The 57,356-nt window shown below is 64.9% G+C and carries 46 protein-coding genes and 3 pseudogenes (2 of these 49 cut by a window edge); 17 read left to right on the top strand and 32 right to left on the bottom strand.

All coding sequences use genetic code 11. The features are described from left to right. Both shc and BRAD3257_RS25845 read left to right on the top strand, forming a co-directional pair. Positions 1 to 1,436 carry the 3' portion of a squalene--hopene cyclase gene (gene shc / locus BRAD3257_RS25850; protein ID WP_122404205.1) on the top strand. The gene continues 517 nt to the left of window position 1, outside the view, so 1,436 of the gene's 1,953 nt are visible here — the last part of the coding sequence; the start codon falls outside the window, past its left edge; the stop codon is at positions 1,434 to 1,436. Then, entirely contained in the window at positions 1,433 to 2,182 is a 750-nt protein-coding gene (locus BRAD3257_RS25845; RefSeq protein WP_162500367.1) for a phosphorylase, read from the top strand. The genes shc and BRAD3257_RS25845 overlap by 4 nt, the downstream gene beginning before the upstream one ends. A 99-nt stretch (positions 2,183 to 2,281) precedes the next feature. Here the strand turns inward: BRAD3257_RS25845 and BRAD3257_RS25840 are convergent. The 4 genes and pseudogenes from BRAD3257_RS25840 to ispH all read right to left on the bottom strand — a co-directional run. Further along, positions 2,282 to 2,518 (bottom strand): annotated as a pseudogene (locus BRAD3257_RS25840) (PIN domain-containing protein); the annotation flags it as partial. A 553-nt stretch (positions 2,519 to 3,071) separates the two neighbouring features. Beyond that, positions 3,072 to 4,070 (bottom strand): IS110 family RNA-guided transposase, encoded by a 999-nt coding sequence (locus BRAD3257_RS25830; RefSeq protein ID WP_122402735.1) that lies wholly within the window; start codon positions 4,068 to 4,070, stop codon positions 3,072 to 3,074. 656 nt (positions 4,071 to 4,726) lie between these two features. Then, the gene (gene hpnH, locus BRAD3257_RS25825) at positions 4,727 to 5,887 is read right to left on the bottom strand and encodes an adenosyl-hopene transferase HpnH (protein ID WP_122404202.1); all 1,161 of its coding nucleotides are present in this window, start codon (positions 5,885 to 5,887) and stop codon (positions 4,727 to 4,729) included. Between the two features lie 34 nt (positions 5,888 to 5,921). After that, positions 5,922 to 6,848: a 4-hydroxy-3-methylbut-2-enyl diphosphate reductase gene (gene ispH / locus BRAD3257_RS25820; RefSeq protein WP_122404201.1), complete on the bottom strand. Its 927-nt coding sequence runs from the start codon at positions 6,846 to 6,848 to the stop codon at positions 5,922 to 5,924. 450 nt (positions 6,849 to 7,298) lie between these two features. On the opposite strand from ispH, the gene hpnN reads away from it, so the two are divergent. Continuing rightward, on the top strand, positions 7,299 to 9,887 hold the full coding sequence (hpnN, locus tag BRAD3257_RS25815; protein ID WP_122404200.1) for a hopanoid transporter HpnN: 2,589 nt from the start codon (positions 7,299 to 7,301) through the stop codon (positions 9,885 to 9,887). Here hpnN and BRAD3257_RS25810 read toward each other — a convergent pair. Beyond that, a complete protein-coding gene (locus BRAD3257_RS25810) occupies positions 9,855 to 10,493 on the bottom strand; it encodes a DUF2147 domain-containing protein (protein ID WP_162500366.1) in 639 nt (212 codons plus the stop codon). The two genes, hpnN and BRAD3257_RS25810, sit on opposite strands and share 33 nt — an antisense overlap. A 142-nt stretch (positions 10,494 to 10,635) precedes the next feature. Between BRAD3257_RS25810 and hpnO the strand changes: the two genes are divergently transcribed. Then, a complete protein-coding gene (gene hpnO, locus BRAD3257_RS25805; protein WP_122404198.1) occupies positions 10,636 to 12,027 on the top strand; it encodes an aminobacteriohopanetriol synthase HpnO in 1,392 nt (463 codons plus the stop codon). Here the strand turns inward: hpnO and BRAD3257_RS25800 are convergent. From BRAD3257_RS25800 to BRAD3257_RS25775, 6 genes are all read right to left on the bottom strand, one after another. Continuing rightward, the gene (locus BRAD3257_RS25800; RefSeq protein WP_145987024.1) at positions 12,024 to 12,731 is read right to left on the bottom strand and encodes a hypothetical protein; all 708 of its coding nucleotides are present in this window, start codon (positions 12,729 to 12,731) and stop codon (positions 12,024 to 12,026) included. The two genes, hpnO and BRAD3257_RS25800, sit on opposite strands and share 4 nt — an antisense overlap. 72 nt (positions 12,732 to 12,803) lie before the next feature. Then, complete coding sequence (locus BRAD3257_RS25795) at positions 12,804 to 13,565, bottom strand: anti-sigma factor family protein (protein ID WP_122404196.1); 762 nt, start codon at positions 13,563 to 13,565, stop codon at positions 12,804 to 12,806. Continuing rightward, positions 13,562 to 14,110: a sigma-70 family RNA polymerase sigma factor gene (locus BRAD3257_RS25790; RefSeq protein WP_162500365.1), complete on the bottom strand. Its 549-nt coding sequence runs from the start codon at positions 14,108 to 14,110 to the stop codon at positions 13,562 to 13,564. Before BRAD3257_RS25790 ends, BRAD3257_RS25795 begins: the two co-directional genes overlap by 4 nt. Before the next feature lie 109 nt (positions 14,111 to 14,219). After that, the gene (locus BRAD3257_RS25785) at positions 14,220 to 14,555 is read right to left on the bottom strand and encodes a cupredoxin domain-containing protein (RefSeq protein WP_122404194.1); all 336 of its coding nucleotides are present in this window, start codon (positions 14,553 to 14,555) and stop codon (positions 14,220 to 14,222) included. Positions 14,556 to 14,574: 19 nt separating this feature from the next. Next, positions 14,575 to 15,519 (bottom strand): metallophosphoesterase family protein, encoded by a 945-nt coding sequence (locus tag BRAD3257_RS25780; RefSeq protein WP_122404193.1) that lies wholly within the window; start codon positions 15,517 to 15,519, stop codon positions 14,575 to 14,577. 159 nt (positions 15,520 to 15,678) lie between these two features. Then, a complete protein-coding gene (locus tag BRAD3257_RS25775; RefSeq protein ID WP_122404192.1) occupies positions 15,679 to 17,298 on the bottom strand; it encodes a GMC family oxidoreductase in 1,620 nt (539 codons plus the stop codon). A gap of 183 nt (positions 17,299 to 17,481) precedes the next feature. Between BRAD3257_RS25775 and BRAD3257_RS25770 the strand changes: the two genes are divergently transcribed. Next, positions 17,482 to 18,654 (top strand): M20 aminoacylase family protein, encoded by a 1,173-nt coding sequence (locus BRAD3257_RS25770; RefSeq protein ID WP_122404191.1) that lies wholly within the window; start codon positions 17,482 to 17,484, stop codon positions 18,652 to 18,654. Between the two features lie 218 nt (positions 18,655 to 18,872). Here the strand turns inward: BRAD3257_RS25770 and BRAD3257_RS40625 are convergent. From BRAD3257_RS40625 to BRAD3257_RS25755, 3 genes and pseudogenes are all read right to left on the bottom strand, one after another. After that, a pseudogene (locus tag BRAD3257_RS40625) lies at positions 18,873 to 19,064 on the bottom strand (inorganic phosphate transporter); the annotation flags it as partial. Positions 19,065 to 19,089: 25 nt separating this feature from the next. Next, positions 19,090 to 20,532, bottom strand: coding sequence for a UdgX family uracil-DNA binding protein (locus BRAD3257_RS25760; RefSeq protein WP_122404190.1), 1,443 nt, complete (start codon positions 20,530 to 20,532; stop codon positions 19,090 to 19,092). Then, on the bottom strand, positions 20,532 to 21,767 hold the full coding sequence (locus BRAD3257_RS25755) for a putative DNA modification/repair radical SAM protein (RefSeq protein WP_122404189.1): 1,236 nt from the start codon (positions 21,765 to 21,767) through the stop codon (positions 20,532 to 20,534). The genes BRAD3257_RS25760 and BRAD3257_RS25755 overlap by 1 nt, the downstream gene beginning before the upstream one ends. Positions 21,768 to 21,928: 161 nt before the next feature. Between BRAD3257_RS25755 and BRAD3257_RS25750 the strand changes: the two genes are divergently transcribed. Genes BRAD3257_RS25750 through BRAD3257_RS25740 form a run of 3 tightly spaced genes read left to right on the top strand, consistent with a single transcriptional unit; the run spans position 21,929 to position 27,580 of the window. After that, on the top strand, positions 21,929 to 22,717 hold the full coding sequence (locus tag BRAD3257_RS25750) for an ImuA family protein (protein ID WP_122404188.1): 789 nt from the start codon (positions 21,929 to 21,931) through the stop codon (positions 22,715 to 22,717). Then, positions 22,614 to 24,209, top strand: coding sequence for a Y-family DNA polymerase (locus tag BRAD3257_RS25745; RefSeq protein WP_162500364.1), 1,596 nt, complete (start codon positions 22,614 to 22,616; stop codon positions 24,207 to 24,209). Before BRAD3257_RS25750 ends, BRAD3257_RS25745 begins: the two co-directional genes overlap by 104 nt. After that, on the top strand, positions 24,206 to 27,580 hold the full coding sequence (locus tag BRAD3257_RS25740) for an error-prone DNA polymerase (protein WP_122404187.1): 3,375 nt from the start codon (positions 24,206 to 24,208) through the stop codon (positions 27,578 to 27,580). Before BRAD3257_RS25745 ends, BRAD3257_RS25740 begins: the two co-directional genes overlap by 4 nt. 203 nt (positions 27,581 to 27,783) lie before the next feature. Here BRAD3257_RS25740 and BRAD3257_RS25735 read toward each other — a convergent pair whose 3' ends face one another. Both BRAD3257_RS25735 and BRAD3257_RS25730 read right to left on the bottom strand, forming a co-directional pair. Further along, entirely contained in the window at positions 27,784 to 28,554 is a 771-nt protein-coding gene (locus tag BRAD3257_RS25735; RefSeq protein WP_122404186.1) for an SDR family NAD(P)-dependent oxidoreductase, read from the bottom strand. Positions 28,555 to 28,736: 182 nt separating this feature from the next. Then, complete coding sequence (locus BRAD3257_RS25730; RefSeq protein ID WP_122404185.1) at positions 28,737 to 29,024, bottom strand: hypothetical protein; 288 nt, start codon at positions 29,022 to 29,024, stop codon at positions 28,737 to 28,739. Between the two features lie 109 nt (positions 29,025 to 29,133). Between BRAD3257_RS25730 and BRAD3257_RS25725 the strand changes: the two genes are divergently transcribed. The 3 genes from BRAD3257_RS25725 to BRAD3257_RS25715 all read left to right on the top strand — a co-directional run bounded on the left by BRAD3257_RS25725 (position 29,134) and on the right by BRAD3257_RS25715 (position 35,070). Beyond that, a complete protein-coding gene (locus BRAD3257_RS25725) occupies positions 29,134 to 30,534 on the top strand; it encodes a CoA transferase (RefSeq protein ID WP_122404184.1) in 1,401 nt (466 codons plus the stop codon). 145 nt (positions 30,535 to 30,679) lie between these two features. Continuing rightward, positions 30,680 to 31,924: an efflux RND transporter periplasmic adaptor subunit gene (locus BRAD3257_RS25720; protein WP_122404183.1), complete on the top strand. Its 1,245-nt coding sequence runs from the start codon at positions 30,680 to 30,682 to the stop codon at positions 31,922 to 31,924. Between the two features lie 29 nt (positions 31,925 to 31,953). Then, entirely contained in the window at positions 31,954 to 35,070 is a 3,117-nt protein-coding gene (locus BRAD3257_RS25715; protein WP_122404182.1) for an efflux RND transporter permease subunit, read from the top strand. A 3-nt stretch (positions 35,071 to 35,073) separates the two neighbouring features. Here BRAD3257_RS25715 and BRAD3257_RS25710 read toward each other — a convergent pair whose 3' ends face one another. From BRAD3257_RS25710 to BRAD3257_RS25690, 5 genes are all read right to left on the bottom strand, one after another. Continuing rightward, entirely contained in the window at positions 35,074 to 36,036 is a 963-nt protein-coding gene (locus BRAD3257_RS25710; RefSeq protein WP_122404181.1) for an amidohydrolase family protein, read from the bottom strand. Positions 36,037 to 36,087: 51 nt separating this feature from the next. Continuing rightward, positions 36,088 to 36,645 (bottom strand): P-loop NTPase family protein, encoded by a 558-nt coding sequence (locus BRAD3257_RS25705; protein ID WP_122406759.1) that lies wholly within the window; start codon positions 36,643 to 36,645, stop codon positions 36,088 to 36,090. A gap of 24 nt (positions 36,646 to 36,669) precedes the next feature. Next, positions 36,670 to 38,100, bottom strand: coding sequence for a TolC family outer membrane protein (locus BRAD3257_RS25700; protein WP_122404180.1), 1,431 nt, complete (start codon positions 38,098 to 38,100; stop codon positions 36,670 to 36,672). Positions 38,101 to 38,288: 188 nt separating this feature from the next. After that, positions 38,289 to 39,068 (bottom strand): enoyl-CoA hydratase, encoded by a 780-nt coding sequence (locus tag BRAD3257_RS25695; RefSeq protein ID WP_122404179.1) that lies wholly within the window; start codon positions 39,066 to 39,068, stop codon positions 38,289 to 38,291. Positions 39,069 to 39,213: 145 nt separating this feature from the next. Further along, on the bottom strand, positions 39,214 to 39,876 hold the full coding sequence (locus BRAD3257_RS25690) for a hypothetical protein (RefSeq protein WP_122404178.1): 663 nt from the start codon (positions 39,874 to 39,876) through the stop codon (positions 39,214 to 39,216). Positions 39,877 to 40,168: 292 nt separating this feature from the next. Between BRAD3257_RS25690 and BRAD3257_RS25685 the strand changes: the two genes are divergently transcribed. Together BRAD3257_RS25685 and BRAD3257_RS25680 are read left to right on the top strand one after the other, a co-directional pair. Then, on the top strand, positions 40,169 to 40,714 hold the full coding sequence (locus tag BRAD3257_RS25685; protein WP_122404177.1) for a sigma-70 family RNA polymerase sigma factor: 546 nt from the start codon (positions 40,169 to 40,171) through the stop codon (positions 40,712 to 40,714). A gap of 2 nt (positions 40,715 to 40,716) precedes the next feature. Further along, positions 40,717 to 41,355, top strand: a complete 639-nt coding sequence (locus BRAD3257_RS25680) for an NrsF family protein (RefSeq protein WP_122404176.1) — start codon at positions 40,717 to 40,719, stop codon at positions 41,353 to 41,355. A 102-nt stretch (positions 41,356 to 41,457) separates the two neighbouring features. Here the strand turns inward: BRAD3257_RS25680 and BRAD3257_RS25675 are convergent, their stop codons facing one another. After that, positions 41,458 to 42,558 (bottom strand): DUF2336 domain-containing protein, encoded by a 1,101-nt coding sequence (locus BRAD3257_RS25675; RefSeq protein ID WP_122404175.1) that lies wholly within the window; start codon positions 42,556 to 42,558, stop codon positions 41,458 to 41,460. A 62-nt stretch (positions 42,559 to 42,620) separates the two neighbouring features. Further along, positions 42,621 to 42,970 (bottom strand): annotated as a pseudogene (locus BRAD3257_RS25670) (GGDEF domain-containing protein); the annotation flags it as partial. A 541-nt stretch (positions 42,971 to 43,511) separates the two neighbouring features. Between BRAD3257_RS25670 and BRAD3257_RS25665 the strand changes: the two are divergent. From BRAD3257_RS25665 to BRAD3257_RS25650, 4 genes are all read left to right on the top strand, one after another. After that, positions 43,512 to 44,081 (top strand): sigma-70 family RNA polymerase sigma factor, encoded by a 570-nt coding sequence (locus tag BRAD3257_RS25665; protein WP_162500363.1) that lies wholly within the window; start codon positions 43,512 to 43,514, stop codon positions 44,079 to 44,081. Beyond that, complete coding sequence (locus tag BRAD3257_RS25660) at positions 44,078 to 44,773, top strand: hypothetical protein (protein ID WP_122404173.1); 696 nt, start codon at positions 44,078 to 44,080, stop codon at positions 44,771 to 44,773. The genes BRAD3257_RS25665 and BRAD3257_RS25660 overlap by 4 nt, the downstream gene beginning before the upstream one ends. Before the next feature lie 16 nt (positions 44,774 to 44,789). Continuing rightward, entirely contained in the window at positions 44,790 to 46,502 is a 1,713-nt protein-coding gene (locus BRAD3257_RS25655) for a S8 family serine peptidase (RefSeq protein ID WP_122404172.1), read from the top strand. A 485-nt stretch (positions 46,503 to 46,987) separates the two neighbouring features. Then, positions 46,988 to 47,614: a TIGR03809 family protein gene (locus tag BRAD3257_RS25650; RefSeq protein ID WP_122404171.1), complete on the top strand. Its 627-nt coding sequence runs from the start codon at positions 46,988 to 46,990 to the stop codon at positions 47,612 to 47,614. 131 nt (positions 47,615 to 47,745) lie between these two features. On the opposite strand, the gene BRAD3257_RS25645 is transcribed toward BRAD3257_RS25650, so the two are convergent. The 9 genes from BRAD3257_RS25645 to scpA all read right to left on the bottom strand — a co-directional run. Further along, a complete protein-coding gene (locus tag BRAD3257_RS25645) occupies positions 47,746 to 49,113 on the bottom strand; it encodes a TIGR03808 family TAT-translocated repetitive protein (RefSeq protein ID WP_122404170.1) in 1,368 nt (455 codons plus the stop codon). A 96-nt stretch (positions 49,114 to 49,209) separates the two neighbouring features. Further along, on the bottom strand, positions 49,210 to 49,863 hold the full coding sequence (locus BRAD3257_RS25640; protein ID WP_122404169.1) for a pyroglutamyl-peptidase I: 654 nt from the start codon (positions 49,861 to 49,863) through the stop codon (positions 49,210 to 49,212). Further along, positions 49,860 to 50,849 (bottom strand): methylmalonyl Co-A mutase-associated GTPase MeaB, encoded by a 990-nt coding sequence (meaB, locus tag BRAD3257_RS25635; RefSeq protein ID WP_122404168.1) that lies wholly within the window; start codon positions 50,847 to 50,849, stop codon positions 49,860 to 49,862. Before meaB ends, BRAD3257_RS25640 begins: the two co-directional genes overlap by 4 nt. A 51-nt stretch (positions 50,850 to 50,900) precedes the next feature. Then, positions 50,901 to 52,412 (bottom strand): tripartite tricarboxylate transporter permease, encoded by a 1,512-nt coding sequence (locus BRAD3257_RS25630; protein ID WP_122404167.1) that lies wholly within the window; start codon positions 52,410 to 52,412, stop codon positions 50,901 to 50,903. A 4-nt stretch (positions 52,413 to 52,416) separates the two neighbouring features. Then, a complete protein-coding gene (locus BRAD3257_RS25625) occupies positions 52,417 to 52,920 on the bottom strand; it encodes a tripartite tricarboxylate transporter TctB family protein (RefSeq protein WP_122404166.1) in 504 nt (167 codons plus the stop codon). Between the two features lie 75 nt (positions 52,921 to 52,995). Beyond that, entirely contained in the window at positions 52,996 to 53,988 is a 993-nt protein-coding gene (locus BRAD3257_RS25620) for a tripartite tricarboxylate transporter substrate binding protein (protein WP_122404165.1), read from the bottom strand. Between the two features lie 130 nt (positions 53,989 to 54,118). Beyond that, a complete protein-coding gene (locus tag BRAD3257_RS25615; RefSeq protein WP_122406758.1) occupies positions 54,119 to 54,892 on the bottom strand; it encodes a DUF3298 and DUF4163 domain-containing protein in 774 nt (257 codons plus the stop codon). 32 nt (positions 54,893 to 54,924) lie between these two features. Continuing rightward, a complete protein-coding gene (locus BRAD3257_RS25610; protein ID WP_122404164.1) occupies positions 54,925 to 55,221 on the bottom strand; it encodes a nucleotidyltransferase family protein in 297 nt (98 codons plus the stop codon). A 37-nt stretch (positions 55,222 to 55,258) separates the two neighbouring features. Then, positions 55,259 to 57,356: the 3' portion of a methylmalonyl-CoA mutase gene (gene scpA / locus BRAD3257_RS25605; RefSeq protein WP_122406757.1), read on the bottom strand. It continues 59 nt past the right edge of the window; only the last 2,098 of its 2,157 coding nucleotides appear in the window; its start codon lies beyond the right edge, outside the window; the stop codon is at positions 55,259 to 55,261.

The following is a 57,356-nucleotide window of genomic DNA, read 5'->3' as shown; positions in this document are numbered from 1 at the left end:
GCACAACCATGGTGCCGCTGATGGTGATCGCCGCGCTGAAGCCGCGCGCGAAGAATCCGAAGGGCGTCGGCATCGACGAGTTGTTCCTGCAGGATCCGCGTTCGATCGGCATGACCGCGAAGGCACCGCACCAGAGCATGGCTTGGTTCCTGCTGTTCCGTTCGCTCGATGCGATCTTACGCGTGATCGAACCGATGTTTCCGAAGAGCCTGCGCAAGCGCGCGATCGATGCGGCGCTGGCCTTCATCGAGGAGCGGCTCAACGGGGAGGACGGCATGGGCGCGATCTACCCGCCCATGGCCAACATCGTCATGATGTACGACGCCCTCGGCAAGGACGAGAACTATCCGCCGCGCGCGATCACGCGCCGCGGCCTGGACAAGCTGCTCGTGATCGGCGACGAGGAGGCCTATTGCCAGCCTTGCGTCTCGCCGGTGTGGGACACGACGCTCACGGCGCATGCGCTGCTGGAAGCCGGCGGCGACAAGGCGGTGCCTGCGGCCAAGCAGGGCCTCGACTGGCTGATCCCGAAGCAGGAGCTCGAGGTGAAGGGCGATTGGGCGGTGAAGCGGCCCGACGTCCGCCCCGGCGGCTGGGCCTTCCAGTACAACAACGCGCACTACCCTGATCTCGACGACACCGCGGTCGTGGTGATGTCGATGGACCGCATGCGCCGTGAGCACGGCGTCGCCGGCTATGATGCCGCGATCGCCCGCGGCCGCGAGTGGATCGAGGGCATGCAGAGCGACGACGGCGGCTGGGCCGCCTTCGACGTCAACAACCTCGAATATTACCTCAACAACATCCCGTTCTCCGACCATGGCGCGCTGCTCGATCCGCCGACCGAGGACGTCACGGCGCGCTGCATTTCGATGCTGGCCCAGCTCGGCGAGACCGTGAAGACCAGCAAGCACGTGGCCGATGGTGTTGCCTACTTGCGGAAGACCCAGCACCCGGAGGGGTCCTGGTACGGCCGCTGGGGCATGAACTTCATCTATGGAACCTGGTCGGTGCTGTGCGCCCTCAACATGGCGGGCGTCGACCACAAGGACCCCATGATCCGGAAGGCCGCGGCGTGGCTGACCTCGATCCAGAACGATGACGGCGGCTGGGGCGAGGACGCCGTCAGCTACCGGCTCGACTACAAGGGCTGGGAGTCCGCCCCCTCGACCGCCTCGCAAACGGCATGGGCCTTGCTTGCCCTGATGGCGGCAGGCGAGGTTGATCACCCCGCCGTCGCCCGCGGGGTGGAGTACCTGATTGCAACACAAAACAAAAAAGGATTGTGGGACGAGCAGCGGTACACCGCCACAGGCTTCCCCCGCGTGTTCTATCTACGGTATCATGGTTACCCAAAGTTCTTTCCGTTGTGGGCATTGGCGCGGTATCGGAACTTGCGGAACACCAACAGCAGGGTGGTAGGGGTCGGAATGTGACTTTGGGGACGGGGGACTATTTTACCGCGGGTCAAGCCATCGACCCGCGGCCGATACTGATCGTGACCGGACTGGTTCAAGAGGCCCGTATCGCAGCCGGGCCCGGAATGGCGGTTATCTGTTCATCCAGCAGCCCGACGCAGTTGCGGGCGCTTCTGACGGTGGTGGACCCCGACACGATTCGCGGTGTGATCTCGTTCGGCGTGGCCGGCGGGCTCGACCCGAGCTTGCGCTCGGGCGACGTCGTGCTGGCGACCGAGGTGCTGTCCGGCGATGCCCGCTGGGCCGCCGGGCTGTCGCTCGGCGACGACCTGATCGAGCGCCTGACCTCCGGCCGCCGCCGCGTCGTGCGCGGCAGCCTCGCCGGGGCCGAGGAGGTGGTCACGAAACGCTCGTGCAAGGCGGCGCTGCATTCGGAAACGGGCGCAGCCGCCGTCGACATGGAAAGCCACATCGCGGCCGCCTATGCCGCCGAGGCCGGGCTGCCCTTTGCCGCGGTCCGCGTCATCAGCGACCCCGCCCATCGCGCCCTGCCGGCGCTGGCCCGCGCCGCGATCAAGCCGAACGGGCAGATCGATCTCGGTGCCGTGCTGCGCGGAATCGTGCGCAATCCGGCGACGTTGCATGCCCTGGTCTCGACCGGCATCGACTTCAACCGCGCGCTGCGGTCCTTGCGCGGCTGCCGCGATTATCTGATCGGGACGGAGCTGATCGGCAGCGAGGCGCTGGTCTCCGAGGCCGCGTGAGCGCATACGTCCAACTGCCGAAGGCCCGTTCGCCATGGCGTGCGGGCCTTTTTCGTTAGGCCAGCTTCGTACTGACGGTCACGGTAACGCCTGCGAGCATCAATCCCTGGTCCAGTCCTCTAGCCGCAACCCGGCGATACGCTGGAATTCGGCGGTGTTGTTGCTGACAAGCGGCAGGCCGCGCGCCATCGCTTGACCGGCGCTCAAGATGTCATAGGGACCGATTGGTGTGCCGTGCTTCGCAAGCTCCGCCCGGATCTCGCCCGCGGCTCGCGCGTCCTCTTGGTCGAGGTCGAGGATGTCGAGATCGGAAAATAGAAGGCGAAGCGTTTCCATCCAGCACTGTCAGCCGGTCGGGCAAAACACCGGAACAGCCAGTCAATCCCTTCCGTAAAAATATTTCACTTTTCCGAATTTCGGATTTATGGCATAGGGCTGTCATCCCGATCCTGCCAGAGGGGCGCTTCGCGATCGTCACGAGATGCGGGTCGGGGTGCGGTGGACGCGGCAGCGCCGGCGCGAAAGGCGATGACAGGGCGGGCAACCGTGAGTCATGCGCGGCGCGATACGACACGGCGCTGTCACAGCGGCCAAGCTGGATCTTGCGGGGTGAGCACACGCGAGCCTCGGATGCGTCCGGCAGGGCCGTCCGCGGACGGAGAAGTCGTGTGGTCCCGACGCCCGGGGTTCTGGCGTCAAACTTCGCGGTGATGTGGCAGCCAACCGGCACGCGCATCGATCAGCGGCGAGGCGACGGGGGCAATAGTGCAACGCTCCCCGAGGAGCAACTGTGTTGAAGTAGCCCGGCGATCGGCCGGCCTCAAGGCTGGCGCTGGCGCGCCACCGCCTCCGGCGGCTTCCGGCCTTGACCCCGTCCGCTCGCCGGTCTTCAGGGCGTGCAAGCGCTCGGCGGAAGCCGAGCGGAGTTGCTCACTTCGTACCGGCCGGCGTCCCATTTCTCGCCGCGTGCGATCATGACGTTCAGGATCACGATCAGCTTGCGCATGCAGGCGGTGAGCGCAACCTTCGGCTCCTTGCCTTTGGCGATCAGGCGATCGTAAAAGGCCTTGAGCACGGGGTTATGCCGGGTCGCGGCTCCCATGGACGCCATGTAGAAGACGTTGCGGACCTTGCGGCGTCCGCCCTGGATATGACGGACGCCCCGACGTTTGCCGCTGTCGTCGTCATAAGGCGCAGCACCCAGCAGGGCCGCGGCCACTTTGTTGCCTATCTGGCCGAGTTCCGGCATCGCCCCGATCAGTCCGGCGGATGTGCCCCCGGCAAGACCTGGTACGCTCTCGATGATCTCGGCGAGTTCGGCAAAACGCGGTGTGGTCTTGATCAGGGCTGCGATCGCTGCTTCCAGCTTGGCAATTTCGGCGGCGAGCCGCTTCAGCAGGCGATTTTGCATCTTCTGCACGACGTCAGGAGTGGAATGCTCCGTCCTGTTTCGCAAGCTCGTCTGCACGTCAATCAGAGCCTGGCGCGCACTCACGATCTGCGCCAGCTTCTCGCGTGCCGCATCGTAGGCTTGCCCCCTTGCCTCAATGAAGGTCTCGGCGAACCAGGCAATCATCTCCGCATCGATCGGATCGTTCTTGGCGAGCTGTCCAGCCGATTTGGCGAAGTTGCGCACCCGCTTTGGATCCACCACCAAGCCTTCGATACCATCCTGGCGTAGCACCTTGGCCCACTCCCGCTCATAACCACCGGAAGCCTCCATGGCGGCTTTGCCGACCTTGTGCTTGCGAAGCCAGCGGATCAGCGCTCGCCGACCTTCTGGGCTGCTCGCGAACGTCTGCCGTTGTGACAATGAGCGAATGCACACATCCACCTTGTCCTTGGCCACGTCGATGCCAGCGACAAGGACGTCGTTTTGTGCCATCATCTACTCCCTTCCTTGCTCGGTTCGGGCTCGAAGCCCATGCAACTGTTCGGGTTGAGGAAGACCACCGGATCTGTCCCTCGCTCCCCGACAGGCTCAAGGCCTTTGAGCACGAACGGGCTCAGATCCAGCGACGGGCGGTTTTGCGAGAACCGCCCGTTCGCACATTCTGGCAGATTTTCTGGACACAAGAGCACGAAGAACACCGTTAAAACCATCCGCGCAGGGAAGGCCGGCGACCGGCATCACCTGTGATCCACCCCGTGTGCGTTTCCGATGCACGCGGACCGCGGGTGCCGCCGGCGCCCGACCTTCCCTGCGCCCTCTGGCTTTCACGGGGCGTGAACGAACAGCAAAGCTCGGGCGAAAGAAGCCGCGAGAATGCGCAGGTATGTCTACGAGGCAGAGGGCTGATGGAAAAGCAAGCCGGTGCCATAGACGCCGTCATTGCGAGCCAACGGGTCCGCGCGAAGCGCGGCCCGATGACAGGCTCCGCGAAGCAATCCAGACTGTCTCCGCAGAACGATTCTGGATTGCCTCGCTGCGCTCGCAATGACGCTGGGGTGAACGCGTGCCTCCAAGCCTCACGAAACTTGCGCAAAAAGAAGCCCGGTCGCGGTGGCGACCGGGCTTTCGTCGTGAGATTTGATCGTGCGCCCTTACGCGGCCGTCGAAGCCTTCTGCGCGGCCTTCGCCGCAGCGGCTTCGGCCTCGTCGCGGCGGATCTCCGACAGCTTCTTCTGGACCTGCTCGGAGAAGATGTACTGCGCCGGGCGCTGCTTGGAGAGGTCGATCTCCGGCGCCATCGGGCCGCTCGTCCGGACGCCGCGCAGCGCCACCCACATCGCCTTCAGCGGGTTGTTGAAAGCTGCGGCCGCCGCGGTCGGCTCGTAGCCGCAATGGGCCATACAGTCGGCGCACTTCTCGTAGCGGCCGGTGCCGTAGCTGTCCCAGTCGGTGGTCTCCATCAGCTCCTTGAAGGTTTTCGCGTAGCCTTCACCGAGCAGGTAGCAGGGCTTCTGCCAACCAAAAATGTTGCGCGCGGGCATGCCCCACGGCGTGCACTCGTATTCCTGGTTGCCGGCGAGGAAGTCCAGGAACAGGCCGGAATGCATGAAATTCCACTTCTTGCCCTTGCCCATCGCAAAGACGTCGCGGAACAGCTTCTTGGTCTTGGTGCGGTTGAGGAAGTGCTCCTGGTCCGGCGCGCGCTCATAGGCATAGCCCGGGGACATCGAGACGCCGACGCCGAGCTCGGTGGTGAAGTCGAGGAATTTGGCGATCTCCTCGGCCGGGTGGCCGTCGAAGATGGTGGCGTTGACGTTGACGGTGAAGCCACGCGCCTTGGCGGCCTTGATCGCCGAAACGGCGCGGTCGAACACGCCCTTCTGCGACACCGCCTTGTCGTGGTGATCGCGCAGACCGTCGAGATGCACCGAGAAGAACAGGTAGGGCGAGGGCTCGAACAGGTCGAGCTTCTTCTCGAGCAGCAACGCGTTGGTGCAGAGCGAGACGAACTTCTTGCGCGCAACGAGGCCGCGTACGATCTCTCCGATCTCCTTGTGGATCAGCGGCTCGCCGCCGGGAATGGCGACCATCGGCGCGCCGCACTCGTCGGCGGCGTCCCAGCACTCCTGCGCGGTCATGCGGCGGTTGAGGATCGCATCCGGATAATCGATCTTGCCGCAGCCGACGCAGGCGAGGTTGCAGCGGAACAGCGGCTCCAGCATCAGCACGAGCGGGTAGCGCTTGCGGCCAAGCAGTTTCTGCTTGAGCAAATAGCCGCCGATACGCATTTCCTTGAAGAACGGGATAGCCATTACAGTTTCTTTCTGGGCTTTGAATTCGGATGGGTCAGCTCGCGGCCAGTTGGGCCGGAAGCCGGAATTCGATGTCTTCCTCGCGGCCCGGCAACACCGAGACCTTCACGGGTCCGATCCGCCGCATCGCTTCGATCACGTCATCCACGAGTACCTCGGGCGCCGAAGCACCGGCCGTGACGCCGACGGTCCTCGCATTCTTCAACCACTCCGGATTGAGCTCGCTGCCGTCGGCAATCAAATAACTCGCGACGCCGGCTTCAGTGCCGATTTCGCGGAGCCGGTTCGAGTTCGAGCTGTTGGCAGCGCCCACCACCAAGATCACGTCGACCAGCTTGCTCAGGTTCCTTACCGCAGATTGGCGGTTCTGTGTCGCATAGCAGATATCCCGGATATCCGGGCCTTGAATATCTGTAAAGCGGGCCTGAAGGGCCGCGATGATGTCCCTGGTGTCGTCGACCGACAACGTGGTCTGGGTGATGTAGGCCACTGGCGTATCCGCCGGCAGGGTCAGGGCCTTAACCTCTTCAACGCTCTGGACAAGCTGCACCGGCCCCGGGACCTGGCCCATCGTGCCCTCGACTTCGGGGTGGCCGGCATGGCCGATCAGGATCAGGGTCCGGCCCTTGCCGATGTAGCGCTTCCCCTGATTGTGAACTTTCGTGACCAGCGGGCAGGTGGCATTGAGCACCGGGAGGTTGCGCGCGGCGGCCTCTTCCTCGACGCTGCGGGCGACGCCGTGGGCGCTGAACACCGTCACCGATTTCGGCGGAACCTCGGAGAGCTCCTCGACGAAGATTGCGCCTTTGTTCTTCAGGCTCTCGACGACGTATTTGTTATGCACGATCTCATGGCGCACATAGACGGGCGGGCCGTACTTCTCCAGCGCCCGCTCCACGATCTCGATCGCACGCACCACGCCTGCGCAGAAGCCGCGCGGCTGCGCCAGATAAACTTCCATTGGACGCCCATCACGCAAGTTGCACCAATCCGCTTCAATGTCCCCGGCGGCACCCAGATACTGACCAATGAACTGCAATATCCGCACCATTGGTTCGCGCATGCGGTAGCCTGCCCACCCCGTAGGGCTCCGGCGCATGCAGGCGCAATACTTTGTGTCAAAAAATCGGCAATAGGGAAAGCCCGGAACTCTGTTGGACCGATTCTGAGGTATTTTAGTAAGGCATACGGGGGTGCGCAAGCGCGCGGCATTCGTGCATCGTCCTTCGTCACTTTCCCGCCTCAACTCCACGGCTATACCGGCCGCCCCGCATGATTTTGCCGCGGCCTTGCGCCGTTTACCTCGAACCTTCTCGGGGCGAGAACCATCAAAACAGCAATAGGTTTCGCCCGGGAACTCCGATAAACAGCGGGCGTTTCCGGCAAGCTGTTAACCGCAGAAAGAAAAGAAGTGCTGCAAAGCGTCGTCGTCGCCATCGTCAGGGCCTGCACCCGGTTTGCCTCCCTCGTCGTCATTCTCGGGCTCCTGCTGTCGGTGGGAGCGGGCTATTACGCTGCGCGCCACTTCGCCATCAACACCGACATCAACTCGCTGATTTCTCAAAATCTCGACTGGCGCAAACGTGACCAGCAATTCGACCAAGCGTTTGATCAAAACGAAACGATTCTCGCCGTCATCGAGGCCCGGACGCCGGAGATGACGAGCGCCGCAGCAAACGCGCTCTATGCCAGATTGAAGGACGACAAGACCCACTTCCAGTCGATGCAGCAGCTCGGCAGCGGCGAGTTCTTCGAGAAGAACGGCCTGTTGTTCCTGCCGACCGAGGAGGTCGCCAAGATCACCGGCCAGTTCGAATCCGCCGCGCCCCTGATCGAGATCATGGCCGGCGATCCCTCGATCCGCGGCCTCACCGGCGCGCTGGAGACCGGCCTTGCCGGCGTCAAGCGCGGTCAGGTCAAGCTCGACAACACCGAGCGGCCCTTCAACCTGATCGCGCAGACGGTCGAGACCGTGCTCAACAAGGGCAATGCCAGCTTCTCCTGGCGCGAGCTCGTCAGCGACGAGCCGTTGAAGGATTCGGACAAGCGCGCCTTCATCGAGTTCAAGCCGATCCTCGACTATAACGCTTTGGAGCCCGGCAAGGATGCGACCGACGCGATCCGCAAGGCCGCCGCCGATCTCGATTTCCCAAACAAGTACCAGGCGCGGGTGCGGCTGACCGGCCCGGTCCCGATCGCCAACGAGGAATACGCCACCGTCCAGGAAGGCGCCGTCGTCAACGGCGTCGGGACCGTCCTCGTCGTGCTGCTGATCCTGTGGCTGGCGCTGCATTCGGCGAAGATCATCTTCGCCGTCTTCGTCAATCTCTTCGTAGGCCTTGCGATCACGACCGCGGCCGGCCTGATGATGGTCGGCTCGCTCAATCTGCTGTCGATCGCCTTTGCGGTGCTGTTCGTCGGCCTCGGCGTCGATTTCGGTATCCAGTACAGCGTCCGCTACCGCTCGGAGCGCTACAAGGTCGACCATCTCTCGAGCGCGCTGGTGCTGGCGGCCAAGCGCTCGGCGGTGCCGCTGTCGCTGGCGGCTATGGCCACTGCGGCGGGCTTCCTCTGCTTCATGCCGACCGATTACAAGGGGATCTCGGAGCTCGGCCAGATCGCCGGTGTCGGCATGCTGGTGGCGTTCGTGTCCAGCATCACCGTGCTGCCGGCGCTGCTCAAGCTTCTGAATCCGCCCGGCGAACCGGAGCCCGTCGGCTATGCTTTCCTGGCGCCGCTCGATCATTTCCTCGAGAAGCATCGCGTGCTGATCGTCGGCGGCACGCTGCTGCTCGCGCTTGGCGGCCTGCCGCTGCTCTACTTCATGAAGTTCGACTTCAACCCGATGAACCTGCGCAACCCGAAGGCCGAATCGATCGCCACCTTCCTCGACCTGCGCAAGGACCCGAACACCGGGGCCAATGCCGTCAACGTGATGACGACGTCGGAAGAGCAGGCGAGGCAGGTCCAGGCGAAGCTGGAGAAGGTGCCCGAGGTGCTCCGGGTGATGTCGCTCGACAGCTTCGTGCCGCAGGACCAGCAGCCGAAGCTGAAGCTGATCGCACAGGGCGCCAAGGTGCTGAACCCGGCGCTCAATCCCGATCAGATCGATGCGGCGCCGACGGACCAGGAAAATGTCGAATCGCTGAAATCTGCGGTCGACAATCTGCGCCGAACGGCGGGCGACGCGAAGGGCCCAGGGGCGGTTGCCTCGCGCCGTCTTGCAGACGCGCTCGAAAGGCTCGCCAATGGCGACGAGGCCACGCGCAACAAGGCGCAGGACGTGTTCGTCACGCCAATGAAGATCGTGTTCGACCAGCTCAGGAACGCCATGCAGGCCGAGCCGGTCACCCTGAAATCACTGCCGCCCGATCTCGTCAGTGCCTGGAAGAGCAAGGACGGCATCATCCGCGTCGAGGCGCTGCCCAAGGGCGATCCCAATGACAACGACACGCTGCGCAAATTCGCCGCGGCGGTGCTCGCGGCCGAGCCGACCGCGATCGGCGGACCGGTCTCGATCCTGAAGTCCGGCGACACCGTGGTGAAGGCGTTCATCCACGCCGGTATCTATGCGCTGCTGGTGATCGGGCTATTGCTGTGGATCACGCTAGGCCGGTTCGTCGACGTGCTGATGACGTTGGTGCCGCTTCTGGTTGCGGGCGCGGTGACGCTCGAGATCTGCGTGTTGATCGGCCTGCCGCTGAACTTCGCCAACATCGTTGCGTTTCCGCTGCTGCTCGGCGTCGGCGTCGCCTTCAAGATCTATTATGTCGTGGCCTGGCGGTCGGGCAGGACAAACCTGCTCCAGACCAGCCTGACGCGTGCGATCTTCTTCAGCGCGCTGACGACGGCGACCGCGTTCGGCAGTCTGTGGCTGTCGAGCCACCCCGGCACGTCCAGCATGGGCAAGCTGCTGGCACTCTCGCTGGTGACGACGCTCGCCGCTGTGCTGCTGTTCCAGCCGGCCCTAATGGGCAAACCCCGCAATCTCAGGGAGTAGGCAGATGTCGCCGACGGGGTCGGCGGCGCCCTTCTGACCGGGCTTGGCTGCGGCCTTCGGAGCCGCGGGCGCAGGCGCGGTCGCGCCTGTCGTGGCTTGGGCTGCTTGGGGCCCCTGGGGTTTCGGCGCGGCGCCACCGGATTTCTGCACGCCCTTGGCCATGGCGTTCGCAGGACTCGAGGGGATTGGCGGGCCGACCCGGGTCCAGGTCTCGCCGCCGCAGAGGAAGCCCATCACGCAGCCCTTGATTTCGAGCTGATCGGGACCGGCCGGCGTTATGGTTGCGCTGTAGAGCTGGCCGTCCTTGGCGTTGTAGACCTGTCCTTCCCACTGATCGACGCCGGGCTTCTTCTTCATGTCGATCAGGGTTGCCATGCCCAGGGTCGGCCTGTTCTTTTTCGAGACATCCGGATTGTTCTCGTCGCGGCCGCCGGGCTGCTTTTCCCAGGAGACCGCACCCCACATGCTGCCATTGCATTGGGCGACACGGATGTTGGCGACGCCGTCAGCGACCCGCCAGTCGCCGGTGGGATCGGCGGCGAGGGCTGGGGTCAGGCAGGCGTAACCGCCAGCCAGTATAATTCCGGTGTAAAGGGCCGAACGCATGAGTGTTCCTTGGCAGTGCAACATGGTCTAAAGCTGTGCTTGCGAAGATGGTCCGAAAAAGGGCAAAAGGCCGCACAGACCGTTTACAGTAATGGTCCGGTTTTCAGTTGACGAGACGGCCCTCAAGCGAAGTATGTAGCGGATGCACAGCCCAAATCCAGACATGTCTCAGCTATTCGCGGACCGTCAGGCCCAGCGCAGCACCCTGCACAATCGGTATCTGAACGAGCAGTTCGTTCGGGTTCTCAAGACCATCGGCTACGATGTCGGCTTCCAGAAGGGCCAGGGGCAGTATCTCTACGACCGCGAGGGCGCTCGCTATCTCGACCTGTTGTCCGGCTTTGGCGTGTTTGCGATCGGGCGCAATCATCCTGTCATGCGGGATGCGCTCAAGAGCGTGCTCGATGCCGACCTTCCCAACCTCGTCCAGTTCGATGTCTCGACGCTCGCCGGCGTGCTGGCCGAACGGCTGCTGAAATACGTTCCCTATCTCGACAAGGCGTTCTTCGCCAATTCCGGCGCGGAATGCGTCGAGGCCGCGATCAAGTTCGCGCGCGGCGCTACCGGCCGGCCCGGCATCGTGTATTGCGCCCACGGCTATCACGGCCTGACCTATGGCGCGCTGTCGCTGACCGGTGACTCGAATTTCCGCACCGGCTTCGAGCCGCTGCTGCCGGGCTGCACCCCGATCCCATTCAATGATCTGGCCGCGCTGGAAAAGGCGCTGGCCTCGCGCGAGGTCGCGGCCTTCGTCGTCGAGCCGATCCAGGGCAAGGGCGTCAACATGCCCACCGACGAGTTCCTGCCCGGCGCGGCCGCGCTCTGCAAGAAATACGGCACGCTGTTCGTCGCCGACGAGATCCAGACCGGTATGGGCCGCACCGGCCGCTTCCTCGCGGTCGAGCACTGGAACGTCGAGCCCGACATGGTGCTGCTGTCGAAGTCGCTGTCCGGCGGCCACGTGCCGGTCGGCGCGGTGCTGACGCGCAAGAGCATCTTCGACAAGATCTTCAACCAGATGGACCGCGCGGTGGTGCACGGTTCCACGTTCTCGAAGAACGACCTCGCGATGGCCGCGGGCATTGCCACGCTCGACGTGATGGAATCCGAGAAGCTCATCGAGGCGGCCGCCAAGCGTGGCGCCGAGCTGCGCCTTGCGCTGACGCGCATGGTGCCCGGCTACGAGCTGTTGAAGGAAGTCCGCGGCAAGGGCCTGATGATTGGCATCGAGTTCGGCCCGCCGAAATCGCTGCGCCTGCGCGCCTCGTGGAACGTGCTGGAGGCCGCCAACAAGGGCCTGTTCTGCCAGCTCATTACCGTGCCGCTGTTCAAGGATCACAAGATCCTCACGCAAGTGGCGGGCCACGGCAGCCACACCATCAAGCTGCTGCCGCCGCTCACCATCACCGAGGAAGACTGCAGCTGGATCGAGCGCGCCTTCGACGACGTCATTGCAGGCAGCCACAAGGTCCCCGGTGCGATCTGGTCGCTCGGCAAGACGCTGGTCGACAACGCGGTGAGAAGGTCGGCTTAAGGCTGATCATTCAGGCGGCCTTGGGCTTGTTCGGGGTCTCGATGCGATCGAGCGCCTTGCCGAGCCGGGCTCTCGACTTTTCTCGTCATCGCTTCAGAAAACACCGCATTGAACAGCGGCAGGACGTCGCCATCCTTCTCGACCGCGAGAATGGCGCGGCGCTGCGTCGCATAGATCATCGGGATGTCCATCCAAGCTCTGCTTCGGATCAGAAGCGAATTGTTGGACGCGTCCTGCGAGACAGCGGAGAGACCCATCAGGAAATGCCGGTCGTCGATCCTCACCGATAGCGCGGCAATCGGTGCACCCTTGGCCGCTTCGTTGCTCTTCATGAGCAGGCCCATGACCTGTTTGATACTGCCGCCGGCGAAATCGAGCGAAGGCGCGAATTCGATCTGCACCGTGTGAGTGGCGGGCAGGGACGAATCGAAATTGCGTCGAATGGAGCGTGTCATCCGCAGATTTCGCGAAGGCACTTCGACGTCGCCGCGAACCGTGACGTCGCCGGGCGGGGCAGACGCATCTGTCGTCGGTTCTACCCGCCAGGTGACTTGTCCGACCGCGCGATCGCCCTTCGGGTTGCCAATGCTCTCTTCATAGAGGACAGCGCGCATCGTGGTGGCTAGTCCATTACGGGACGCTGCCGGTCCGCACGAGGCTATCGTCGAGGTGAAGACAATCACGAGAAAAAGAATGCGGTGCATGACGCCGAATTAGCAGCGACCGGTCAATGGTGCAACCATACGGTGCAGCTTCGCTGCCCTCTAGGAGCGCCTTTACCCCTCCACATTCGCCTTCATCGCCGCGTCGAACTTATCGACGAACTCGGCGAGCTCGTCGGCGCCGAGATCACTGACGGCCCAGAAGTTCAGGCCGCGGTCACCCCAGCGGCGGCAGTTGAAGCCCTGCATCGACTGCGTCTTCGGCGGCCGGTGCTCGGTGCTCGCGGTTTGCGACACGAACAAATTGATCACGTGCTGCCGACGCTTGTAGACGACGGCGCCGATGGCGCGCGCATCAATATAGTCGAGCCGGCCGCCGACCAGGGTAAAACCCTGCGCGGTGAGATCGATCACGGGCGGGGCGACGTCGAGCTTGCCGTTGAACCAGGGCTTGACGGTGTGCTGGTCGGTGGAGACGACGTCGGTGAGGTGGCCGGCCTGGAGCGAGCGCAGATGCGCGGAGACGACCTCCGACAAGATGCGCTGCTGGTCGTCCTGGCGCAACACCACGGCAACAACGCCGGAAGCGGCGAGCGCGGAGACCGCCGAGCCCATCGCAAAGCCGCGCAGCACGGCGCGGCGCGACGGCTGCTGGCGCTGCGCCTGCGAGGCTTCGATCCGGCTGCGCAGGCTTGCCGGTGCGGTGTAGCGTAAATTGGTGTCGGCGAGCACGCGCTGCATCTCGCGCTGTGCGGCAAGCTCGACTGTGCAGTTCGGGCAGCCGGCGACATGGGCTTCGACCTCGCGCGCATGGCCGGCGTCGAGCTCGTTGTCGAGCAACGCGTGAAGCAGGATCCTTGCTTCGTCGCAGGTCATCTTGCTTGCTCCTCTCCCGCCATCCAGGCCGCGCGCAGCATGGCGCGGGCGCGGGCGAGGCGGGACATCACGGTACCGACGGGGACGCCGACGGCTTCGGCGATTTCACGATAGGACAGATTGTTGATTTCGCGCAGCACGAAGGTCTCCTTGAACGGTTCGGCGAGCGTGTCGATCAGCTTGCGGATCGCGCCGGCATCGCGGCTGCGCAGCACTTCGGTTTCCGGATTCGCTTCGGTCTCCTGCCAGAGCGGCGTCTGCTCGGCGGCGCCGGGAGTATCCTCGATCGGGGTCGGTCTGTGCGCGCGCCGCGCATATTCGGCGTTACAGACGTTGCGCAGGATCGCGAACAGCCAGGGCTTCATTGCCGGCCCGCGATAACTGTCAAAATGCTTCAGCGCGCGCAGATAGCACTCCTGCACCGCGTCTTCGGCGTCGGAGGCGTCGCGCAGCAGGTAGCGCGCGAGCGTATAGACGTCGTCGAGATGGGGCAGCGCCGCTTCGCGGAAACGCTGCGCCTTCTGTACATCGTCGGTGGCGGGCATCGCTCCTCGCTTTGCCTCTGCGTCTTGTTTTGCCGTCATCGAACACGCACGCGCCCGGCCGGCGTGGGACCACCGGCCGGGCAAGACGTTGATGCCTAGGTTGAAGACGTTACTCAACCTTGATCATCCCCGTCATGTGCGGGTGCAGCGAACAAAAATACTTGTACTCGCCCGCATTGGTGAAGGTGAAGGAGAACTTGTCGTCGGTGTCCAGGGTCTTGGACCTGAACTTGCCCGCCGACACCACGGTGTGCGGAATGTCGTCCCGGTTGGTCCAGGTCACGGTGGTGCCGACCTTGATCTTGAGCTCGGCCGGCTGGAACACGAAATTGTCGATGTGCACGTCCATGTCGTCGGCGCGGGCTTTTGTTGCGGGCAACAGCATGGCTGCGGCCAAGGCCAGACCGAGCTGGACACCGAAGTCACGGCGATTGAGTGTCTTCATTGTCAGCTTCCGTTCAAACTCAGCCCTGAAGCGGTGTGTCGATGATCGCGAGCCGCTGCTCGTTCTGCTTGAAACTGATGCTGGCGACGCCGAGCATGGAGCGGAGCTTTGCGTCCTCGACCTTCATCGGTCCGGGCGAGGGGGCGGCCCCCGGTGCCGGCTGCGGGAAGGCGGTCGAGCGCGCGGTGTGGAAGGTGACGTTGCCCTCGACCTTCTGCATCACCTGATGGATGTGCCCGTTCAGCACGGTGACCGAGCCAAAACCCTTGACGTATTCCAGCGCGCGGCCACCATCCTCGGTTCCCCAGCCCCATTGCGGGTAGACCGTCCACAGCGGGATGTGCGCGAACAACACGATCGGCGTCGATTTCGACTTGCCGCGGAGATCGTCCTCCAGCCAGGCGAGCTGCTCGGCGCCGAGATTGCCGAGGCCGCCAGCCTTGAGATCGACGACGTTGACGAGGCCGATGAAGTGCACGCCGCCGGCGTCGAAAGAGTACCAGCCGTACCCCTTGGTGCCGCGGCCGTAGCGTTCGCGATAGAGCTTCACCTCCTCGTCGATGAAATCGTGTTCGCCGGGCACGTAGTGCACGTCGAGCTTGGTCTGCGAGATGATCCTCTCGGCATTGTCGAACTCGGCGGCTTTCGACAAATGGGTGATGTCGCCGGTGTGGATCATGAAGGAGGGTTTCGCCGGCATTGCGTTGATCTTGTTCACGGCCTCCTCCAGCGTGCCGAGCGCGTTGGGATTGGCCGGCTTGTCGAAGCCGACATGGCTGTCGCTGATCTGGAGGAAGCTCATGCCGGGCGCGGCCGCGGTCGCGGCCTCAGCGGAATCGATGATGCCGAGCGAGCGCGGCACGCCGCCCGTGACGGTCCAGAGCACTCCGGTGCCGGCCCAGGTCATGCATTCGAGCACCTTGCGGCGGCTGACGCCGTCATCCCCGTGATCTTGTCCGCTCATAGCGCCTCTCCACGTCGCCCGGAATTGGGCTTCGGGACGTGATCAGGGGAGGGGCGGGTTTATTCCTGAATGGGATGACGATTTCGTGAGTGCAGTCCCGTGTCCCGGGCAAGGCGCAGCACCGCTTTGCGCTGCGCCGCGTCCGGGACACGATAGCGGCTACTTCGCATCCTCCAGGATCATCGTCGCCCCCTTCTCCGCAATCATCGCGGTCGGCGTGTTGGTGTTGCCCGAAGTGATCGTCGGCATGATCGAGGCATCGACGATGCGCAGGCCGCTGAGGCCATAGAAGCGCAGGCGCTCATCCACCACCGCCATCGGATCGTTTGCCGTGCCCATCTTGGCGGTGCCGACGGGGTGGAAAATGGTGGTGCCGATGTCGCCAGCAGCTTTGGCCAGCGAGGCGTCGTCGTCGCCGACCGTCGGCCCCGGCAGGTACTCGCTGGGCCGGTATTTTGCCAGCGCCTTCTGCTGCATCAGGCGGCGCGTGGTGCGAATGGCGTCGGCGGCGACCTGGCGATCGTCGTCGGTCGAGAGGTAGTTCGGCGCGATGATCGGCTTCTCGTCCGGGCTCGCGCAACGCAGCCGCACGGTGCCGCGCGAGGTCGGCTGGAGGTTGCAGGCGCTGACGGTGATCGCAGGGAAACGATGCAGGGGATCGCCGAACTTGTCGAGCGACAGCGGCTGCACGTGGAACTGGATGTTGGCGCGGGCGCGCGTCGCATCGGAGCGCGTGAAGATGCCGAGCTGCGACGGCGCCATGGTCAGCGGTCCGCGGCGGCGGAAGGCGTAGTCGAGCCCCATCAGGCCACGGCGGAACAGATTGTAGTAGGTCTCGTTCAGCGTGCGTACGCCCTCGACCTTGTAGATCGCGCGCTGCTGGAGGTGATCCTGGAGGTTGCGCCCCACACCGGGCTTGTCCATCACGATGTCGATGCCGAGCGGCGACAGCCAGTCGGCGGGTCCGATGCCGGAGCGGTGCAGCACCTGCACCGAGCCGATTGCGCCGGCCGAGAGCACCACCTCGCGCTTCGCGCGCACCTCGACGATCTCGCCGTTCTGGATGAATCGCACGCCGACAGCGCGGCCCTGCTCGATGATGAGACGGTCGACCAGCACGTGCTTCTCGAGCCGCAGATTGGGGCGCCTCAAGGCGGGCTTGAGGAAGCCGCGCGCCGAGGACCAGCGCCGGCCGCGCTTCTGGTTGACGTGGAAGTAGCTGGTGCCTTCGTTGTCGCCGGTGTTGAAATCCGGGATGCGCTTGATGCCCATCTCCTCGGCGGCGTCACCGACCGCGTCGAGAATGTCCCATGACAGCCGCGGCGCCTCGATGCGCCAGCCGCCGCCGGCGCCGTGATGCTCGCTGGCGCCGAGGAAGTGGTCCTCGATACGCTTGAACAGCGGCAGCACGTCGTCATAGCCCCAGCCGGTCAGGCCAAGCTGGCGCCAGTGATCGTAATCGGCAGCCTGTCCGCGCATCGAGATCATGGCATTGATCGCCGAGCAGCCGCCGATCACCTTGCCGCGGGGATAAGCCAGCGAACGGCCGTTCAGGCCGGGCTCAGCCTCGGTCTTGAACATCCAGTCGGAACGGGGATTGCCGATGGCGAAGAGATAGCCGACGGGGATGTGGAACCAGATCCAATTGTCGTCGCCTCCGGCTTCAAGGACGAGAACGCGATTGCTGCGATCGGCTGACAGCCGGTTCGCGACGATGCAGCCCGCCGTCCCGGCTCCGACGACGATGTAGTCAAACTCACCTTCAAGCCGCCTTGGCATTCTGTTTCCACCCGGATGGTCACTTAACGTTCCGTCCTAATAGGCAGACCCGCCGGACCGGGACAAGCCCGGCCATGTCCGTTCGTCAGGGCCAGACCCCGATCCCAGGGAGTTGGGTGGACTGACGCTTGCATGATAGACAGTCCTGTATTCCCATATTCCCAAGAAGGCTTGAGACCCTCCATGCCCATCGTGAACCGTGTCGCCGACCTCCAACCCGATATTCAGGCCTGGCGCCGGGACATCCATGAGCACCCCGAGCTGCTGTATGACGTTCACCGCACTGCAGCATTCGTCGCGGATCGCTTGCGGGAGTTCGGCTGCGACGAGGTCGTGACCGGCCTCGGCCAGACCGGCGTCGTCGGTGTGATCAAGGGCAACAGGCCAGCCGGCGAGGGGCTCAAGGTCATCGGCATGCGTGCCGACATGGACGCGCTGCCGGTGGAGGAGCAGACCAATCTGCCTTACGCCTCCAAGACGCCCGGCAAGATGCACGCCTGCGGCCATGACGGCCACACTGCGATGCTGCTGGGTGCCGCCCGCTATCTCGCCGAGACCCGCAATTTTGCCGGCGATGCCGTGGTGATCTTCCAGCCCGCCGAGGAGGGCGGCGCCGGCGGCGCGGCAATGGTCAAGGACGGCCTGATGGAGCGCTTCGGCATCGAGCAAGTCTACGGCATGCACAACGGTCCGGGCATCCCAATCGGCTCGTTCGCGATCAGGCCGGGTCCGATCATGGCAGCGACCGACGAGGTCGACATCATGATCGAGGGTGTCGGCGGCCACGCCGCGCGTCCGCACAAATGCGTCGATTCCGTGCTGGTCGGCGCGCAGGTGATCACGGCACTGCAGTCGATCGTCGCGCGCAGCGTCGATCCCCTTGAATCCGCGGTGATCTCGATCTGCGAATTCCACGCCGGCAACGCCCGCAACGTCATTCCGCAGACCGCGACGTTGAGAGGCACCATCCGCACGCTGTCGCCGGAAGTGCGCAAGCTGGTCGAGAAGCGCGTGCATGAAGTCGTGGCCGGCGTCGCACAGATCACCGGCGCCAAGATCGACCTGCACTACAAGCGCAATTATCCCGTCGTGAACAATCATGCGGCGGAGACCGAGGTGGCGCGTCGCATTGCCACGCAGGTCGCGGGCGAGGCCAATGTGCACGAGATGGCGCCGCTGATGGGCGGCGAGGATTTCGCCTACATGCTGGAAGCGCGGCCCGGCGCCTTCATCTTCTGTGGCAACGGCGACAGTGCCGGCCTGCACCATCCCGCCTACAATTTCAACGACGAGGCGATCGTCTACGGCACGTCGTATTGGGTGAAGCTGGTCGAGGAACAGCTCGCGGCGTCGTAATGCCGAGTCGTTCACCTTGTCCCGCTTGCTGTAGGCAATGGCGATGAGGTTCGGGCTCGGGCACTGACAGTAACCACAGCGTCATGGCCGGGCTTGTCCTGGCCATCCACGCCTTACCACGCAGTGCATAGAACGTGGATGCCCGGGACAAGCCGGGCATGACGACGTGTGCTGAATGTGCAAGGCAATTGCCCTTCCCCGTAAGAACGGGGAGAGGGAGAGATCACCTTGGATGCCGCGTCGGACGTTTTCTGGAACTGGGCGACTTGGGATTCCGGCAGCGCGCGGTTGAGCGCATAAGCAGTCGGCACGGTGCCGATCAGGATCAGCATGATCAGGCCCATGCCCTTCTGGCCGTCGTTCGAGCCGTGCGCGAAGCTGACGCCGGTGCAGGTTGCTATCAGCAGGCCGCCGCTCTGGTTTCCCTGCCAATACTCAGGCGGCCCGTGCAGCCTTCTTCTGCAAGCCGGCAGCGATCTTCAAATCATCGACAAAGCGCTGATACTCCAGCACCTTGGATTCCGGATCGGGCAGCCGCAGCAGATAAGACGGATGCACCGTCACCAGCGCCTTGCGTCCGTCGGGAAGGTCCATGAGCCGGCCGCGGTTCTTGCCGATCGGGGTGATCTTGCCGAACACGCTTTGCGCGGCGGTGGCGCCCATCGCCACGATGAGATCCGGCTGGATTGCCGAAACTTCCCGCTCATACCATTGCCGGCACGCCCGGATCTCAGGTGTGTTCGGCTTCTGGTGCAGGCGGATCTTTCCGCGCGGCACGAATTTGAAGTGCTTCACGGCATTGGTGACATAGACCTTCTTGCGGTCGACGCCGGCCTCCTCCAGCGCGCGGTCGAGCATCTGTCCGGCCGGACCGACAAAGGGATGGCCGGCGAGGTCTTCCTTGTCGCCGGGCTGCTCGCCGACCAGCATGACGTTGGCGTTCTTCGGGCCCTCGCCAAACACGGTCTGCGTCGCATCCTTGTAGAGATGACAGGCGCGGCAATGGGCGGCTTCCTCGCGGAGCATTTCGAGATCGTCGGCAGCTGGCTTGCGTTTCATCGGAGCCTCCGGCCGCTTCTGAGGCTTATGCGGATCGGTTGCGGCATTGGCGATCATGGCGCCGGTCATGCGCTCGGCGTCCTCTATCAAGGGCTTAATGATCGAAGCCTCGGGCAGGTTCCTCCAATATTTCTTCGGCATCTCGGCCTGCATCGCCTTCACCTTGAGCCGGGCCGGATTGAAGATGCTGGCGTAGTAGCGCCGCCAGGTTTCCTCCAGCCGGTCATCGCCCGGTGCCTCGCTCTTGCTGACACCCGGCGTGAACGAGAGCGCGTGGCCGTCCCAATGCGCGCATAGATCGGGCGTCAGGATCGACCAGGGCATGTCGACAAAGCGCTTGGCGAAGAACGGCGCGGCGAGCTCGACGATGTGATGCTCCGGCTCGAACCAGGCGACGTAATGGGCCTGGCGTTCGCGGCCGATCTCGCGGAAGCGGACGAAGGCATGCATCTTGTGCTCGTCGCGATAGACCGCTCTCGCCATGGAAGTGACCTGCGCGACATCAGGGTCGGTTGCGACCTCGATGAGATCGTGGTTGTCCTTCAGCCGGAACAGCAGACGATAGAGGATCGCAAAACGCTCGACATCGCGGTGCAGAATTGCGGCCTTGGCGAGCTCGACGAATTTTGCGGATACGTTGAAGGTGCCGTCGTTCACCTCGAGGATCGGAGACGGCGCGGATGGCGCGAATAACTCTGCTTCGCCGCCTCGCACGGTCCAGGTGACATCGCGCGGCTCCACATGATGTAGTACGAGCGTACGCGCGGCTTTGCGCCAGCCGCCGAAATCGGTTTCGGTGTCGAGGATGATGTACTGCATCAGAAGCCAAATCCCAGTTGCGTTGCTTTCGGCCTGAATCGTTCGATCAGCCCGGCAGCGTCGAGCTGATGCGGTGAGGGGCGGTGATCGCTGAGGACGATGAACGGCAGCGCCTTGTTTCGCGGCACGTGCAGTCGCGTGAGATCGGCCACGCGGATCGTGCTGGTGCGCCGCGTCGCGATGATACGTTCGACCGCCTTGGTGCCGAAGCCCGGCACGCGCAGCAGTTCCTCGCGGCTGGCGCGGTTGACGTCGAGGGGGAAGCGGTCGCGATGGCGCAGCGCCCAGGCGAGCTTTGGATCGATGTCGAGCGGCAGCATCGCGCTGTCGTCGACGATCTCGCCGACGTCGAAGCCGTAGAACCGCATCAGCCAGTCGGCCTGGTAGAGCCGGTGCTCGCGCAGCAGCGGTGGCTGTATCAGTGGCAAAGCGCGGCTCGCATCGGGGATCGGGCTGAAGGCGGAGTAGTAGACGCGCCGCAGCCGGTAGGCGCCGTAGAGATTGGCACTGGTGTGGAGAATGGTGTGATCGGAGGCCGCGTCGGCACCGACGATCATCTGCGTGCTCTGGCCGGCCGGCGCGAAGCGCTGCGGTTTTGCCTTGGTTTTTGCGCTGCGGCTGTCCTCGGCTTCGTCGAGCTTGAGCCGCAGCCGGCCCATGGTGCGGCGGATCGCGCGGACGTCCTTCTCCGGCGCGAATTGCTGCAGGCTCGTCTCCTCAGGCATCTCGATGTTGATGGAGAGGCGGTCGGCATATTTGCCGGCCTCCGCGATCAGCGCGTCGTCGGCTTCGGGAATGGTCTTCAGGTGGATGTAGCCGCGGAAGTGATGCTCCTCGCGCAGTTTTCGCGCGACGCTGACCACCTGCTCCATGGTGTAGTCGGGGCTGCGGATGATTCCGGAGGAGAGGAACAGGCCCTCGATGTAATTGCGCCGGTAGAAGTCGAGCGTCAGCTTGACCACCTCCTCGATGGTGAAGCGGGCGCGTGCTACGTTCGAGGAGGCGCGGTTGACGCAATAGAGACAATCGTAATTGCAGGCGTTGGTCAGCAGTACCTTGAGCAGGGAGATGCAGCGTCCGTCCGGCGCATAGGAATGGCAGATGCCCATGCCTGGCGCGGTCGAGCCCATGCCCTTGCCGTCGCTGGAATCCCGTTTCTCGGTGCCGCTGGAGGCGCAGGACGCGTCGTATTTGGCGGCATCCGCCAGAATCTCCAGCTTGCGTTGTACGTCCATCCTGGAATCCCCTTGATTCAGCTCATCAATCCCTGAGCGCGCAATTCGATTGACTCTGTGGCCGCCGTTAGCTTTATATTAGAACATATCATGAACAAATGAGCCAGCCGTTGGTTCTTCTTTTGAGGACCACGGCACCAATCTCTGAAGGAGCGGCGAGCATGAGCGGCGCACGTGGAAGCGCGCTTGCGATCTTGCGCGGCCAGATCGAGCGCATCGAGACCGCGGAGGTCGCGCATCAGCACGAGCGCGTCGCGCTCGGCCATAGCGAGGCCGACGCTGCGCTGAAGGGCGGGCTGGCGCGCGCGGCAATCCACGAGGTGTTTTGCGAAGGACGCCAGGGCGCGGCCGCCACCGGCTTCGTCATGGGGCTTGCTGGGCGCGTCTGCGCGCGTCGACCGCTGTTGTGGGTGCGGCAGGATTTTTCGGAAATCGAAACCGGCGCGCTGTCGATGAGCGGCCTCGCCGAGCTCGGGCTCGACCCGCGCCGCGTAGTGATGGTGCGTGCCGCCGATGTCGAGAGCGCGCTGCGCACTTCTGCCGATGCACTCGCCTGCGATGCGCTGGGGGCCGTCGTGATCGAGCTCTGGGGCGAGATCAGGCAGTTCGATCTCGTCGCGAGCCGTAAGCTGACGCTCGCTGCGCAAGGCTCGGGCGTTACCGGTCTGATGCTGCGCATGGCCGCGCAGCCGCTGCCCTCCACCGCGGAGACACGATGGATGTTGCGGGCGGCGCATTCGCCGCCGGGCTCGATGTGGAGCGCCTGGGGCGCGCCGGTGTTCGATGCCGAGCTCTTGCGCAATCGTCATGGCCCCTGCGGCCGGTGGATCATGGAATGGAGTTGTGATGAGTGCCAGTTCAGCGAGCCGTCGACGTATCCTCAGCCTGTGGCTGCCGCGCCTGCCCATCGACCGGATCCAGCGCTTCTTCAGCAGCGCCGGGCTGGGTAAGGCCAATCATGAGCCGAGCATCGTCGTCATCAAGGACAACAATGCGCTGGTGATCCATGCGCTGGACGAGGCCGCCGAGCGCCTCGGCCTGTACATCGGCCAACCCCTGGCCAATGCGCGGGCGATGTGTCCTGACTTGAAGGTGTTCGATGCCGATACCGTCGCCGATGCCAAGACGCTCAGCGACATCGCCGACTGGTGCGACCGCTTCACGCCGCTGGTGGCGTTCGATGCGCCGCACGGGCTGTTCCTCGATATCACCGGCTGCGCGCATCTGTTCGGCGGCGAAGCCGCGCTGTTGCGAACACTGGTCCGCGCGCTCGGCCGGCAGGGCTTTGCCGTCAGCGCGGCGATCGCGGGCACTTCGGTCTGCGCCCGCACGCTGACGCGGCAGGCATCCGGCACCATCGTGGCCGATGGCGGAGAGGCGGAGGCGATCAGCGGGCTGCCGGTGTCCGCGCTCGGTGCGGGCGAGGCCATCACCACCGGCTTGCGTCGCGCCGGCTTGAAGACCATCGGCGATGTCGCCTCGCGCGAGCCGCACGAGATCACGGCGCGGTTCGGTGCGCGGTTCTCAACCCTGCTCGCGCATGCGCTCGGACAGGGCGATGCGCCGATCAATCCGCGCAAACCGCTGCCCGATTACATCGTGGAGAAGCGCTTTGCCGAGCCGATCGCGACCGACACGATGATTGCGATGACGCTGTCGCGGCTCGCCGACACGCTTGTTACGTCCATGGAGAAGCAGGGCAAGGGCGCGCGGCGGCTGGAGGCCGCCTTCTTCCGCACCGACGGCGTGGTGCGGGCGATCACGATCGAGACCGGACGTCCGGTGACGCGAAGCGCCGTGATCGACCGGCTATTCCGCGAACGCCTCGATGCGCTCGCCGATCCCCTCGATCCCGGTTTCGGCTTCGATATGGTGCGGCTGTCGGCGAGCCGCACCGAGATCGTGGTGCAGGAGCAGCGCGATCTCGATGCCCATGTCCACGACAATGACGAGCTTGCCGCGCTGATCGACCGCATCGCCGCGCGCATCGGGGGAAAACGCGTCGTCGTGCACCTGCCGCAGGAGACCCATATCCCCGAAAGCGCGGTGCTGGTTGCATCGGCGCAGCATCATCTCACCTCTGCCATGCAGGCCGAATGGCCGGCGCGCACCGAGAGCGAGCCGCCGCTGCGTCCCTTAAGGCTGTTCGACAAGCCGGAGCCGATCAAGGTGCCGTTCGCGACCGTGCCTGATGGTCCGCCACACCAATTCACCTGGCGGCGTGCGCTGCATGCGGTGGTGAGGGTGGAAGGGCCCGAGCGCATCGCGATGGAATGGTGGCGGCAGGACGGCAAGCAGCTGACGCGGGATTATTTCCGCATCGAGGATGCCGAGGGCCTGCGTTTCTGGATCTTTCGCGATGGTCTTTACGAGGGAGAGGTGTTCGACGGCGACGGCAAGCCCGCTTCTCCCGGCTGGTATGTGCATGGTCTCTTCGCATGAATACGCCCGCTTATGCCGAGATCGGCATCACCACCAATTTCTCCTTCCTGCGTGGCGGCTCGGATCCGCGCGCCTATGTGCATCAAGCCAGCGCTTTGGGAATTCCGGTGATCGGCATCGCCGATCACAACACGCTCGCCGGTGTGGTGCGGGCCTACAAGGAACTCGACAATGACGAGGTGCTGCACAAGCCGAAACTGCTGATCGGCGCCCGCATCGTCTTCATCGACGGCACGCCCGACATCCTGGTCTATCCGCACGACCGCGCGGCCTATGGCCGGCTGTGCCAGCTTCTCACCCGGGGCAAGCGCGGCGACGACATCACGCGGATCGAGAAGGGCGAGTGCCGTCTCACTTTCGTCGATCTCCTCGAGTTTTCGGAAGGCCAGCTCCTGGTCCTGACGCTACCGCATCGTTTCGACCCGGCGCAGGCGCTGGATGTTCTCGCAAAGCTCAAGGGCAGTCGCGCCGAGGGCGTGTGGCTGGCGGCGAGCCTGCTCTATCGCGGCGACGACCGCCGCCGCCTGGCGCGGCTCGACGATCTCGCGGTAAAAGCCAAAGTGCCGCTGCTCGCGACCAACGAGGTGCTCTATCACGATCCCGGCCGCCGGCCGCTTCAGGATGTGCTCACTTGCATCCGGGAGAAGACCACGATCGAGGCGGTCGGGCGAAAGCTCGAGGCCAATGCCGAGCGATTCCTGAAGACGCCGCGCGAAATGGCGCGGTTGTTCCGCGATTTCCCCGAGACGATCGCGGAGACCATACGCTTTGCGGACAGGATCGACTTCTCGCTCGACCAGCTCAAATACCAGTACCCGGACGAGCCGGTGCCGCCGGGCAAGACCGCGCAGGGACATCTGGAGGACCTGACCTGGGCCGGCGTGCAAAAGTATTTCGGTGGCGAGATCGACGACAAGCTGCGCGCCACCTTGAAGAAAGAGCTCGCGCTGATCGCCGAGCTGAAATACGCGCACTACTTCCTCACCGTGCACGACATCGTCCACTACGCGCGCAGCCAGAACATTTTGTGCCAGGGGCGGGGATCGGCGGCCAACTCGGCCGTCTGCTACGTGCTCGGCATCACCTCGGTCGACCCGACCAAGGTCGATCTGTTGTTCGAACGCTTCATCTCCAAGGAGCGGCTGGAGCCGCCCGACATCGACGTCGATTTCGAGCATTCGCGGCGCGAGGAGGTGATGCAATATGTCTATGGCCGCTACGGCCGCCACCGCGCCGCGATCATCGCTACCGTCATCCATTATCGCCCGCGCAGTGCCATCCGCGACGTCGGCAAGGCGCTTGGCCTGACCGAGGACGTCACCGCCGCGCTCGCCGACACCGTCTGGGGCAGCTGGGGCAAAGGCCTCAACGACATGCAGGTCAGGCAGGCCGGGCTCGATCCCAACAATCCCATGATCAACCTTGCGGTCGAGCTTGCGACCGAGCTGATCGAATTCCCGCGCCATCTCTCCCAGCATGTCGGCGGCTACGTGCTCACCCAGGACCGGCTCGACACCTATGTGCCGATCGGCAATGCCGCGATGGACGACCGCACCTTCATCGAATGGGACAAGGACGATGTGGACGCGCTTCATATGATGAAGGTCGACGTGCTGGCACTGGGCATGCTGACCTGCATCAGGAAATGTTTCGATCTGATCGACCAGCACAAGGGCGAGCGTCTTGTGCTGGCGAGTGTCCCGCAGGACGATCCCAGGGTTTACGACATGTTGTGTGCCGGGGAATCGCTCGGCGTGTTCCAGGTCGAGAGCCGTGCGCAGATGAACATGCTGCCGCGTCTGAAGCCGCGGACCTTCTACGATCTCGTCATCGAAGTCGCGATCGTGCGCCCCGGGCCGATCCAGGGCGACATGGTGCATCCTTACTTGAGGCGACGCAACGGGCTCGAGCAGGTGAGCTATCCCTCGCCCTCACCGGAGCATGGCGACAAGGACGAACTCTACAAGGTGCTGCACAAGACGCTCGGTGTCCCGCTGTTCCAGGAGCAGGCGATGCGCATTGCGATCGAGGCCGCACATTTCACCTCCGAGGAAGCCAACGGCCTGCGCCGCTCGATGGCGACCTTCCGCAATGTCGGCACCATCGGCCAATACGAGGAGAAGCTGATCGGCAACATGATCCGGCGTGGCTACGATCCCAATTTCGCCAAAAGCTGCTTTGACCAGATCAAGGGATTTGGCTCCTACGGCTTTCCGGAGAGCCATGCGGCGAGCTTCGCGCAGCTGGTCTACATTTCGTCGTGGCTGAAGCACTACCATCCCGATGCTTTCTGCTGCGGTCTGTTGAACTCCCAGCCGATGGGCTTTTATGCGCCGGCGCAGATCGTCGGCGATGCCCGCAAGAACGGCGTCGAGGTCCGTGACATCGACGTGTCCTACAGCTTTGCGCAGAACACGCTGGAAAATACAGATGGCAAATTCTGCGCCGTACGCCTCGGCTTCCGCCAGATCGACGGTTTTCACTGGCTTGATCCTGATGAGGAGTTCCTGAAAAACGAGCAGGCAAAGCGGCAAAGCAAGGAATATGTCAGCCAGAAAGATTGGGCCGACCTTATCATTGCCGCCCGCAATCGCCGTCCTTTCTCCTCGCTGGAAGACTTCGCGCGCGATACCGGCCTGCCCAAGCGCGCGCTGATCCTGCTGGCGGATGCCGACGCCTTCCGCTCGCTCGGGCTCGACCGCCGCGAGGCGCTGTGGCAGGTGCGGCGGCTGCCCGACGACGTGCCGCTGCCGCTGTTCGAGGCGGCGACCGCGCGCGAGCAGCCGGACGAAGGCGCAAGACCGCTGCCGGCGATGCCGCGCGCCGAGCAGGTGGTCGCGGACTACCAGACCATCCGCCTGTCGCTGAAGGGCCATCCGATGGAATTTTTGCGCGAGATGTTTACGCGTGAGCGCGTGGTCGCCTGCAAGGAGATCAGCCATGAGAACGAGCGGCGTCGCGTCCGCTGCGCCGGCGTGGTCCTGGTGCGGCAGCGGCCGGGCAGCGCCAGCGGCGTCGTGTTCATGACGCTGGAGGACGAAACCGGCATCGCCAACGTCGTGGTGTGGCCCAAGATCATGGAGCAGTACCGCAAGGAGGTGATGGGCGCGCGCCTCATCCTGGTCGAGGGCTACATCCAGAGCAGCCCCGAGAAGGTGACGCATCTCATCGCCCAGCGCATGGTCGACCGCTCGCACGATCTGGTCGGATTGGCCAATGATGCGCTCAGCCGCAAGCATCCGGTGCCGGCAGGAGCCACCGTGGTCGAACCGCTCAACGAAGACCCTCGCGCGCTCGCAGACATGCCGGCGCAAAAAATCCGCCACCCCCGCAACGTCCGCATCCTGCCGCCGTCGCGCGATTTTCATTGAAGACACGGCGCGCAGGATGCCGCCACATCTCATTGCGAGCTCGCGATCACGAGTTTGATGATGCGGATCGCGCGCCACACTCTCAGTCGTCATGCCCGGGCTTGACCTGGGCATCCAGTCTCTCCGAGTGCTCCGGCACCGCGTGGATGGCCGGATCAAGCCCGGCCATGACGGTGGAGGAAGCCGCGCAAATCAGGCTCACTTCAAAAATTCACCCGGTTCGAGATCGCGCCATCCACGACAAGGTTCGATCCCGTCGTGAACCCCGATACCGGGCTTGCCAGAAACACCGCCGCGCTCGCGATCTCCTGCGGCGTTGCCATGCGGCCGGTCGGATTGCGGCTCATCGCATCCTTATAGCGTTCCGGCATGTTTTTCTCGATCATCTCCCAGACGCCGCCCTTGAAATAGACGGTGCCGGGTGAAACGACATTCACGCGGATCTTCTTCTTCGCATATTGCCGCGCCAGTCCCTTGGCCATGTGGATCAGCGCGGCCTTGATCGGACCGTAGGAACTCGCCGTGTCCGCCTGCGCCGCGGAGATCGACGAGATGATCACGAAGGCCGCATCGCCGCTGCTGGCACCGCTTGTCTCGAGAAACGGCCGCGCCGCGTCGAAAGCGTGCACGGCGCCGAGAACGTCGAGCCGGAAATTCTGCTCCCAGGACGCGGGATCGTGTCCTTGCGCCATTGCGCCGGCATTGGAGAACAGCATGTCGATGCCGCCGAGCTCCTTTGCTGCAGCCTCGATCCAGGATTTCAGGGCCGTGCCGTTGGTGACGTCGACCGGGCCGCCGGTGGCGTTGATGCCGCCCGCCTTCAACTCCGCGACAGTGGCCGCAACCTGGTCCGCATTGCGCGCGCAGACCGCGACATTGGCGCCTTCACCGGCTAGCGTCGTCGCGATCGCCCGCCCGATCCCGCGCGTGCCGCCGAGCACGATCGCGTTCTTGCCTTTCAGACCGAGATCCATCTTGGACTCCTTCTTTGTTTCTTGGTCGCAGGAAGTGTAGCTGCTTGAAGGGACACGCAGAAGCCTTCAAATCATCATTGCGAGGAGCTCTTGCGACGAAAGCAATCCAGACTGGATGCCGCAGCAACGATTCTGGATTGGTTCGCTTCGCTCGCAATGACGTGGAAGGAGATGCGCTCGCCTCACTCCGGCGCCGCGCCCACCGCCGGGCCGCCGGGCGGCCGGTGCAGGAAGGTCAGCGATGCGTAGGCGCCGACCCAGGAGCCGAGCGCCGCGAAGGCGACATAGAATGCATTCTCGGTGTAGCTGATCACCGCGTAGGATGAGAGCAGGTACCAGATCGCGCTCCAGGTCGCCGCCGGCACGCGCTTGCGCGCGACCACGGCCGAGGTGAACATCACATAGACCGCGTCGGTGGCCGCCGTCGCGACGAAGACGGCGCCTGCGGTGAGGGGATCGATGGCGGCCATTGCATTCCCTTGTGTGCTGATGGATGGTCGCAAAAACTACAGCATGATCCGTGAAAGTGTGCAGCGGTTTTCCGAAAGATCATGCTCCTGGAAACGGAGAGAAGCGGCCATGCAAAGCCCCGCCGATATTCTTCGCAGTATCTGGACCTCCGTCGGCGGTGATGCGTCCGCCCTGGATCGCGTGCGGCTGACCGGCACCGAGCCACAGATCCCATCCTCGTTTCGTGTCGCCGTCGCCGGCCAGACGACGATAGCCGCCGCCGGCCTTGCCGCCGCCGAAATCTGCCGACTGCGCAGCGGTGAGACTCAGGATGTTCATGTCGACATGCGCCACGCCGTCGCCGAATGCCGCTCCGAGCGCTATCTGCGCGTCGATGACAAGCCGCCACCGCCGGCCTGGGACGCCATCGCCGGCGTCTACCGGACCGGCGACGGCCGCTTCGTCCGCTGCCACACCAATTTCCCGCATCATCGTGACGCCGTCTGCAAGGTGCTTTCCTGCGCGCCCGAACGCGAGAAAGTTCAAGCCGCGTTGATGCAGTGGCGCGGCGAGGATTTCGAAACCGCGGCCTACGCAGCAGGCGGCGTCGTCGCCTTGATGCGCGGCTATGACGAATGGGCGGTGCTGCCGCAGGCGCGTGCACTCGCCGAACTGCCGCTGGTATCGATCGAGAGGATCGGCGAGGCCCGGCCAAAGCCGTGGCCAAGAGGCGATCGTCCGCTCTCGGGTCTTCGCGTCCTCGATCTCTCCCGCGTCATCGCGGGCCCCGTCGCCGGCCGCACGCTCGCTGCGCACGGCGCAGACGTGCTGCTGGTGTCAGGGCCACAGCTGCCCGCGATTCCCTGGCTCACCATCGATACCGGTCGCGGCAAGCTCACCACCTCCATCGAGTTGAAGAATGAGGCCGGGCGTGCGCAGCTGCGCGAGCTATTGAAAGACGCCGACATCTTCTCGCAAGGCTATCGCCCGCGTGCGCTCGCCGCGCTCGGCTTTGCGCCGGAGGACGCAGCGCAAATCAATCCCGGCCTCGTCTATGTCACGCTGTCGGCCTATGGTCACACCGGCCCCTGGGCCGAACGGCGCGGCTTCGACTCTCTGGTGCAGACCGCGACTGGCTTCAATCATGCCGAAGGGCGGGCCGCCGGCATCGATGCGCCCAAGGAATTGCCGGCACAGATCCTCGATCACGCCACCGGCTATCTGATGGCGTTCGGCGCGATGATGGCCAAAGCGCGCCAGGCGCGCGAAGGCGGCAGCTGGCACGTGCGCGTGTCGCTGGCGCAGACCGGACGGTGGCTGTGGAATCTCGGCCGGCTCGACGGCGGGCTGAATACCACGGATCTTACGGGCGAGGCCGTACACGCTGCGTTCATCGAGAGCGTGCCATCTGGCTTCGGCACGTTGAAGGCAGTGCGCCATTCCGCACTGCTATCGAAGACGCCGGCGCGATGGGGCCGTCCGGCAATGCCGCTTGGCAGCCATCCGGCACAGTGGCCGGAGCGAAGCTGACGTGAAGCTGACGTGTCGCAAAATTTTAACGCAAACCGAAAGGTGCGAGGCGTTTTTTAGGTTGTTTGAACTCCCAATTCGGCAGTATTAGCGCGATCGACAAGGCAGGCGTCTGCCGAGATCGCCGCAGACACGACCGGGCTCCATGGCAGTTGAAAATACCAAGCGATTGCAGGTGTTTACAAGACAACGGATGATCGTGTCCGTAGTTTTACTAGCTCTTGCCGGTGCCGGGGCCTACGGCTTCCTCTATGCGGGGCCGAAGGAAAAGAAGCCCTCCGAGATCTCGAGCCAGTCACGCAAGAATGCGCAGACCTTCACGCCGACGCCGTCCGAATGGGCGACGCTGACGATCGAGCCGGTCAAGGCCAAGACCTTCCGCGCCGAATATGTCACCGAGGGCAAGGTCGCCGTTGACGAGGACCGCTCGACACCGGTGTTTTCGCCCTATGCGGGCCGGGTCACCAAGCTGCTGGCCAAGCCCGGCGAGATGCTGAAGCAAGGTCAACCGCTGTTTACGATCGAGGCCGCCGACACGGTGCAGGCCCAGAACGATTTCATCGCGGCGATGACTGCGCAGAACAAGGCGAAGTCGGCGATCGATCTCGCCGACATCCAGTACAAACGCGCCAAGGATCTCTACGAGGGGCACGCCATTCCGCTGAAGGACTACCAGCAGGCGGAAACAACCCAGATCCAGGCGCAGAACGACATGCGCTCCGCGGTGACGGCGCTGGAAGCCGCGCGCAACAAGCTGCGCATCCTCGGCTTCACCGACGAGACCATCAAGACGTTCCAGGAAAAGGGTACGATCAATCGGGAGATCACGATTTACTCGCCGATTTCCGGCACGGTCGTGCAGCGCAAGATCGGCCCCGGCCAATATGTCAGCGCCGGCGCCAGCGATCCGGTCTTCGTGGTCGGCGATCTCTCCACGGTCTGGCTCACCGCCTTCGTGCGGGAGAGCGATGCGGCCGCGGTGTGCATCGGGCAGGACATCAGCGTCAATGTGATGGCCCTGCCGGGCCGTCCGCTCGCTGCCAAGATCAACTACGTTGCCGCCGCGATCGACCCCACCACCCGCCGCCTGCTGGTCCGCGCCACCATCGACAACCAGGACGGGCTGCTGAAGCCGGAGATGTTCGCGAATGTCACGATCTATTCGGCCGGCGACCGCGCCGCGCCGGCGGTGCCGAAGCAGGCGCTGATCTATGAAGCCGACAAGGTTCGCCTCTGGGTCGCGCGCGAGGACAAATCGGTCGAGCTGCGCCAGATCAAGACCGGTCTCATCAACGGCAACCTCGTCGAAGTCACCAGCAATCTGAAGCCTGGCGAGCAGATCGTCACCAAAGGCAGCCTTTTCATCGACCGCGCGGCGTCAGGCAGCTGATCGACGACCCAAAGAAATTGAAGACCTGAATGGATCGTCTCGTCGCCCTTGCCGTCAACCGGCGCTTTCTGATGGTCGGCATGTTCGTCGCCGTGTTGATCGGCGGCCTGATCGCGTTCAACCAGCTCAACATCGAGGCCTATCCCGATCCGACCCCGCCGATGGTCGACATCGTGACGCAAAGCCCGGGCCTGTCGGCGGAGGAGATCGAGCGCTACATCACGATCCCGATCGAGACCCAGGTCGCAGGTCTGAAGAACCTCACCACCATCCGCACCATCTCGCTCTACGGCCTCTCCGACATCAAGCTCCAATTCTCCTTCGCCTATACTTATGACGAAGCGTTGCAGCAGGTGCTGAACCGCCTGGCGCAGCTCGCGCCGCTGCCCGGTAACGTGCAGCCGCAAATCTCGCCGCTCAGCCCGATCGGCGAAATCTTCAGGTATCGTCTCGTCGGCCCGCCGAATTACAGCGTGCTCGACCTCAAGACCATCCAGGACTGGATCCTGCAGCGCCGCTTCCGGGCCGTGCCCGGCGTCATCGACGTCACCGGCTGGGGCGGCAAGAGCAAGACCTATGAGCTCGAGGTCGATTTCAACAAGCTGGTCGCCAACGGCCTGACCCTGCCGCAATTGCTCCAGGCAGTCGGCAATTCCAACGTCAATGTCGGCGGCAACACCGTGGATATCGGCCAGCAATCGGCCGTGGTGCGCGGCGTCGGCCTGATCCGCTCGATCGACGATCTCGCCAATACCATGGTGGCGCAGACAGGCGGCAACCCGGTGCTGGTCAAGGACGTCGCCACCGTCACGGTCGGCCAGAAACCCCGCCTCGGCATCGCCGGCATCGACGAGGCCGACGACATCGTGCAAGGCATCGTCCTGATGCGGCGCGGCGAGCAGAGCTCGCCGACCATCAAGCGCGTCCACCAGCTGGTCCAGCAGATCAACAACTCCAGCATCCTGCCGCCCGGCGTGCGCATCGAGCGCATCTACGACCGTGGGGATCTGATCGAGCTCACCACTCACACCGTGCTGCACAACATGGTGGTCGGCATTTTGCTGATCGTGCTGTTGCAGTGGATATTCCTTGGTGATCTCCGCAGCGCGCTGATCGTCGGCGCCACCATTCCATTCGCACTGTTCTTCGCCGTGATCATCCTGGTGCTCCGCGGAGAATCGGCGAACCTGTTGTCAGTCGGAGCGATCGATTTCGGCCTGATCGTCGATGCCACCGTGATCATGGTGGAGGCGATCTTCCGGCGTCTGACCGAGACGACGCCGGTGTCGGAAACCGAGCAGATGTCGAATGAGACGCTGTTCGGCATGAAGAGCCATGCAATCCTCAGCGCCGCGGCGGACGTTTCGCGCTCAATCTTCTTTGCAGCGGCAATCATCATCGCGGCCTTCCTGCCGCTGTTCACGCTCTCCGGCGTCGAGGGTAACATCTTCGGGCCGATGGCCCGCACCTATGCCTATGCGCTCGCCGGCGGGCTCCTTGCGACGTTCACTGTCACGCCGGCGCTGTCCGCGATCATCCTGCCCGCCCACGTCCAGGAAACCGAGACGAAGGTCATGCTGATCCTGCACCGGCTCTACATGCCGGTGCTGAACTGGGCCGTCGCCAACCGCAACATCGTCCTCGGCGGCGCCGTCGGCCTCGTGGTGATGACGGTGGCACTCGGCCGGCTGCTCGGTCTCGAATTCCTGCCGAAGCTGGAAGAGGGCAATCTCTGGATCCGCGCCACGCTGCCGCCGACCATCTCGCTGCAGGAAGGCAATTCCTATGTCAACGAGATGCGCAAGGTGATCCGCGCGCGGCCCGAGGTCGAGTCCGTTGTGTCGCAGCACGGTCGTCCCGACGACGGCACCGACGCGGCCGGCTTCTTCAACGCCGAGTTCTTCGCGCCGCTCAAGCCCGCGAGCCAATGGCCCGGCACGCACGACAAGGAAGAATTGACCGCGCAACTGCTCAAGCAGCTCGACGATCGCTTCCCCGGTGTCGAGTTCAACTTCTCGCAATACCTCCAGGACAACGTCTCGGAAGCCGTCTCCGGCGTGAAGGGCGAGAACTCGATCAAGCTGTTCGGCAGCGACCTCCAGGCGCTCACCGACACCGCCAACAAGATCAAGTCGGTGCTGGCCACCGTGCAGGGCGTCACCGACCTTGCGGTGTTCACCTCGCTCGGGCAGCCGACCGTCCAGATCGACATCGATCGCGCCAAGGCCGCGCGCTACGGCCTTGCGCCGGGCGACATCAATGCCACCATCAAGGTCGCGATCGGCGGCGACACCGCCGGCGACCTTTATGAGCCTGGAAGTGACCGCCATTTTCCGATCATCGTTCGCCTCGCGCCGGAATACCGCCGGAGTGCCGAGGCGATCCAGAATTTGCGGGTCGGCGCGCCCGGGCCGAACGGCACCGTCACGCAGATCCCGTTGAGCGAGGTCGCCACTATCAACCTCGTCTCGGGAGCGGCTTACATCTATCGCGAGCAGCAGGAGCGCTATCTGCCGATCAAGTTCTCGGTGCGCGAGCGCGACCTCGGCAGCGCGATCCGCGAGGCGCAGCAGAAGATCGCCGATCAGGTGCAACTACCGCCTGGCTCGCACATGGAATGGGTCGGCGAGTACGGCAATCTCCAGGACGCGATCCGGCGACTGTCGATCGTGGTGCCGATCTCGCTGGCGCTGATCGGCATCCTGCTCTGGTTCAACTTCGGTTCGATGGCGGACACGCTGCTCGCGATGAGCGTGATCCCGATGGCGATCTTCGGCGGCGTGCTCGGGCTGTTGATCACCGGCACGGCGTTCAGCGTGTCCGCGGCAATCGGCTTCATCGCGCTGTTCGGCATCGCCGTGATGGACGGCATCATCATCATCTCGCAGTTCAACCAGCTCATCGAGGAGGGAATGGACCGCATGGGCGCGGTCGTGCGCACCGGCGAGCTGCAGCTCCGGCCCGTGCTGATGACCTGCGTTGTCGCAGGCGTCGGCCTGCTGCCGGCGGCACTGTCCGAAGGCATCGGCTCGCAGGTGCAGAAGCCGCTCGCGGTCGTCGTCGTCACCGGCATGATGCTGGCGCCGGTCGTGATCCTGGTGACCTTGCCGGTCCTGATCTCCTTTTTCTCCCGCCGCGCGCGCTGACCGTCAGAACCCGTAGAGCCGCGCCGGATTGTCGACCAGGATCTTCTTGCGCACCTCCGCGTCCGGCGCCCACACCGGGAGCTGGTTGAGCAGGCGGCCGTCGTCGATCTGATAGAGCGGCGCGATGTCGGTGGGCTTGCGTCCCTCGACGCGGCTCGAATCCGGATGCGGCCAGTCGGTGCCCCAGACGATGCGGTCGGCATTCGCCGTGATCAGCGCGCGGGCATAGGGCACCATGTCCTGATAGTCGGGCGCGAGCTTGGACGAACGATAGGCGCCGGAGATCTTCACGTAGGCCTTGCCGGACTTCACCAGTGCGACGAGATCGGAGAAGCCCGGCTGCTCCAGCCCGAGCGAAGCGTCGAGGCCGCCGAAATGGTCGAACACGACGGGCACCGGCGCCGTCTCGACCAGGTCCTTGATCGCCGAGATCATGGTCAGCGTGGTGTAGAGCTGCACGTGCCAGCCGCGCGTCCTCATGCGCTCGACGGCGGCGGTGAAGCGTGGTCGGCCGACATTGGGATCATTGACGCCGCCGGTCGCCAGATTGAGGCGGATGCCGCGGAAGCCGTCCTGATGCATCGTATCGAGCGCGCTCTCCGGCGTCTTGTCGTCGATCACGGCGACGCCGCGCGCGGTCGCGCCGCGCGCCTTCATGCCGAACAGAGTGGACGAATTGTCGGTGCCGTAGACGCTCGGCGTCACGATCACCACGCGCTCGATATGCAGCGCCTTGTGCAGCGCCGCCATTTCTTCCGGCGAAGCCGGCTCCGGCGTGTAGACGCGCCCGGCGAAGAACGGAAACTTTTCGACATCGCCATGAATGTGGGTATGGCAGTCGCAGGCATGCGCCGGCACGTCGAAATTGATCGGCGTCGCAGGCTGCGCCGCGCGGGCGTGGGCTCTGTTGGTCATGGCTACTCCGGCGGCGAGGGAGGCAAGCAGGACGCTGCGTCGATTGAGCATGGTTTCTCTCCCGGTTATTTTTTTGTAGGCGGGTGAGAGGAGACTATCACGTCAGCCGGGCAGCCGCTCCGCTTCGCTGCATAGCTGCTCGACGAGACCAGCAAGCGGACGCGAGCCGTCCACGCGCACGACCGGGCAGGACAGGCCCGCGAGCCAAGCCTCATCTTTTGCGAGACTGCGGCCCTCGCGGTCGCCGGCTTCGTAGCGCGAGGCCCATTCGACGAAAGATTCCGTTTCCTCATGACGCCAGCCGCCCTGCGCGACGGCATCAGCTCCGAAATGCGCGGCCTCGCGGCCACGCAGGCGCTGCAAGCGAAGCTCGCGTGGCGTCGTCACAAAGATGACGAGATCGAAGAGCGGGACGAGCTCGTTGCCCCAGCCGGTGACGGTTCCGCTGAGCACCCAGTCGAGGCGCGGCAAGAACATCTCGCGCATCAGGCGCAGGCGGTCGGCGGCGGGGCGGGTCGTCTGATAGGGCGGCACGGTCGGCAGCCAGAAATAGTCGTCGCTGTCGTGATGCGGCAGCGCCAGCCGGCCGGCGAGCGCGCGACCGATCGTGGTCACGCCGGAGCCCGAGGCTCCCATCAGATGAATGCGGCGGCTTTTCATCGGCATCCACCAGAGAGATTTAGGCTACTGCCCCGACGGCGTGCGCAGGCCGTGCCAGGCGTCGCGGACCTGGTGGTAGTGCACCTCGGGCAGATAGTCCGGCGTATTCAGGTTCAGCGTCTTGACATCGAGATGGCCGATGGCGCTGAGCAGCGTGTAGGAGGCGATCACCCGGTCGCGTTGCGCACCGATCAGGCGGGCCTTGGCCTGGATCAGATCGGCTTGCGAGTTCAAGACGTCGACCGTCGTGCGCTGCCCGCCGGCGGCCTCGCGCTGCACGCCCTGCAGCGCGACGGTCGCCGCCTTCACCTCGGACTCCGAGGCCGAGACCGCGATCTTGGCGCCTTCATTGGCGGCCCAGGCGCTGACCGCCGCCGTGCGCGCCTGATTGCGCACCTGGTCGAGCACCAGCCGGCTCTGCGCCGTCATCTCCTTGGCCTGCCGGGTCTGCGCCGCGGCCTGGCCGCCGTCATAGATCGGCGCGGTGACGTTGGCGATGATCGAGGCCTGGTCCTCGGCGAAGGTGCCGAGGGTCGGGTCGTTGTTGCGGCTCTTGCTGGCGCTGCCCTGGATGGTCGCGCTCGGCAGCAGCGTGCCTTCGGCGATGCGGATGTTGGTGGAGGCGACGTCGACGTCGAAGCTGGCGGCCATCACCGCCGGATGCTGGCGGATCGCCATCGTCATGGCGTCCTCGCGGCTCTTCGGCAGATAGCGGTCGATGGCCTCGGCAGGCTTGAGCTGCGACGGCGCATTGCCGATCACTTGCGTATAGGTGGCCTGGCTGACGGCGAGCGCGACCTCGGCCGCGTTGAGATCGGAGAGGCCGCGGTTGAGACGGGCCTCGGCCTGGGCGGTGTCGGTCGGCGTGACATCGCCGGCATTGAGACGGCGCTGGGTGACGGCGAGTGTCTCGCGCAGGAAGGCGACGTTGGAGCGCTGCGCCTCGACCAGCGACTGGTTGGCGAGCACGTTGGTGTAGGCGGTGACCGCATCGAGCAGCACGCCCTGGCCGACATTGCGCAGCGCCTCCCGGCCCGACTGCACCTGGAGTTCGGCGGCCCGTACGCCATTGGCGGTGCGGAAACCATTGAACAGGGTCTGCGTCACGGTGACGCCGATGATCCAGGGCTTCAGATTGGCGGTCTGGATGGTGTTGTCGGGCAACAGATTGCGCACCGATTGCAGGCCGGCGCTGAGGCTCGCCACGATCTGCGGCCGGTAGCCGGCAAGCGCCTGCGGCACGTTCTCGTCGGTCGCGCGCTGGCGCGCGCGCTCGGCATTGAGCTGCGGATTGGTCTGGTAGGCCTTGGCCAGCGCCTCGGGCAGAGCTTCGGCCCAGGCGGCGGAGGGCAGGGCGCAGGAGAGTGCCAGCGTGGTCCATGTCGCAAACACGGGACCCACGCCCCATCGATGCCGCGTCACCACGCGACCGGCTCTGGCGGTACGCCCAATCATGTAATCCCGCTTAACCCCCGGCTATCCGCCCCCACCGACGATGGCCTCTTAACTGTTTAGCCAGCCGAGGTCCCGCAGGCAAACTGCCGCGGGGAAAACTCCCATGTATTCCGTGCTTGTTGCAGCTCCGTCACAGGATTTCAGCGGGAAGGCGCCAGAGCCTTACACCAGCCTGACCGGTGTGCGCCCTACCGGTTCTTGTTCACCGGTTTGCGCTTCTCGATGAATGCCGCCATGCCCTCGGCACGGTCCTCCAGCGCGAAGGTGGAGTGGAACAGATTGCGCTCGACGCTCATGCCCTCGGCAAGCGTGGTCTCGAAGGCGCGGTTCACCGCTTCCTTGGCCATCGCGGCCGCAGGGCGCGACATCGACGCGATCTTCTCGGCTGCGGCGATCGTTTCGTCCATCAGCTTGTCGGCGGGTACGATGCGGCTGACGAGACCCGAGCGCTCGGCTTCCGCCGCATCCATCATCCGGCCGGTGAGGCAGAGGTCCATTGCCTTGGACTTGCCGATCGCCCGCGTCAGGCGCTGGGTACCGCCGATACCGGGAATGGTGCCGAGCGTGATCTCGGGCTGGCCGAACTTTGCGGTGTCGGCGGCGATGATGAAATCGCACATCATGGCGAGCTCGCAGCCGCCGCCCAGCGCATAGCCGGCAACCGCCGCGATCGTCGGCTTGCGGCAACGCGCGACGCGGTCGCCGCCGATCGCGGCGAAATCCTCGGAGAACATGTCGATGAAGCCCTTGGGCTGCATCTCCTTGATGTCGGCGCCGGCGGCAAAGGCCTTCTCGTTTCCGGTCACGACGATGCAGCCGATGGCATCATCGGCCTCGAGATCGTCCACGGCGGCGGCGATCTCGCGGAAGACGCCGAAAGAGAGCGCGTTGAGCATCTTCGGCCGGTTCAGCTTGATGATGCCGACCGCACCGATGTTTTCGACGATGATGTGTTCGAACGTGCTCATGCTCCACCCACGCTTTTGACTGAGCGGGCAATGTGCCCGCTGGCGCGGTGGGCTTCAAGGGGCTACCGGCCGCCGGAACGCGACGAGACGCGCGTTCCGGACGAGGTCCGCCAGGCCAGGTCTCAGGCCGCCAATCGGCCAGCAATCACGCCATGAACATCCGCGCGGCGGACGCCAGCGTCAGCAGCGTGCCGACGCCGATGAAGATCTTGCCGATCAGGGAGCTCTGGTCCCAGGCCGAGCTCTGCTGGCTGCTTGCCATCACCGGCGCCGGCCTTGGCTGCGCCTCGGTTGCGGCAATCACCGCCTTCTGCGCCGGCGGGTTCTCCTGTTGCAGGGCGCGATCGATGTCGTTGAGCTGATCGGGCGCGACGACCTGACTTTCGGGGGGCGCTGCGTTGGTATTATCGGCTGCTGCCTGGACATTGTCGTTGGCGCGGTTCGTCATCGCGGAGGCGGCAGCGGCAGGCGGCGTATCGGCGGCGAGCTGCGCATTGGCGTTGGCGACGTTGGGCGGCATCTGGCTGGACGCCGGCACCTCACCATCGGCCTTGGTGCCGTTCTTGGCCTCGTCGGCCTTTGCCGCAGCGTCCTTCTTGTCGGCCTTGTCGTCGGATTTTTGCACCGCCTTGCTGCTGCTGGTGCGGCGCGAGTCCTGGCGCCGGTGCTTGGCCGTATCGGCCTGCTTGTCCGCGCTGTCCGCTTTACTGCTCGCGGCCGAATCCGGCGCCGCCTGAGCAACGCCCCCGAACAGCAAGAAAAGCCCGGCCAAGACAATCAGGGCCGCGCGCGCGCTGGTCTTCATCATGTTGACGATCTCCCCAATTCCGCCCGTCCCGGCTGCGAACAGAGACCCCGGGGCGTGACGACAGCGGGGCAAAAAATGGGAATCTTCGAGTTGCACCCGGCAAAAACGGGGCAAAGCGTCCCCTCGCCACCGGCGGCCCGATGCGGGACGCGTCAATCGGTGTTATGAGCCGTCGCCGATGTTTGCTGTCGCATCGGTCGCGAGGTCCGGGTCTCGATCACGAATTCGTGATAAGCCCGGCGTCCCCGTAACAAATTGAAAGAGCGGCCGAATTGCATGGTGAGGGGCGCGGGTGCGCGGACGTGAGGACGAATGGACCGGCCTGATGCGGTCGGCCATGGCAGGCGATGATGCGGCGTATCATCGCCTGTTGAAGGCGGTCACGCCGGTGCTGCGCGCCGCCGCAAGGCGCGGCCTGGCGCGTGCCGGGCAGCCTCCCGACCAGGCCGAGGATATCGTGCAGGAGATTCTGTTGGCGGTGCATCTGAAGCGGCACACCTGGGACAGCGAAGCCCCCTTCGCGCCCTGGCTGTTTGCGATCGGCCGCAACAAACTGATCGACGCGCTCCGCCGGCGCGGCAAGCGCGTCTTCGTCAACATCGACGATTTCGCCGAGACGCTGCCGGGCGAGGCGCCGCAGGAGACGGCTTCGGCGGGCGAAGTTGCCGCGCAGCTGAGCACCTTGCCGCAGCGCCAGCGTGACGTGTTGCAGTCGATCGCGGTCGAGGCCGCCTCGATCAAGGACACTGCAGCGAAGTTCTCGATGAGCGAAGGTGCGGTGCGGGTCGCGCTGCATCGCGGACTCGCCGCGCTGACGGCCAAATTGCGGGACCATTAGTCATGGACACCGATCAACTCATTCGCTCGCTCGCAGCCGACAACGCGCACCGCGCGCCGCGCGTCGGCGCCATGCTGACCTTGGCGCTGCTGGTCGCCGCGCCCTTGTCGATCCTGATTTTTGCGACATTCCTCGGTGTGCGCGCCGACGTGATGAGCGCCATGCGCAATCCGTTCTTCGATATGAAGTTCGCGGTGACGCTGTCGCTCGCAATCCCCGCCATCATCGTTAGCCTGCATTTGTCGCGGCCAGAAGCCCTGCTGCGCGGCTGGGGCTGGCTGCTGCTGCTCCCTGTCGGCCTGCTTGCGGTGGCGATCGGCAGCGAGGCGATGATGGCACCAGCTATGCCGATGACGATGCGCCTGATGGGCAAGAACTCCCGGGTGTGCCTGGTCGCGATCCCTGCGATGTCATTGCCGCTGCTTGCGGGGGCGCTGTTCGGCCTGCGCCACGGCGCGCCGTCGCGGCCTGCACTGGCCGGTGCATTCGCCGGTCTGGTCTCGGCCGGGCTCGCCGCGACCCTCTATGCCTCGCACTGCACCGACGACTCGCCCCTGTTCGTCGCGACCTGGTACACGCTCGCGACGGTGGTCATGACCGTGATCGGTGCGGCGGTTGGTGCGAGGGTGTTGAGATACTAGGGCATGATCCGGAAAGATGTGCAGCGGTTTTCCGAAAAGATCATGCTTAAACAAGAACCTAAAACGCGATGACGATTCATCCTGATCTCGTCGCGCTTTAGTTCAGGCCACCGGCGTCGCGCTTTGCATGCGGTGGAAGCGCAGCACCTGCTGCGCCGTCGATGAGCGCAAGGCCTCGTAGGTGTCGCGTAGTGCCAGCATGTCGGTCTGCGGCCCGCCGGAGAGCTTCTCGCGCATGGCGATGATGGCGCGCACGCTCGACCATTGCATGCCCGCGACCTTGGCGAGGATCATCACGCCCTCGGTGCGGCTTTCGATCATCACAGTCTCGGCGGTCTCGACCGCGACGCCGGCGAGCGCGGCGAGCCCGGCATTGGTCTCGTCGAACTTGCCCTGTTCGGCGAAGGTCGTGACCTGGAATTCGTTGAGGCGGCCGTCCTCGTGCAGCGACTTCACCAGTGCGCGCGCCATCTCGGTCTGCCTGGTCATGGTGGCGGCGCGGACCCGTTGGGCCGCTTGCTGGACTGCGCTCGACACTTCGTCTGCGAGCTCGGGATGCGCGGCCGCGAGCTTCCTGCGCACGCTCGATGACGCCTTGGCGACCAGCCTCAGATAGTGATGACGCGGCAGGTCGGGCCGCAAGCCGATGCAGCTGGCGAGGTCGTCGTCGCGTTCGGCGCGCGTGACGAGGTCGTCGAGACTTCCCTCGGAGAACCGCGCGCCCGGATTGCTGACGGTTGACTGCACCACGTCCTCGTTGCCACGCGTCACCAGCACGTCGGTCAGCGCTTCCGACAGCATCCGCCGCAGCGAGATCGCCTTGAGATGCGCTTGGCTCCTGGTGCGCGCGATCTCGATCAGGGTCGCCTCGTCCAACCGTTCCGACTTCGACAGCACCGGGCCGGAGACCTCGATGATCTCGTCGAGCGCGAGCGTGCGGATGATCTGCGGTGGCGCGGACGCGATCGGTGCGAGGCGCTCGGCGAGCAGTGCCCTGGCCGAAATCTCGATCTGCTCGATCAGGCACTGGAACACGTCGTCGAACACCCGGATGTGGTCGTCGGAATAATCGACTGCATTGCCCACGAAGAGATCGGTGACACGGCGCAGCGTCTCGACCCGGCGCGCAACTGTGCCGTGCGAGAGGGCCGCCTGCAGTTCCTCGATCAGGTTCTCGGATGGTGTTGCCGATTTCGATCTCATTGCCCTGTCCTGGAGCGTTCGATCCGGCGGCGTCTTCTCACGCGCCGGAGGAAATGAATTGGTCAGCCCGTTGCAACGCGATTGCGCCCTTGCGCCTTGGCGGAATAAGCGCGCGGTCGGCGCGCGCTAGAAACGTATCGGCAGTATCGTTGTCGTGCAGCGTCACGACGCCCGCGGAAATGGTCACGTGCATGCCCGGGGAAAACGCGCTCCAGTCGAGATCGGCAACGATTTGGCGCAAGCGCTCGAGCATGTGGCGTGAGGCGTCGCCCGAGGTGCCCGGCAGCAGCAGCAGGAATTCCTCGCCGCCATAGCGGCCGAAACTGTCGGTCGGCCGGATGTTGGCGAAAATGCTGATCGCGAAGGTGCGAAGCACCTCATCGCCAATGGGATGGCCGTGGACCTGGCCGATATACATCTGGCGGCGCTGCCGGGCCCGGCGCGCCTGGACTTCGGGGGCCGTCGTCCCAGGTGCGAGGACAAGATCCGCGACCTCTGCGGCATTCCTCTCGGGAAAGGACGTCGCGGCCGTGCTCATGGTCTCGCCAATGATGGATGTCAGCGCAAAATCTACGTGGCAAGCCTTTAGGTTTAGTATCCTTCTGCAGCCGAATCCGAACCGGGCACCGCGAGAATTTTTACCGGGGATCATGCATCTTTCGCGATGCGGTCGAGCCAAAGCAGGGCTTGGCGCGACAAACCTGGTGCAGGGCTGCTATGGAACCGGAATTAGCCGGCCCCGCCTGTGCCGGGCGGCATTCCGCAGGGAAGCGTCTTAGTATTATGATACCTAGCTGGATCGATGCCGCTGACTTCGGCGGGTGGGGTAAGAAAAATGCGCGGATGTGGGGTAGCTCACATCAGCCCTCGTATGACTGCGGTAGCCTCAACAATTTTGCCCCTCCCGTCGAACCGTCCACCGCATCGACCCGACCAACTTTGCGAGACGGCCATTGAGCGTGACACAGGCGGCTTCGGACGAGATCCTGATCGCCAGGATCGCTCAAGGTGACCGGCTCGCCATGCAGGTGCTGTACGGGCGGCACCATGTCAGGGTTTACAGGTTCGGACTGAGGCTCGTGCGGGACGAGCAGGCTGCGGAAGACCTCATCAGCGAGGTGTTTCTCGACGTCTGGCGTCAAGCCGGCAAGTTCGAGGGCCGATCCGCCGTTTCCACCTGGCTGCTGGCAATCACCCGATTCAAGGCCCTGTCTGCGCTGCGGCGCAGGAAGGATTTCGAGCTGGACGAAGAAGCTGCCAACGCGATCGAGGATTCGTCCGACGATCCGGAAACGGTGGTGCAGAAGAAGGATACCAGTGAGGCGTTGCGGGAGTGTCTGACGGGTCTCTCGCCGGAACATCGGGAGATCGTCGATCTCGTCTACTACCACGAGAAATCCGTGGAAGAGGTGGCCGAAATCGTCGGGATACCGGAGAACACTGTGAAGACGCGCTTGTTCTATGCGCGCAAGAAACTGGCCGAACTGCTGAAGGCAGCCGGCGTTGAGCGAGGCTGGCCATGATGGCTTTGAGCAAGAAGATGCTGGAGCAAGAGCCCAGTGAAATTGAACTGCTGCTGCCCTGGCACGCTGCCGGCACGCTGAACGCGCGCGATGCGCGCCGTGTCGAGGAAGCGCTGGCGCGCGATCCCGAGCTTGCCAAGCAATATGCCGCGATCCGCGGCGAGTACGAAGAGACGATCCATCTGAACGAGAGCCTAGGGGCGCCGTCGGCGCGCGCCATGCAGAAGCTGTTCGCAGCGATCGACGCCGAGCCGGCGCGGACGACCGGCTCGCTGCCGCTGTCGGCGCGCATCTCGGCCTTCTTCGCGAGCCTGTCGCCGCGCACGCTGGCGTGGTCGGCAAGCCTCGGCGCCGTCGCGCTCGTGCTGCAGGCCGGAATCATCGGGGCCGTGCTGATGAAGAACCAGCCGGCGACCTTCCAGACGGCTTCGCTCTCGACCAGCGCGCCGATCACACGCGAGCTCGGTAGCACGGCCGCGCCGGCGCGTGCGCTGGTGCGCTTCACGCCAGAGGCGCGCGTCGCCGACATCACCGCGCTGCTCGACAGCTACCAGGCTTCGATCATCGGCGACGCCAAAGGTGGCATGTTCCGCCTGCAATTCGACAGGGCGATGAGCCAGGACGAGCTCGCCTCGTTGCTCGGCAGGATGCAGCGCGAGAAGTTCGTCAACCTCGCCGTCGCGGCGCCCTAGGCGCGCCGTCGAGCCGATGACGCGCAAATCCGAGAGCAGGGTGCGTGCCGGGGCCTGCGCTTCATCGATCGGGGCCGCGCTTCTGATCGCCACCTGTCTTGGTGTCGAGGTTGCGCAGGCGCAGGCGATCATGCGCACGCCTACGATCAGCGTTCCCTCGCGCGCGCCGACCATCACTCCGAGCATCGCCCCGCGGGTCAGCCCCAGCGTCGCCGCGCGCGCGGTCAGCGTCGACCGCGGCCCGCGGGCGATAGCGACCATTCCTCACACCACGTCGTCGCGCACGCGGCTTACGCCGGTGCTGCCCTATGTGCGCTACTCGCCCAACCTCTATCCGGCCTGCACCGCACCCTATCGTGACGGCGATGGCGAATGCCTGGCGCAGTCGAACGCTGGCGGCGAGGGCACCGGAAAATCAGGCAAGAAGAGCACCGGCAAGGGGCGTGGCAACAGCACGCCGGCCGCGGCCAACCTGCGCAGCGTCGCAGGCGAATTCGTCGCCGAGATCGACGGCGCGCTGTCATCGGCCGAGGCCGACGAGCTGGCGCGTCGCCATGGCCTGACCCGCGTCGCTTCTGAGACCTTCCCACTGATCGGAGCCACGTTCGGTCTGTTCCGCATCACCGACGGCCGGCCGTACGAGACGGTGCGCCGCGAATTCGCGGCCGACGGCAGCGTGCGCTCGCTCCAGCCGAACTTCCGTTATTTGCTTCAGGACCAGAAATCGGCGGAAACGACCGAGGGCGATCCTGCGCAATATGCGCTGACAAAGCTCCGCCTGCCGCAGGCGCATACGCTGGCACGCGGAGCCAACGTCACGATCGCCGTGATCGATTCCGGCATCGACGCCAAGCATCCCGAACTCGCCAATTCCGTCGCCGACAATTTCGATGCACTCGGCAGTGCCGAAGGGCCGCACGTCCATGGCACCGGCATCGCCGGTGCCATCGTCGCGCATGCCCGGCTGATGGGCAGCGCGCCCGAGGCCCGCATCATCGCCATCCGCGCCTTCGGGGGCGCCAACGGCGGCGCCGAGAGCTCGTCCTACATCATCCTGCGCTCGCTGAATTACGCCGCCGAGCACGGCGCACAGATCGTCAATATGAGCTTTGCCGGTCCGAAGGACGCGGTGATCGAGCGCGCCATCGCGGCGACCGCCGCGCGCGGCCTCGTGTTGATTGCCGCCGCCGGCAATGCCGGCGCGAAATCACCGCCGCTCTATCCGGCAGCCAATCCCAACGTGATCGCGGTCAGTGCGACGGATCAGCAGGACAGGCTCTTCTCCGCCTCCAACCGCGGCAACTACATTGCGCTCGCAGCCCCAGGCGTCGATATCTTCCTGCCGGCGCCCGACGGCAAATACCAGATGACGTCGGGGACCTCGTTCTCGGCCGCTTATGTCTCCGGCGTCGCGGCGCTGCTGCTCGCGCGCAACTACGCTCTGAAGCCGGAAGCGCTGCGCATGACGCTGGCAAAGACTGCGCGCGATCTCGGCTCACCCGGACGTGACGACCTTTTCGGCGACGGTCAGGCCGACGCATTTGCGGCGGTCACGGCTGTTCCCGCCGACAGCGCGACGCCGGTCGCGGCTGCCTCAGATACAACAAAACGTGAAGACGTGGGGAAGCGTCGCGACGAGCCCGGCAGCCGCGCGATCGAGCAACCCTCGCTGTCCGGCGCGGACGATAAATCCGCGGTTTCTCAGGCAGATAGGCCGGCGACGCGGTAGCGGCTGCGTCAATGATGCGGCAGAGGCCGAAGGTCAAAAAAGCAGACCCTGCATTGAACGTTCAGCCGGCTGCCACGACCAACTGATGTGGGAGCGGTCATCCCTCCCCATCAGTCATATCAGGCGCGAGCGCCCATCCACCCCAAGCGCCCATATGGCTCGACCCGTCCGGTTGTCCCCCCGGACGGGTCTTTTCTTTTCGGGCGTCCGATTTTTTGAAGCTTCGCATTCGTTCAGCTTGCGGTTGAAGATCGCCAGCGCGTTGGGTCGCCGTCACTCGCGCAACGCGCCGCAAGTCCATTATGCTTGTGCGAAGCTTGACTCGAAAACACAGCAAATCTCCGCTCGACTACGGTGATTGATGACGAATGTCGTGTCGTTGCTGGACAAGTCAAAACTTTTCCACAAAATATTCATGTCGCGTCTAAATTGATTCGTGTGCGTTTGCGTCCCCGCGTCCGTATTTTCTCCTGACGGGCTGGTTCATGACACATCGCCAAGGGTTTGTTCGCGACGCGGCTAGCAGCCGCCAAGTCGCGGCGCGCTGGTGCGCTCTCGCCGAGCAGCGCCTGCAACATCTCTCTGAAATGTTCGAGACCGGCCGCTGGCGCCGCTATCACTCCGAGATCGCGTTCCTCGAAAACATCCAGGAAGCCAAGCGTGCCGTCCAGACATGGCGCGCGCTTGCAACCGGCGGGGATGTCGCCGAGGCGGCTGCGAGCGTGACGCCCGCATTCGGTTGGTCGCCGGCGACGATGCCGCGCGTGTTTCCGCGCGAGCAGCAGCCGCAGACCTTGCAGCCAAAGGCCGTTCACATCGCTCCCGAGACCGCCATGCCGGTGAGGCTCGATCCGAAACCGGATGTGCTCGCGGAGATCACCGAAGCCCCGATCGCGCCGCTTGCTCCGATCGCACCGCGTGCCGCGCCCGCAGCAACGGCACCGCTCACCTTGCCTGCTGCCACGGCGCCGAGCGCGGCGCTGGCGGCGCTCCTGCCGCAGTTCTCCCCGCCCGCCACTGAGATCGTCGCAGCCCCCGAGCGCGTCGTCGAATTCACCTTCAGCCTCGATGGCCTGGAAGCGAAGTACCCGCTGCTGCGGAACGCGTTCTGACGCTCCGGAGCGTGGGCAGAGGGGAGCAACGCCATTTCTCGCTCCGTCATCCTTGAGGTGCGAGCACAGCGGCGCAACGCGCCGTTTTGAGAGCCTCGAAGGATGCACGGCCCGTCTTTCCGGCCGCGCGCCTACCGCCGCACCGCATTGCCGCCGACCACCACCTGCGCGAAACGCTGCGCTCCTTCGGCCGACAGATCGGAGGTCACCGCACGCGCGTGGTCGAGCCCGACCACGGCGCCGCGTGGCGTTTCCGAGATCATGTTGTTGTTGACGAGCGCGGTGCCGGCGCCCGGCATTACGGAGACGCCGACGCCGGCCAGCGCCTTGCGGATCACGTTCCCCGTGATTGCTACATCGCGCAGATATTTGCCCCAGCCGGCGACGATGCCGTAGGACGGCGCGTTCTCGATCACGTTGCCGGTGACCGAGGTATCAGCCTCGATGTAGATGCCGACGCCGGCATCGTCGTCCGGCGCGGTGCCGAGCGGCCGCTTCGGGATCAGATTGCGGATGATGTTGCCTTGGACCACCGCGATGCGGCCGCCTTCGTTGAAATTGCAGACGGAGACGCCGACGGCGGCGCCGTCGACAATGTTGTTGGCGATCACCGCGGCCTCGAACGCGAATTCGGAATAGAGCGCGACCTCGCGCACGTCGCTGACGCTGTTGCCGCTGATGTGGATGTTCGAGGCCGAGTTGCCGCGCACCGCCGAGTAATCGCAGTTCCTGATGCGGTTGCCGCGCACGATCACGTTACCGGCGCGGAAAGCGTTGATGGCATTGCCGTACTGGCCCGAGCCGCCGGGCCCAGCCTTGATGTCCTCGATGCGGTTGTCGGCGACTAACGTGCCGTCATCGCCGATCGCGGTGCGCAGGATCTCGATGCCGTTGTCGTTGGTGCCGCGAATAGTGTTGCGGCAGACGCTGAGGCCCCGGGCATCGAACGAGACCACCGCCGTCACCGCGATGTCAGTGAAGATGTTGCCGGAGATATCGCCCGCGACCTGCTCGAGCCAGATGCCGCTGCCGCCGGAGTTCGTGATCTCGCAATCGGTGATGCGGACATCGCGGCCGCCGAGGACGTGAACCAATCCGCGACGCGTCGGCAGTGGGATATTGCCGCCGTCGAAGGTGAGGCCGGTGAGGCCGATCGCATCGGCGCCGTCGCTCTGGATCGCCGAGGCGCCGCCGGTGAACACGAGCTTGGTCGCGCCGCGCACGCCGATCAGTTGCGCGCCGTTCGGGAGCCGCAACAGACCGGTCCGGTAGGTGCCGGGCGGCAAGGCAAGCGGCGTTTGCGCCCGCGCGGCCTCGTCGATGGCGCGCTGCAGCGCGCGCGTCTGATCCTCGCTGCTGCCGGGTCGCACACCATATTGCGTGGCATCGCGGCCGAGCAGCGACGTCAGCGGCGCCGCGTGCGCGGCGTCAACAGGCGTGGCCAGCGCACCGGCAATGCCCGCGGTTGAGGCTCCGATGAGGTGACGGCGATTGAGCATGACGCGTCCTCCGGCGGACGCGGGAGGTGTCCGCGCGGGATTGGGTAGCGCAGCGTGGCCGGGGCCGTGAGGATTGTTCGCGGTAGGGTTAAATGTTTACGCAATCGGGCTGCGTGTTTTCCTTGCCAGCCGCACCATCTCCATCAGCATGGCTTCCCCCGCATCCACCAGCTCCTCCAGCGTGATCCGCGGCGCGCCCTTGCGCCGGGTTGCGCCGCTGCGCGCAAGCAGGGGGATATGGATGAACGCCGCGAGCCGTGGCCCACCCGCCCTGACGTTCTCGATCGCGCGCCAGCTCAGGTAGTTGCAGAGATAGGCGCCGGCATCGCGCGAGGCGCGCGCGTCGATGCCGGTGCGGCGCGCCGCGCGCAGCAGCCTTGCGGTGTGCGGGCCGAACATCATCGCGTCCGCATGGCCGGCGATGCCGCGCTTGCTGGAGCGGGTGTTGGCGGCATCGGGCCAGAGCATGGTGACGGCGTTGCGCGCGCGGGTCTCGATGCGCAGGTAAGGCGTGCGGGCCGCGAGGCCGAACATCAGCAGCGCGTCGGGCTTTCGCGCCGCGAGCACCTCGGGTAGTTGCCGGTCGACCGCGGCATAGGTCACCGGGAAAATGTGGCTCGCGATTGTGACATCGTCGAGAGCCGGGCGGCGCAGTTGCGTCAGCCGCGCCACCAGCGGCTGGGTCGGGTTATAGGGCGCGCCGGGAAACGGACCAAACCCAGTGAGGAGGATGCGGAGCTTGTCGCTCATTGCAGCAACTCCAGGATCTGCTCGGCGGCAAGCGCCGGCGTGAGATGGCCGTCGGCGACTTCGGCCTCGATCTTCCGGACTTTCGTGCGCACCGATGCCTCGCTGCGCAGCCGCGCCAGCATGCGCTGCTCCAGCATCGACCACATCCATTTCACCTGCTGCTCGCGCCGTCGCGCGGCGAAATCGCCGGAGGCGTTCATCGCCTTGCGGTGGTCCAAAACCTTCTGCCAGATCTTTGCGATGCCATCGCCTGTGAGCGCCGAATAGGTCTCGACCGGCGGATGCCAATGCTCGGATCGCGGTGCCAAGATATGCAGCGCGCCGCGATAGTCGGCAGCGGTGATCTTGGCGCGCTTGAGATTGTCGCCGTCGGCCTTGTTGATCGCGATCATGTCGGCGAGCTCGACCAGGCCCTTCTTGATGCCTTGTAGTTCGTCGCCGCCGCCCGGCAGCATCAAGGCAAGGAAGAAATCGGTCATGTCGCACACGGCGGTCTCGGACTGGCCGATGCCGACTGTCTCGACCAGCACGACGCCGAATCCGGCGGCCTCGCACAGCAGCATCGCCTCGCGCGTCTTCGCGGCGACGCCGCCGAGCGTGCCCGAGGAGGGCGAGGGCCGGATGAAGGCATCGTCCGATGCCGCGAGCCGCGCCATCCGCGTCTTGTCGCCGAGGATCGAGCCGCCGCTGCGCGCCGAGGACGGATCGACCGCGAGCACCGCGACCTTGTGGCCCTGCTCGATCAGATAGGTTCCGAGCGCATCGATCGTGGTGGATTTGCCGACGCCGGGCGAACCGGTGATGCCGACGCGAAACGCCTTGCCGGTGTCCGGCAGCAGCATCTGCACCAGCTCCCGCGCCAGCGTCTGATGGTCGGCGCGCCGGCTCTCGACCAGCGTGATGGCCCGGGCGAGGGCCGCGCGACTGCCGGTGCGCAAGTCGCGGGCAAGGGATTTGATATCCGGCGAGGCCTTCTTCTCAGTCATGCCCTGCTTTACAACGCCGGGGAGAGACAGGCGAGGGCCGCCCGCCCGATATCACCGGGATGTCGCCACGACCGTCTGCGGCTGCTTCACCTTGCGCCATACCCACACCATCACCGGCCAGAGCAGGGCGCCAATCGCCATCGCGGCGAGGATGGCCGCCACCGGCCGCTCGAAGAACGGCAGGATGCTGCCGTCGGACTTGATCAGCGAGGTGACGAAGGCCTGTTCCACCATGGTGCCCATGACGATGCCGAGCACCATCGCGGCGACGGGATAGCCGTTCGCCTCCATCACATAGCCGATCACGCCGAACGCGGCGACGGTGACGACGCCGAACATGTTGTTGCCGATCGCGAACGAGCCGACCGCGCAGCACAGCATGATGATGGGCATCACGGTCGAACGTGGTGCCAGCAGGATATAAGCAGCGACCCGGATCATGGCGATGCCGAGCGGGATCATCAGGATGTTCGCGATGATGAACATCAGATAGATCGCATACATGCTCGACGCCTTCTCGGTGAACAGCGTCGGGCCGGGATTGAGCCCCTTCATGTAGAGCACGCCGATCGCGATCGCGGCGATGGTGTCGCCGGGGATGCCGAACAGCAGCGACGGCACCCAGCCCGAGGCGATGCTGGCATTGTTGCTGGCGCCGGCTTCGACCAGGCCCTCGACATGTCCGGTGCCGAACTTTTCCGGCTCCTTGGAGAAGCGCTTGGACATCGCGTAGGACACCCAGGCGGCCATGTCGGCGCCGGCGCCGGGAAGCACGCCGATGATGATGCCGACGATGTTCCCGCGCGTCATCTGCCAGTGATACAACTTCGTCAGCTTCCACTGGCCGGCCATGATGCTTCCGAACTTGCGCCGCGGCAGCGGCGGCGGTTCCGGCGTCAGCATCGCCCGCATCACCTGCGCCACCGCGAACACGCCGACGAGGGCCGGGATCGGCTCGATGCCGCCGAACAGGTCGGTGATGCCGAAGGTGAAGCGCGGCACGCCGCCGGGGTTCTCGATGCCGATGCAGGAGACGAGCAGGCCGATGAACATGCCCGCGATCGCCTTCACCGGCGAGGAACGCGCCACCAGAGTGGCGCACATCAGACCGAGCAGCGCCAGCCAGAAATATTCGAAGGTCGAGAACGACAGTGCGATCTCGGCGAGCGGCGGTGCCAGGATCATCAGCGACAGCACGCCGGCGATGCCGCCTACCGCGGAGAACCAAACGCCGGCACCGAGCGCAAGCTCGGCCTGGCCCTTGCGCGTCATGGCGTAGGCTTCGTCCGCGTAGGCGGCGGACGCGGGCGTGCCGGGAATGCGCAGCAGCGCGCCGGGAATATCGCCGGAGAAGATCGCCATCGAGGACGCCGCCACGATGGTCGCGATCGCCGCGATCGGCGAGAGATAGAAGGTCACGGGGACGAGCAGGGCGGTCGCCATCGTCGCCGACAGGCCCGGCAGCGAGCCGATCACGAGGCCGTACACGGAGGCTGCGAACATCGCGATGATGACCTCCCAGGTGGATATCAGCGCGAAGGCGTCAAGCAGGGTTTTCAGCATGGGATTACCAGGGCGTCGGCAACAGGCCGGCGGGCAGCGGCACGCGCAAGAGCTTGCCGAAGATGAGGTGGATGGCGAAGGGCGAGAGCGCCGCGAGCGGCAGCGCCAGCTTCCATTTCGCCCCGAGCGCGGTCGAGGTGACGTAGACCATGATCGCCGCGGTGATGATGAAGCCGAGCCGGTCGGCGGCCAAGACGTAGAACAGCAGCAGTGCCGGCGGCAGCAAGGCGCGCAGGCCGTAGAGCTTGCCTGGGAGTTTTCCTTGCGGCGGCGGGGCGGCTGCCTGGCCGTCCTCGAGCGGGACGAGCTCTTCCTCCTCCTCGAAGGAATGACCGACGCCGAACACGATCGCGAGCCCGCAGAGTGCGAGGCCCATGCCAATCAGCAGCGGAAACACGTTGGGGCCGACCGGCTGGCCCGGCACCGGCGGCAGGATCCAGCCACCGTAGGCAGCTGCAGCGCCGAGCACGACGAGAAACGATCCCGTGACGGAGTCGGGAAGACGCATGGGAGGGGTCCTATGGGAGGTGCGGTCCCTCTCCCCGCTTGCGGGGAGAGGCGATCAGAGCGTCGCAGGTGCGGATCACGCCTTGCTCAATCCGGCCGCCTTCATCGCTTCGCCCATCTGGGCGTCGCCCTTGTCCATGAAGCCGGCGAAGTGAGCGGCATCGCCCCAAACGGTACCGAAGCCGCGATTGCTCATGAAGTCCTTGAACTCGGCGGAGTCGTAGACCTTCCTCAGTGCCGCGGTGAGCTTGGTTGCGATCTCCGGCGGCAGGTTCTTGGGCGCGCCGATGCCGCGCCAGGCGCCGGTCGCGTAGTCGATGCCCATCGCCTCCTTCAGCGTCGGCACATCCTTGAAGATCGGGTTGCGCGCAGGCGCCATGATGGCGAGGCTCTTGGCCTTGCCCGCCTCGATGATGGCGCGCGCTTCGGGCACCGAGCAGGTGGTGAGGTCGAGGCCGCCGGCGGCGAGATCCTGCATCGCGGGCGCCGCGCCGTTCGACGGCACCCAGGCGACCTGGTTGGCGGGCAGCCCCATGGCCTGCATCCAGCCGACCAATGCGAGATGCCAAATGCCGCCCTGGCCAGTGCCGGAAGCCTTGAACTTGCCGGGAGGCGCCGCCTTGATCGCATCGGCGAGCTCCTTGACCGTCTTGTAGGGCGAGGAGGAGGAGACCTGGATGCCGGGGGGATCCTCGTTCATCAGCGCCAGGGGGGTGTAGCTCCTTGGCGTCAGGTCGGTCAGGCCCTGCCAGTGCATCATCGAGATTTCGACCGTGAGCATGCCGATGGTGTAGCCGTCGGGCTGCGCGGTCGCGATCGCGCTATGGCCGACGACGCCGGAGCCGCCGGTGCGGTTGACCACGTTGAAGGGCTGGCCGAGGTCCTTCTCCAGTAGCGCCGCGACGATGCGCGCGGTGGCATCGGTGCCGCCGCCCGCGCCCCAGGGCACGATCACGGTGACCGGACGCGCCGGATAGGCTTGTGCAAGGGCCGGCCTGAAGCCGAATGCGGCGGATGCTGCAACTGCAGCGGTCGAGGCCGCAAACGCGCGGCGCGAAATCTTGGACATGAATGCCTCCCAGCGGCGCCCGTGACGTCGGGCGCTCTTCTCAACAGCGGCATTCTAGTCGGCTTTGCGGCGGGGCCGCAAGGTAGCGCTACCAACGCGTTGTGAGCAACGCGCGCCGGCTCAAGGCTGATTACTGCCCTTCGTCCCCGTCGGTCTTCGGCCGCTGGCCGCCGAAAATTCGCAGACCTTCCGGCGAGAGATGGGGCTTCAAGGCTTCCCACGGAACGAAAGCGCCGTATGCGCCCTCGACATAGGGGCCGACGGCATAGGGTGGATAGTAGAACTTGAGGCCGGCGCTCTTTCCGATCTCGGTTGACGGCGCGAGGGTCACTGCGCCGATCTTCAAGAGGCTTGGCTTGATATTCTTGACCCAATCGTCGCCGTCCACGTCGGGCACATCACGCTTCTTCTTCTCGATCCTGAGCGAGGCGATCACGGCCTTCATCATCGCCTTCATGGTCGGGCCGTTGTCGGCGGTTTCGTTGAAGAATGGGCGGATCGAGATGCGCTTGTTCTCGGTTCTGTCCCACAAGATCGTGTTGGTGTCGGAATTGGGATGCGCGCCGAGAGTGTCCGTATACTCGGACCTGACGATGCTGACATAGCGGCCGCCGACCACCGAATCGACGGTGTAGTTGCGCTCGAATTCCCAGGCGCGATCCCTGAAGAGCTCCGGGTCGGTCTTGCGCGTGGCCGCCGCTTCCGCCGCGCTCTTGTCGAGCCAGTTTCTCCCCTCAGCGAGGCAATCGGCCGCGAGGGCAGGATCGGCCCTGATCGTGTCGTCGAGCAGGACGCGCGCCGCGATGTTCTTGGTCTTGAGGACGGCATCGGGCTTGGGATCGGCGGCGAGGGCGGAAAACACGCACGTTGCGCCAAGCGCCAGGGCGACGCTCAAACCGGTCATGAACTTCAAGGATTGTGCTCCTCGCGTGAGCGTCAGAATATTTCCAGAATGTCGTCTGCGCTGTGTGGCGCAAAGCGGGGCGACATCGAGCGGCGAACGGTTGCCTGCGCACGCAAACCGGTCGCGTCCTCGATGATGTGTTCGACATCGATCAGGTTTAGTAGCGAGAAAGTGGTCTCAGGTTCGACCTCGACCAGAATGTCGATATCGCTGGCGGCGCGGTAGTCTTCGCCTGCCCGCGAGCCGAGAATGGCAAGCTTCGAGACGCCCTTGCCTTTGATGGCGTCGGCGTTCTTGCGTATCGCCGCGATGATTTCGTCGCGTGTCATGGACACAATCTGGCCGGCTACACGGCCAGTCCATCATCTACTCCGCTGCCTCGCTATGGCCGAGCCGGGCATTCAGCTTGCGGATCAGCTCCTCGGCCGCATCCGCGATCACCGTGCCGGGTGGGAAGATGGCCTCGGCGCCGGCCGCGTAGAGCGCATCGTAATCCTGCGGCGGCACTACCCCGCCGACGATGATCATGATGTCGTCGCGGCCCTGCTTCTTCAGCGCGGCCTTCAATTCCGGCACCGCGGTAAGGTGGGCGGCGGCGAGCGAGGAGACTCCGAGGATGTGGACGTCGTTCTCGACGGCCTGCCGTGCGGCTTCGTCAGCGGTGGCAAACAACGGCCCGATGTCGACGTCGAAGCCGATATCGGCAAATGCCGACGCGATCACCTTCTGGCCCCGATCGTGGCCGTCCTGGCCGATCTTGGCGACCAGGATGCGCGGGCGGCGGCCTTCCGCCTCCTCGAACGCGTCGATCAGCGCCTGAACCTTCTCGACCCGGTTGCCCATGCTGGACGCCTCCCGTTTGTAGACGCCGGTGATGGACTTGATCTCGGCGCGGTGGCGGCCGAACACCTTTTCCATCGCGTCCGAAATTTCGCCGACGGTCGCCTTGGCGCGTGCCGCGTTGATCGCGAGCGCGAGCAGATTGCCATTGCCTTCACCGGCCGAGCGCGTCAGCGCGGCGAGCGCGGCATCGACGTCCTTCTGGTTGCGTTCGGCTTTCAGCCGCTGGAGCTTGTCGATCTGAAGCCGGCGGACATTGGTGTTGTCGACCTTCAGGATCTCGATTTTGTCCTCGTCGGTCGGCCTGTACTTGTTGACGCCGATCACCGCCTGCTTGCCGGCATCGATGCGGGCTTGCGTCTTGGCCGAGGCCTCCTCGATGCGCAGTTTTGGCACGCCGGCTTCGATGGCTTTTGCCATGCCGCCGAGCTCCTCGACCTCCTGGATGTGGCCCCACGCCTTGGCCGCGAGGTCGCGCGTCAGCCGCTCGACATAGTACGAGCCGCCCCAGGGATCGATGATGCGGGTGGTGCCGCTCTCTTGTTGCAGGAACAGCTGGGTGTTGCGGGCGATGCGCGCCGAGAAGTCGGTCGGCAAGGCCAGCGCTTCGTCAAGCGCATTGGTGTGCAGCGACTGCGTGTGGCCTTGGGTGGCCGCCATCGCTTCCACCGTGGTGCGCATCACATTGTTGAAGACGTCCTGCGCGGTCAGCGACCAGCCCGAGGTCTGGCTGTGCGTGCGCAGTGACAGCGACCGCGGGTCCTTCGGATTGAACGGCTTCAGCAGCTTCGCCCAGAGCAGCCGCGCCGCGCGCAGCTTGGCGACTTCCATGAAGAAGTTCATGCCGATCGCCCAGAAGAACGACAGCCGCGGCGCGAAACGGTCGACGTCGAGGCCGGCGGCAAGGCCGGCACGCAGATATTCGACGCCGTCGGCGAGCGTATAGGCAAGCTCGAGATCCTGCGTCGCGCCGGCCTCCTGCATGTGATAGCCGGAGATCGAGATCGAATTGTACTTCGGCATCTTTTGCGAGGTGTAGGCGAAGATGTCCGAGATGATCCGCATCGATGGCGCGGGCGGATAGATATAGGTGTTGCGCACCATGAACTCTTTCAGAATGTCGTTCTGAATGGTGCCAGAGAGCTTTTCCGGCGGTACGCCCTGTTCCTCGGCGGCCGCGACGTAGAGCGCGAGGATCGGCAGCACCGCGCCGTTCATGGTCATGGATACGCTCATCTGGTCGAGCGGAATGCCCGCGAACAGCGTGCGCATGTCGTAGATGGAATCGATGGCAACGCCGGCCATGCCGACGTCGCCGCCGACGCGCGGATGATCAGAGTCATAGCCGCGATGGGTGGCGAGATCGAAGGCGACCGAGAGGCCTTTCTGCCCCGCCGCGAGGTTGCGGCGGTAGAACGCGTTGGAATCCTCAGCCGTCGAGAAGCCGGCATATTGCCTGACGGTCCAGGGCTGGTTGACGTACATGGTCGGGTAGGGCCCGCGCAGGAACGGCGCGATGCCCGGATAGGTCTCGAGGAAATCGAGCCCGCCGAGATCCGCCTCGCCATAGACGGGCTTCACCAGAATGCCCTCGGGCGTCAGCCACGGCTCGGCGCTGCCGGCT

It is taken from the genome of Bradyrhizobium vignae, from assembly GCF_900324035.1.
GTDB classification, from domain to species: domain Bacteria; phylum Pseudomonadota; class Alphaproteobacteria; order Rhizobiales; family Xanthobacteraceae; genus Bradyrhizobium; species Bradyrhizobium vignae.
The sequence above is the reverse complement of the archived record's forward strand: the minus strand, read 5'-3'. Positions and strand labels throughout refer to the sequence as shown.

Coding starts and splice junctions, on each gene's coding strand:
- BRAD3257_RS25800 (WP_145987024.1), bottom strand. CDS start 12,731: ATGCACCGCATTCTTTTTCTCGTGATTGTCTTCACCTCGACGATAGCC.
- hpnO (WP_122404198.1), top strand. CDS start 10,636: ATGCACAGCCCAAATCCAGACATGTCTCAGCTATTCGCGGACCGTCAG.
- BRAD3257_RS25720 (WP_122404183.1), top strand. CDS start 30,680: ATGGCAGTTGAAAATACCAAGCGATTGCAGGTGTTTACAAGACAACGG.
- BRAD3257_RS25795 (WP_122404196.1), bottom strand. CDS start 13,565: ATGACCTGCGACGAAGCAAGGATCCTGCTTCACGCGTTGCTCGACAAC.
- BRAD3257_RS25750 (WP_122404188.1), top strand. CDS start 21,929: ATGAGCGGCGCACGTGGAAGCGCGCTTGCGATCTTGCGCGGCCAGATC.
- BRAD3257_RS25725 (WP_122404184.1), top strand. CDS start 29,134: ATGCAAAGCCCCGCCGATATTCTTCGCAGTATCTGGACCTCCGTCGGC.
- BRAD3257_RS25615 (WP_122406758.1), bottom strand. CDS start 54,892: ATGACCGGTTTGAGCGTCGCCCTGGCGCTTGGCGCAACGTGCGTGTTT.
- ispH (WP_122404201.1), bottom strand. CDS start 6,848: ATGGAAGTTTATCTGGCGCAGCCGCGCGGCTTCTGCGCAGGCGTGGTG.
- BRAD3257_RS25740 (WP_122404187.1), top strand. CDS start 24,206: ATGAATACGCCCGCTTATGCCGAGATCGGCATCACCACCAATTTCTCC.
- BRAD3257_RS25630 (WP_122404167.1), bottom strand. CDS start 52,412: ATGCTGAAAACCCTGCTTGACGCCTTCGCGCTGATATCCACCTGGGAG.
- BRAD3257_RS25690 (WP_122404178.1), bottom strand. CDS start 39,876: ATGATGAAGACCAGCGCGCGCGCGGCCCTGATTGTCTTGGCCGGGCTT.
- BRAD3257_RS25650 (WP_122404171.1), top strand. CDS start 46,988: ATGACACATCGCCAAGGGTTTGTTCGCGACGCGGCTAGCAGCCGCCAA.
- meaB (WP_122404168.1), bottom strand. CDS start 50,849: ATGACTGAGAAGAAGGCCTCGCCGGATATCAAATCCCTTGCCCGCGAC.
- BRAD3257_RS25640 (WP_122404169.1), bottom strand. CDS start 49,863: ATGAGCGACAAGCTCCGCATCCTCCTCACTGGGTTTGGTCCGTTTCCC.
- BRAD3257_RS25810 (WP_162500366.1), bottom strand. CDS start 10,493: ATGCGTTCGGCCCTTTACACCGGAATTATACTGGCTGGCGGTTACGCC.
- BRAD3257_RS25780 (WP_122404193.1), bottom strand. CDS start 15,519: ATGAGCGGACAAGATCACGGGGATGACGGCGTCAGCCGCCGCAAGGTG.
- BRAD3257_RS25705 (WP_122406759.1), bottom strand. CDS start 36,645: ATGAAAAGCCGCCGCATTCATCTGATGGGAGCCTCGGGCTCCGGCGTG.
- BRAD3257_RS25710 (WP_122404181.1), bottom strand. CDS start 36,036: ATGCTCAATCGACGCAGCGTCCTGCTTGCCTCCCTCGCCGCCGGAGTA.
- BRAD3257_RS25695 (WP_122404179.1), bottom strand. CDS start 39,068: ATGAGCACGTTCGAACACATCATCGTCGAAAACATCGGTGCGGTCGGC.
- BRAD3257_RS25790 (WP_162500365.1), bottom strand. CDS start 14,110: ATGCCCGCCACCGACGATGTACAGAAGGCGCAGCGTTTCCGCGAAGCG.
- BRAD3257_RS25785 (WP_122404194.1), bottom strand. CDS start 14,555: ATGAAGACACTCAATCGCCGTGACTTCGGTGTCCAGCTCGGTCTGGCC.
- BRAD3257_RS25715 (WP_122404182.1), top strand. CDS start 31,954: ATGGATCGTCTCGTCGCCCTTGCCGTCAACCGGCGCTTTCTGATGGTC.
- hpnH (WP_122404202.1), bottom strand. CDS start 5,887: ATGGCTATCCCGTTCTTCAAGGAAATGCGTATCGGCGGCTATTTGCTC.
- BRAD3257_RS25675 (WP_122404175.1), bottom strand. CDS start 42,558: ATGAGATCGAAATCGGCAACACCATCCGAGAACCTGATCGAGGAACTG.
- BRAD3257_RS25660 (WP_122404173.1), top strand. CDS start 44,078: ATGATGGCTTTGAGCAAGAAGATGCTGGAGCAAGAGCCCAGTGAAATT.
- BRAD3257_RS25760 (WP_122404190.1), bottom strand. CDS start 20,532: ATGCAGTACATCATCCTCGACACCGAAACCGATTTCGGCGGCTGGCGC.
- BRAD3257_RS25655 (WP_122404172.1), top strand. CDS start 44,790: ATGACGCGCAAATCCGAGAGCAGGGTGCGTGCCGGGGCCTGCGCTTCA.
- BRAD3257_RS25680 (WP_122404176.1), top strand. CDS start 40,717: ATGGACACCGATCAACTCATTCGCTCGCTCGCAGCCGACAACGCGCAC.
- BRAD3257_RS25620 (WP_122404165.1), bottom strand. CDS start 53,988: ATGTCCAAGATTTCGCGCCGCGCGTTTGCGGCCTCGACCGCTGCAGTT.
- BRAD3257_RS25645 (WP_122404170.1), bottom strand. CDS start 49,113: ATGCTCAATCGCCGTCACCTCATCGGAGCCTCAACCGCGGGCATTGCC.
- BRAD3257_RS25730 (WP_122404185.1), bottom strand. CDS start 29,024: ATGGCCGCCATCGATCCCCTCACCGCAGGCGCCGTCTTCGTCGCGACG.
- BRAD3257_RS25610 (WP_122404164.1), bottom strand. CDS start 55,221: ATGACACGCGACGAAATCATCGCGGCGATACGCAAGAACGCCGACGCC.
- BRAD3257_RS25700 (WP_122404180.1), bottom strand. CDS start 38,100: ATGATTGGGCGTACCGCCAGAGCCGGTCGCGTGGTGACGCGGCATCGA.
- BRAD3257_RS25625 (WP_122404166.1), bottom strand. CDS start 52,920: ATGCGTCTTCCCGACTCCGTCACGGGATCGTTTCTCGTCGTGCTCGGC.
- BRAD3257_RS25745 (WP_162500364.1), top strand. CDS start 22,614: ATGAGTGCCAGTTCAGCGAGCCGTCGACGTATCCTCAGCCTGTGGCTG.
- BRAD3257_RS25755 (WP_122404189.1), bottom strand. CDS start 21,767: ATGGACGTACAACGCAAGCTGGAGATTCTGGCGGATGCCGCCAAATAC.
- BRAD3257_RS25770 (WP_122404191.1), top strand. CDS start 17,482: ATGCCCATCGTGAACCGTGTCGCCGACCTCCAACCCGATATTCAGGCC.
- BRAD3257_RS25830 (WP_122402735.1), bottom strand. CDS start 4,070: ATGATGGCACAAAACGACGTCCTTGTCGCTGGCATCGACGTGGCCAAG.
- BRAD3257_RS25735 (WP_122404186.1), bottom strand. CDS start 28,554: ATGGATCTCGGTCTGAAAGGCAAGAACGCGATCGTGCTCGGCGGCACG.
- BRAD3257_RS25775 (WP_122404192.1), bottom strand. CDS start 17,298: ATGCCAAGGCGGCTTGAAGGTGAGTTTGACTACATCGTCGTCGGAGCC.